The 57,671-nt window shown below is 53.2% G+C and carries 52 protein-coding genes and 1 tRNA gene (1 of these 53 running past the window's edge); 12 read left to right on the top strand and 41 right to left on the bottom strand.

What is annotated here, in order from left to right; all coding sequences use genetic code 11:
- Positions 1-2,214, bottom strand: the 5' portion of a protein-coding gene (locus tag FH603_RS13705) for a family 78 glycoside hydrolase catalytic domain (protein ID WP_186738095.1). Its footprint begins 177 nt before the window's first position; 2,214 of the gene's 2,391 nt are visible here — the first part of the coding sequence; it begins with the start codon at positions 2,212-2,214; its stop codon lies beyond the left edge, outside the window.
- Between the two features lie 102 nt (positions 2,215-2,316).
- On the opposite strand from FH603_RS13705, the gene FH603_RS13700 reads away from it, so the two are divergent.
- From FH603_RS13700 to FH603_RS13685, 4 genes are all read left to right on the top strand, one after another.
- Positions 2,317-3,798: a xylulokinase gene (locus FH603_RS13700; protein ID WP_186738094.1), complete on the top strand. Its 1,482-nt coding sequence runs from the start codon at positions 2,317-2,319 to the stop codon at positions 3,796-3,798.
- 42 nt (positions 3,799-3,840) lie between these two features.
- Positions 3,841-4,596, top strand: coding sequence for a hypothetical protein (locus FH603_RS13695; RefSeq protein ID WP_186738093.1), 756 nt, complete (start codon positions 3,841-3,843; stop codon positions 4,594-4,596).
- Between the two features lie 90 nt (positions 4,597-4,686).
- Positions 4,687-6,033 carry a xylose isomerase gene (gene xylA, locus FH603_RS13690; protein WP_186738092.1) on the top strand — a complete coding sequence of 449 codons (1,347 nt, stop codon included), beginning with the start codon at positions 4,687-4,689 and terminating at the stop codon, positions 6,031-6,033.
- A gap of 71 nt (positions 6,034-6,104) precedes the next feature.
- A complete protein-coding gene (locus FH603_RS13685) occupies positions 6,105-6,551 on the top strand; it encodes a nuclear transport factor 2 family protein (protein WP_186738091.1) in 447 nt (148 codons plus the stop codon).
- A 9-nt stretch (positions 6,552-6,560) separates the two neighbouring features.
- Here FH603_RS13685 and FH603_RS13680 read toward each other — a convergent pair whose 3' ends face one another.
- Positions 6,561-7,388 (bottom strand): enoyl-CoA hydratase/isomerase family protein, encoded by an 828-nt coding sequence (locus tag FH603_RS13680; protein ID WP_186738090.1) that lies wholly within the window; start codon positions 7,386-7,388, stop codon positions 6,561-6,563.
- Positions 7,389-7,499: 111 nt separating this feature from the next.
- Between FH603_RS13680 and FH603_RS13675 the strand changes: the two genes are divergently transcribed.
- Positions 7,500-8,615 carry a T9SS type A sorting domain-containing protein gene (locus FH603_RS13675; RefSeq protein WP_186738089.1) on the top strand — a complete coding sequence of 372 codons (1,116 nt, stop codon included), beginning with the start codon at positions 7,500-7,502 and terminating at the stop codon, positions 8,613-8,615.
- 44 nt (positions 8,616-8,659) lie between these two features.
- Here FH603_RS13675 and FH603_RS13670 read toward each other — a convergent pair whose 3' ends face one another.
- From FH603_RS13670 to FH603_RS13565, 22 genes are all read right to left on the bottom strand, one after another.
- Positions 8,660-9,637 (bottom strand): radical SAM protein, encoded by a 978-nt coding sequence (locus FH603_RS13670; RefSeq protein ID WP_186738088.1) that lies wholly within the window; start codon positions 9,635-9,637, stop codon positions 8,660-8,662.
- Positions 9,637-10,479 carry an acetyl-CoA carboxylase, carboxyltransferase subunit beta gene (gene accD / locus FH603_RS13665; protein ID WP_186738087.1) on the bottom strand — a complete coding sequence of 281 codons (843 nt, stop codon included), beginning with the start codon at positions 10,477-10,479 and terminating at the stop codon, positions 9,637-9,639. The genes FH603_RS13670 and accD overlap by 1 nt, the downstream gene beginning before the upstream one ends.
- Positions 10,480-10,579: 100 nt before the next feature.
- Positions 10,580-11,278, bottom strand: coding sequence for a DNA alkylation repair protein (locus tag FH603_RS13660; RefSeq protein ID WP_186738086.1), 699 nt, complete (start codon positions 11,276-11,278; stop codon positions 10,580-10,582).
- A 100-nt stretch (positions 11,279-11,378) separates the two neighbouring features.
- Complete coding sequence (gene ftsZ, locus FH603_RS13655; protein ID WP_186738085.1) at positions 11,379-12,815, bottom strand: cell division protein FtsZ; 1,437 nt, start codon at positions 12,813-12,815, stop codon at positions 11,379-11,381.
- Between the two features lie 87 nt (positions 12,816-12,902).
- Positions 12,903-14,306: a cell division protein FtsA gene (gene ftsA, locus FH603_RS13650; RefSeq protein ID WP_186738084.1), complete on the bottom strand. Its 1,404-nt coding sequence runs from the start codon at positions 14,304-14,306 to the stop codon at positions 12,903-12,905.
- Positions 14,303-15,076: a cell division protein FtsQ/DivIB gene (locus FH603_RS13645; protein ID WP_186738083.1), complete on the bottom strand. Its 774-nt coding sequence runs from the start codon at positions 15,074-15,076 to the stop codon at positions 14,303-14,305. Before FH603_RS13645 ends, ftsA begins: the two co-directional genes overlap by 4 nt.
- A gap of 37 nt (positions 15,077-15,113) precedes the next feature.
- Positions 15,114-16,499, bottom strand: a complete 1,386-nt coding sequence (murC, locus tag FH603_RS13640; RefSeq protein WP_186738082.1) for a UDP-N-acetylmuramate--L-alanine ligase — start codon at positions 16,497-16,499, stop codon at positions 15,114-15,116.
- Positions 16,500-16,546: 47 nt separating this feature from the next.
- Positions 16,547-17,656 carry an undecaprenyldiphospho-muramoylpentapeptide beta-N-acetylglucosaminyltransferase gene (gene murG / locus FH603_RS13635; RefSeq protein ID WP_186738081.1) on the bottom strand — a complete coding sequence of 370 codons (1,110 nt, stop codon included), beginning with the start codon at positions 17,654-17,656 and terminating at the stop codon, positions 16,547-16,549.
- Between the two features lie 75 nt (positions 17,657-17,731).
- The gene (locus FH603_RS13630) at positions 17,732-18,853 is read right to left on the bottom strand and encodes an FtsW/RodA/SpoVE family cell cycle protein (RefSeq protein ID WP_186738080.1); all 1,122 of its coding nucleotides are present in this window, start codon (positions 18,851-18,853) and stop codon (positions 17,732-17,734) included.
- A 94-nt stretch (positions 18,854-18,947) separates the two neighbouring features.
- On the bottom strand, positions 18,948-20,303 hold the full coding sequence (gene murD / locus FH603_RS13625; protein ID WP_186738079.1) for a UDP-N-acetylmuramoyl-L-alanine--D-glutamate ligase: 1,356 nt from the start codon (positions 20,301-20,303) through the stop codon (positions 18,948-18,950).
- Between the two features lie 95 nt (positions 20,304-20,398).
- Positions 20,399-20,725, bottom strand: a complete 327-nt coding sequence (gene mscL, locus FH603_RS13620) for a large conductance mechanosensitive channel protein MscL (RefSeq protein WP_186738078.1) — start codon at positions 20,723-20,725, stop codon at positions 20,399-20,401.
- Between the two features lie 107 nt (positions 20,726-20,832).
- Positions 20,833-21,783 carry a DUF3078 domain-containing protein gene (locus FH603_RS13615; protein WP_186738077.1) on the bottom strand — a complete coding sequence of 317 codons (951 nt, stop codon included), beginning with the start codon at positions 21,781-21,783 and terminating at the stop codon, positions 20,833-20,835.
- Positions 21,784-21,841: 58 nt separating this feature from the next.
- Entirely contained in the window at positions 21,842-22,666 is an 825-nt protein-coding gene (locus FH603_RS13610) for a mechanosensitive ion channel family protein (RefSeq protein WP_186738076.1), read from the bottom strand.
- Positions 22,650-22,847 (bottom strand): hypothetical protein, encoded by a 198-nt coding sequence (locus tag FH603_RS13605; RefSeq protein ID WP_186738075.1) that lies wholly within the window; start codon positions 22,845-22,847, stop codon positions 22,650-22,652. The genes FH603_RS13610 and FH603_RS13605 overlap by 17 nt, the downstream gene beginning before the upstream one ends.
- A gap of 9 nt (positions 22,848-22,856) precedes the next feature.
- Complete coding sequence (locus FH603_RS13600) at positions 22,857-23,468, bottom strand: RNA polymerase sigma factor (RefSeq protein WP_186738074.1); 612 nt, start codon at positions 23,466-23,468, stop codon at positions 22,857-22,859.
- A gap of 185 nt (positions 23,469-23,653) precedes the next feature.
- On the bottom strand, positions 23,654-24,205 hold the full coding sequence (locus FH603_RS13595) for an RNA polymerase sigma factor (protein WP_186738073.1): 552 nt from the start codon (positions 24,203-24,205) through the stop codon (positions 23,654-23,656).
- A 138-nt stretch (positions 24,206-24,343) separates the two neighbouring features.
- Entirely contained in the window at positions 24,344-25,177 is an 834-nt protein-coding gene (gene tsf, locus FH603_RS13590; RefSeq protein WP_186738072.1) for a translation elongation factor Ts, read from the bottom strand.
- Positions 25,178-25,355: 178 nt separating this feature from the next.
- On the bottom strand, positions 25,356-26,195 hold the full coding sequence (rpsB, locus tag FH603_RS13585) for a 30S ribosomal protein S2 (protein WP_186738071.1): 840 nt from the start codon (positions 26,193-26,195) through the stop codon (positions 25,356-25,358).
- A gap of 159 nt (positions 26,196-26,354) precedes the next feature.
- Entirely contained in the window at positions 26,355-26,741 is a 387-nt protein-coding gene (gene rpsI, locus FH603_RS13580) for a 30S ribosomal protein S9 (protein ID WP_080236581.1), read from the bottom strand.
- A gap of 11 nt (positions 26,742-26,752) precedes the next feature.
- Positions 26,753-27,196, bottom strand: coding sequence for a 50S ribosomal protein L13 (rplM, locus tag FH603_RS13575; protein ID WP_080236583.1), 444 nt, complete (start codon positions 27,194-27,196; stop codon positions 26,753-26,755).
- 338 nt (positions 27,197-27,534) lie between these two features.
- Complete coding sequence (gene mraY, locus FH603_RS13570) at positions 27,535-28,743, bottom strand: phospho-N-acetylmuramoyl-pentapeptide-transferase (protein WP_186738070.1); 1,209 nt, start codon at positions 28,741-28,743, stop codon at positions 27,535-27,537.
- A 114-nt stretch (positions 28,744-28,857) separates the two neighbouring features.
- A complete protein-coding gene (locus FH603_RS13565) occupies positions 28,858-30,327 on the bottom strand; it encodes a UDP-N-acetylmuramoyl-L-alanyl-D-glutamate--2,6-diaminopimelate ligase (protein ID WP_186738069.1) in 1,470 nt (489 codons plus the stop codon).
- A gap of 191 nt (positions 30,328-30,518) precedes the next feature.
- On the opposite strand from FH603_RS13565, the gene pyk reads away from it, so the two are divergent.
- On the top strand, positions 30,519-31,955 hold the full coding sequence (pyk, locus tag FH603_RS13560; RefSeq protein ID WP_186738068.1) for a pyruvate kinase: 1,437 nt from the start codon (positions 30,519-30,521) through the stop codon (positions 31,953-31,955).
- 151 nt (positions 31,956-32,106) lie between these two features.
- Here the strand turns inward: pyk and FH603_RS13555 are convergent, their stop codons facing one another.
- Both FH603_RS13555 and yihA read right to left on the bottom strand, forming a co-directional pair.
- On the bottom strand, positions 32,107-32,604 hold the full coding sequence (locus FH603_RS13555) for a DUF5606 family protein (protein WP_186738067.1): 498 nt from the start codon (positions 32,602-32,604) through the stop codon (positions 32,107-32,109).
- Between the two features lie 104 nt (positions 32,605-32,708).
- Positions 32,709-33,347: a ribosome biogenesis GTP-binding protein YihA/YsxC gene (yihA, locus tag FH603_RS13550; protein WP_186738066.1), complete on the bottom strand. Its 639-nt coding sequence runs from the start codon at positions 33,345-33,347 to the stop codon at positions 32,709-32,711.
- 186 nt (positions 33,348-33,533) lie between these two features.
- Here yihA and FH603_RS13545 point away from each other — a divergent pair, with 186 nt between their 5' ends.
- Entirely contained in the window at positions 33,534-33,983 is a 450-nt protein-coding gene (locus tag FH603_RS13545) for a thioredoxin family protein (RefSeq protein ID WP_186738065.1), read from the top strand.
- A 60-nt stretch (positions 33,984-34,043) separates the two neighbouring features.
- On the opposite strand, the gene FH603_RS13540 is transcribed toward FH603_RS13545, so the two are convergent.
- The 15 genes from FH603_RS13540 to tgt form a co-directional block, all read right to left on the bottom strand.
- Entirely contained in the window at positions 34,044-35,006 is a 963-nt protein-coding gene (locus FH603_RS13540; protein ID WP_186738064.1) for an MraY family glycosyltransferase, read from the bottom strand.
- Positions 35,003-35,920 carry an NAD-dependent epimerase/dehydratase family protein gene (locus FH603_RS13535; protein WP_186738063.1) on the bottom strand — a complete coding sequence of 306 codons (918 nt, stop codon included), beginning with the start codon at positions 35,918-35,920 and terminating at the stop codon, positions 35,003-35,005. Before FH603_RS13535 ends, FH603_RS13540 begins: the two co-directional genes overlap by 4 nt.
- Positions 35,917-37,161, bottom strand: a complete 1,245-nt coding sequence (locus tag FH603_RS13530) for a glycosyltransferase family 4 protein (protein WP_186738062.1) — start codon at positions 37,159-37,161, stop codon at positions 35,917-35,919. Before FH603_RS13530 ends, FH603_RS13535 begins: the two co-directional genes overlap by 4 nt.
- Positions 37,158-38,762, bottom strand: coding sequence for a heparinase II/III family protein (locus FH603_RS13525; protein WP_186738061.1), 1,605 nt, complete (start codon positions 38,760-38,762; stop codon positions 37,158-37,160). Before FH603_RS13525 ends, FH603_RS13530 begins: the two co-directional genes overlap by 4 nt.
- Positions 38,747-40,924, bottom strand: a complete 2,178-nt coding sequence (locus FH603_RS13520) for a bi-domain-containing oxidoreductase (protein ID WP_186738060.1) — start codon at positions 40,922-40,924, stop codon at positions 38,747-38,749. The genes FH603_RS13525 and FH603_RS13520 overlap by 16 nt, the downstream gene beginning before the upstream one ends.
- Before the next feature lie 16 nt (positions 40,925-40,940).
- Positions 40,941-42,080: a non-hydrolyzing UDP-N-acetylglucosamine 2-epimerase gene (gene wecB / locus FH603_RS13515; protein ID WP_186738177.1), complete on the bottom strand. Its 1,140-nt coding sequence runs from the start codon at positions 42,078-42,080 to the stop codon at positions 40,941-40,943.
- Positions 42,081-42,118: 38 nt separating this feature from the next.
- Entirely contained in the window at positions 42,119-42,796 is a 678-nt protein-coding gene (locus tag FH603_RS13510) for a class I SAM-dependent methyltransferase (RefSeq protein WP_186738059.1), read from the bottom strand.
- Positions 42,793-43,950: a glycosyltransferase gene (locus FH603_RS13505; protein ID WP_186738058.1), complete on the bottom strand. Its 1,158-nt coding sequence runs from the start codon at positions 43,948-43,950 to the stop codon at positions 42,793-42,795. The genes FH603_RS13510 and FH603_RS13505 overlap by 4 nt, the downstream gene beginning before the upstream one ends.
- Positions 43,934-45,286 (bottom strand): hypothetical protein, encoded by a 1,353-nt coding sequence (locus tag FH603_RS13500; RefSeq protein ID WP_186738057.1) that lies wholly within the window; start codon positions 45,284-45,286, stop codon positions 43,934-43,936. The genes FH603_RS13505 and FH603_RS13500 overlap by 17 nt, the downstream gene beginning before the upstream one ends.
- Positions 45,283-46,404 (bottom strand): glycosyltransferase family 4 protein, encoded by a 1,122-nt coding sequence (locus tag FH603_RS13495; RefSeq protein ID WP_186738056.1) that lies wholly within the window; start codon positions 46,402-46,404, stop codon positions 45,283-45,285. Before FH603_RS13495 ends, FH603_RS13500 begins: the two co-directional genes overlap by 4 nt.
- On the bottom strand, positions 46,401-47,618 hold the full coding sequence (locus tag FH603_RS13490) for a glycosyltransferase family 4 protein (protein ID WP_186738055.1): 1,218 nt from the start codon (positions 47,616-47,618) through the stop codon (positions 46,401-46,403). Before FH603_RS13490 ends, FH603_RS13495 begins: the two co-directional genes overlap by 4 nt.
- A gap of 53 nt (positions 47,619-47,671) precedes the next feature.
- Positions 47,672-48,964, bottom strand: a complete 1,293-nt coding sequence (locus tag FH603_RS13485) for a nucleotide sugar dehydrogenase (protein WP_186738054.1) — start codon at positions 48,962-48,964, stop codon at positions 47,672-47,674.
- A 152-nt stretch (positions 48,965-49,116) separates the two neighbouring features.
- Complete coding sequence (locus FH603_RS13480) at positions 49,117-50,208, bottom strand: GNVR domain-containing protein (protein ID WP_186738053.1); 1,092 nt, start codon at positions 50,206-50,208, stop codon at positions 49,117-49,119.
- Positions 50,209-50,227: 19 nt separating this feature from the next.
- A complete protein-coding gene (locus tag FH603_RS13475; protein ID WP_186738052.1) occupies positions 50,228-52,564 on the bottom strand; it encodes an SLBB domain-containing protein in 2,337 nt (778 codons plus the stop codon).
- 124 nt (positions 52,565-52,688) lie between these two features.
- Entirely contained in the window at positions 52,689-53,819 is a 1,131-nt protein-coding gene (gene tgt / locus FH603_RS13470) for a tRNA guanosine(34) transglycosylase Tgt (RefSeq protein WP_186738051.1), read from the bottom strand.
- A 149-nt stretch (positions 53,820-53,968) separates the two neighbouring features.
- On the opposite strand from tgt, the gene FH603_RS13465 reads away from it, so the two are divergent.
- The 5 genes from FH603_RS13465 (at position 53,969) to FH603_RS13445 (ending at position 57,592) form a co-directional block, all read left to right on the top strand.
- The gene (locus FH603_RS13465; protein ID WP_317171240.1) at positions 53,969-55,135 is read left to right on the top strand and encodes a glycosyltransferase; all 1,167 of its coding nucleotides are present in this window, start codon (positions 53,969-53,971) and stop codon (positions 55,133-55,135) included.
- Positions 55,136-55,212: 77 nt separating this feature from the next.
- Positions 55,213-55,842, top strand: a complete 630-nt coding sequence (gene rsmG / locus FH603_RS13460; protein ID WP_186738049.1) for a 16S rRNA (guanine(527)-N(7))-methyltransferase RsmG — start codon at positions 55,213-55,215, stop codon at positions 55,840-55,842.
- A 133-nt stretch (positions 55,843-55,975) separates the two neighbouring features.
- The gene (locus FH603_RS13455) at positions 55,976-56,278 is read left to right on the top strand and encodes a PH domain-containing protein (protein WP_186738048.1); all 303 of its coding nucleotides are present in this window, start codon (positions 55,976-55,978) and stop codon (positions 56,276-56,278) included.
- Positions 56,279-56,436: 158 nt separating this feature from the next.
- Positions 56,437-56,510: transfer RNA gene (locus FH603_RS13450), tRNA-Asn, on the top strand.
- Positions 56,511-56,806: 296 nt separating this feature from the next.
- Positions 56,807-57,592 carry an HD domain-containing protein gene (locus FH603_RS13445; protein ID WP_186738047.1) on the top strand — a complete coding sequence of 262 codons (786 nt, stop codon included), beginning with the start codon at positions 56,807-56,809 and terminating at the stop codon, positions 57,590-57,592.
- The last annotated feature ends 79 nt before the right edge of the window (positions 57,593-57,671 follow it).

The following is a 57,671-nucleotide window of genomic DNA, read 5'->3' as shown; positions in this document are numbered from 1 at the left end:
GGTCAGGTTACCCAAAAACGGTTCGATGCGCACTGTCCGAAAACCCGGCTCAGCCGGACGTATGCCGCAGGTTATAGACAAAAATTCGTAGAGCGGAGAAGCACTCCAGGCATGGCAATCGGACCGGGTGGGCTCGGGTTGTTCGGCGAAGGTGGTTAGCCCCATGTCCAGCATGGTACGCCAAGGCTTAAGCTGGTCGATGAGCTGGTCGCCCAATCCTGTCTTTTTGAGGGCCTCAAACAGATAAAATTTAAAGTAAAATGTGGCCTGCGTAATGGCGGTGGGGCCGCTGGCAGGTTCAGTCATCGTTTTTTGCAGTAGAGCCGCCTGCTGCGCTACGGGCACCGCATCCGTCAGAACAGCCAGTATATTAGCGTGCTGGCTAAAGGTTTTCCTGGCAGGGGTATCAGCCAGCAGCCCGCGGCCCGTATCCCAGCATTCGCTATACACCGCCTTGTTAAGCCGCCTGCCCAGGTCCCGATAGTGCTCAGCCCGCTCGTTCTGCCCGAAATGGGCCAGGAGGTCGCCCGCCCGGAAATACGTGTAGGCTTGCTGTAAGGTCAGCGTGCTGGACCCGCCGTTTATGCCGGGCGGTACACCCCCAATGCGCGACTCTTCCGTCCAGGGCCAGGCCCAGTCCACAAAATTCCACCAGTTCATGGGCCCGTTCAGCCCGACTTTAGCCAGCCGCTGCTCGTGCCAGTCCAGCACACCCACAATACCCGGCAGCATGGATTTGACAAAGGCGTCGTCGGTTCGGTGCATCCAGTAGTCGTGAACCATACACACCCAAAACAGCGAGAACGTGGGGATCACCTGAAAATCGGCGGAGGGATAGCGGCTTTGAGTAAGCCCCTCATTGAAGCGGCTATGGTCATAATCCAGAATCGCTTTGCGCATGAGCCGATCATCGCCCGCGACATACAACGAAATCAGCGACTGAATACGCGTGTCGCCCACATACTGCAACTGCTCGTAGTAGGGGCAGTCGAAGTAGGTTTCGCCTGCACAAAGCCGCGCCGTTCGCCAGCCTGTATCCCAAATCGCTTTCAGCGTGGTGTCGCTAGTCGCAAACCGGGCCTTCTGCTCAAAGGGGTAGCCCGTAAACTGCCCCTGCAGATCCTCCAGAACAAGCGGATCATCTTTCGTTTCGACCGTTAGTTGCAGGTAGCGATACGTACGAAACCAGAGCGGGCGGAAGGTTCGCCTGGCGCTTCCGTCAGCCACAAACTGATCGTCGAACCCCCGAATCGTTCGTCCGTCGATCTCGTTTCGGTTTCCTTTCTGGTTTTTGGCGTCGACCAGAGCTTCCGCGTACGTTAGTGTCACCACGGCACCTTTGCCACCGCTAACGGTTAATTCAGGATAGGCATTAGTAATTGCGCCCTGATCGAGCAGGAACGTCGCTTTGGTATTGGCTCTGACTTTGGCGGGTGCTTTTCCCTGAAGAAAACCGGCATCCATTTTTCCGTTTTCGGTCCGTCGAACCGCGGCCAGCCGAACAGGACTTTCCTCCATCATCGGGATCTGACGCGGAACCAGGCCCCAATTCCCATCCGTACCGAGGCCACGCGGCTTTGTCGGGAAGCTGAGCAGTCTGGCGCTTACCCACGTCCGATCGTCGAAACCCGGTTGCTCCCAGCCCCACGGATACTGGGCCGCATCGACGCGGTCGCCATCGCCCATGACGATGTACGTTTGCAGCTTGGCAATGTCATTTTTTATCGGCGAGTAAGCAGGGTTTTTGTACACTTTCCAGCTTGCATCGGAGTTCACCCCTTTTTCGGCTTCGCTGTCGCCCTGCAGCACGAAGCCGGTCTGGTAGGTCATCTGGGCCACGGGAGTACCCTCGCCCATATTCCAGACCTGCGCAGCCAGTACATTACGGCCCGCCTGCATGAAGGGTGCCAGATCCAGTGTTTCGTAATTCCAGTTCTGGGTATCGCTGCGGGCCGGCCCGATGGCTACCGCCTTCCCGTTCACAAACAGCCGGTACCGGTTGTCGGCCGACACATGTACCACGAAGCGGGCTGGCTTTTGTGGCAGGTCGATGGCTTTCCGAAAATGATAGATGCCATACTGCCGGGCCGGGGCCGTTGGGTGCAGAATCCAGTGGGCAGTCCAATACGTGTTGGTCCAGTCGGGGGCAGGTGTTTGGGGGAACCCCACCCGACAGGCAGTCAGTAAAAACAAAATTGACAAAACTCGTTTCATACTAGCAATGATAGGAACGGAAAAGGACATTTTTGACCAGTCTACTAATTTCCCCCTTCCCGTTGTACTTTCGTATTTAATTCCTAACTCTTACAAAACCACATGTATCTTCTTGGATTTGATCTTGGCAGTTCATCCGTCAAAGCGTGTTTGATTGAAGCTGAAACCGGTAAAGCCGTAGCCTCTGCCTTTTACCCCGAAATAGAAATGGCGATTGAATCGCCCCAAACGGGTTTCGCCGAACAGCAACCCGAAAAATGGTGGACAAATGCCTGTCTGGCCAGCAAAGCGGTTATGGCGCAGGCCAATGTGCAGCCTGCCGAGGTGAAAGCAATCGGAATTTCTTACCAGATGCATGGTCTGGTAGTCGTTGATAAAGACTTTACTGTATTACGGCCGTCGATCATCTGGTGCGACAGCCGGGCTGTGCCTTATGGAAATGACGCCTTCGATGCGCTTGGCCATGATCGCACACTTCGCCATCTGCTCAACTCGCCGGGTAATTTCACGGCCGCTAAACTGGCCTGGGTGAAAGCCAATGAACCGGATATATACGCTCAGGTCGACAAGTTCATGCTCCCCGGCGATTATCTGGCGGCCCGCATGACGGGCGAGATCGTAACGACCGCTTCGGGTTTATCGGAGGGTGCGTTCTGGGACTTTCAGGCCAACCAGCCTGCTCAATTCCTGCTCGACTATTTCGGCTTCGACGCTTCCCTGATCCCGACCATCAAACCGACCTTTGCCGAACAGGGACAGGTAACGAGTGCAGCCGCAGCGGAGCTTGGTCTGGCGCCCGGCACGCCGGTCACCTACCGGGCAGGTGACCAGCCGAACAATGCCTTGTCGCTGAATGTGCTGGAGCCGGGCCAGATCGCGGCTACGGCCGGTACGTCAGGTGTCGTGTACGGCGTCAGTGATCAGGCCGATTATGACCCCAAGTCACGCGTCAATACGTTCCTGCACGTGAGTCATACCATCGAAGCACCCCGGTATGGTGTGCTGCTGTGCGTGAACGGTACGGGTATTCTGAATAGCTGGCTGCGTAACCAGGTATTGCAAAAATCGATCAGCTATAGCGATATGAACGTGCTGGCTCACGAAGCGCCGGTGGGTGCCGATGGGCTGGTGTGTCTGCCCTTTGGCAACGGCGCGGAACGGATGCTGGAGAACCGGGAACTGGGCGCGTCTTTCCACGGCCTTCAGCTAACCCGCCACGGGTTGCCTCACCTGGTTCGGGCCGCGCAGGAAGGCATTGTTTTCGCCCTGTACTATGGCATTAAGGTGATGGAAGGCGTTGGTGTTGGGTTACAGACGGTACGGGCGGGCGAAGCCAATATGTTCCTGAGCCCACTCTTCCGCGATACCCTGGCCAACCTGACCGGCACGACTATCGAACTCTACAACACCGACGGTGCACAGGGAGCAGCCCGCGGGGCTGGCATCGGACTGGGCTACTATAAAACGCCCCAGGAAGCGTTCACAGGCTTGCACGTCACCAAGACAATAGAACCCGACATGCGGGCACAGGAGGGGTACCGGGAAGCTTACGAGCGCTGGCTGTCGGCCCTGGAAGCATCTTGATACAAGTATTCGTTCATTCGTTTACATTTACGAAAAAACGATATGAAACCGGTAGCTCTCCTGACCCTGTGTGTGGCAGCCTTGTCGGCCTGCTCTCCTAATGCACAATTGGTGACCTTACGTGGCAACAATGTCAGGCCCGACCCCGCAGGCCTGGTGCTCGATAATGACAGCCTGACCCTGCGCTATAATTTCTCGAGCCAACGGGGGCAAATGTCACTATCACTGCTCAACAAGCTGGACCGACCCCTCTATATCGACTGGAAACGCTCGGCATTCATTGTCGGACAGAATAAGCTAGGCTACTGGCAAGACGTAGCGGCTGTCGACTTAACGAATTCGGCCGCGGGGGGGCGTTTTGCCCTCTACTCGATTGGCTCCATTAACGGCACTATTACCAAAGACGAGCAAATTGGCTTTATCCCGCCCAGGACCCGTCTGGAGAAAAAGCAGTTTGTCGTCGTGCCATCCGGCAACTTACGCATGACGGGAAAACCGGATGTCGTTCAGGAGGAATCGAAAAGGAACCCGAACCAAAAAAAGCCGACGTTAATCAATGTCTACACCTATGCAGCCGACCAGTCGCCACTCAGGTTTCGAAATTACCTGACGCTGTCGACCGACAAGGATTTCAAAACGGAGTTTACCATCGACACCGATTTTTGGGCATCGGATATACGGGTGGTACCCCTGGAGCAGTTGACAGGCACGGCGATCCAGCAGCCGGATGGTACGTATTCTTACCAGCAGTCGTTCAACAAGCCGGATAGTTTTTATATTCCTATTCAAACCCCGTAGGGAGAAAACCAGCCGATCGGTCTTTCGAGAGGTAACAAGTTTTCAGGAGCACCGGGCTTCTGAAAACTTACTTACTTAAAAAAATAGATTATGTCTCAAACGAATCTGACACTCGGCGACAAAGAATATTTCCCCTTCGTTTCAGCTCCCATCCAGTACGAAGGTCGTGAGTCTGACAATCCACTGGCGTTCAAATTCTATGATCCCAGCCGGACCATCCTGGGCAAACCCATGAAGGACCTGTTCCGGTTTGCGGTTGCCTACTGGCATACGTTCTGCGGTACGGGAGCCGATCCCTTCGGACCAGGTGTTAAACACTTTCCGTGGGATGCCAACGCCCAGACCGACCCCCTCGGGGCGGCTCATCAGAAAATGGATGCCGCCTTCGAGTTTATCACCAAGATCGGTATGGAGTACTACTGTTTCCACGATGTGGACGTAGCCCCGGAAGGCAACTCCAATGCTGATTTCGAGAAAAATTTTCGGGCTATTGTCGACTACGCGAAGCAGAAACAGGCGGCCAGTGGTGTACAGCTTCTGTGGGGAACAGCCAACCTGTTCAGCCACGAGCGCTACATGAACGGAGCCAGCACCAATCCTGACTTTCACGTACTGGCCCATGGCGGCTGGCAGGTAAAAAACGCGATCGACGCTACCATCGAACTTGGCGGACGGGGCTATACCTTCTGGGGTGGTCGTGAGGGATATATGTCGCTGTTGAACACCAACATGAAGCGCGAAACCGAACACCTGGGTAAGTTTCTGCAAATAAGCCGGGATTACGCGCGTAAACAGGGGTTCAAAGGATCGTTCTACATCGAGCCCAAGCCAATGGAACCGACCAAGCACCAGTATGATTTCGATGCGGCTACGGTGGTTGGTTTCCTCAATCGTTACGGCTTACAGGATGACTTCGAACTAAACATCGAGACCAATCACGCTACCCTGGCCGGCCACACCTTCGCCCATGAGCTACAGGTAGCCGCCGACAATAACATGCTGGGTACCATAGACGCTAACCGGGGCGACTACCAGAACGGCTGGGATACCGACCAGTTTCCGGTAGACGTGTACGAGCTGACAGAAGCGATGCTGGTCATTCTGGAAGCGGGTGGTTTCAAATCGGGTGGGGTTAATTTCGATGCCAAAACGCGCCGGAGTTCTACCGACCTGGATGATATTTTCATTGCCCATATTGGTGGAATGGATACGTTTGCGCGGGCAGCCATCGCAGCTGAAGCCATTCTGAGCAAGTCGTCTTACAAAAAACTACGCACCGATCGGTATGCCAGCTACGATGCGGGAGAGGGAGCGCGGTTCGAGAAAGGCGAGTTGACTCTCGAGGACCTGCGCCAGTATGCTATGACCAACGGCGAACCCAAACAAATCAGCGGCAAACAGGAGTTGTACGAGATGATTGTTAACCAGTATATTTAGCCCGTCATTTAGCGCCCATACGAATGCCATATCCTGACGGTATGGCATTCGTATTTTCAACTCCTTCCACCATGAAACACATTTTCCTGTTCATCGGAACCCTGTTCCTCTCGTCTTCGTCATTTGCCCAGTCACAGGACGAGGCTGCCGTGAAGACTACGATCAACCGCATGTTCGAAGGCATGAGCAAAGCCGACTCCACGCTGATGAAGCCGTTGTTTGCACCCGGTGCCCGCCTGCAAACGGTACAGAACAAACAGGGTGCCGTTTCGGTAAAAGAAGATCCTATTGCCGGTTTCATCGCATCGGTTGGTAAAGCGAAAGCCGGTGCGCTGGACGAACGGCTATCGGGTATGGACATCAAAATAGACGGCGACCTCGCCACCGCCTGGACACCGTACGCTTTCTACTTTAACGGCCAGCAAAGCCACTGTGGCGCCAACGCCTTCACCCTCGTGCGTATCGCCGGCGACTGGAAGATTCAGAACATTATCGACACCCGGCGGAAATGTGAGTAATGACTCCCGTTACCCTTCCCACTCCGGTTTTCGTTTTTCCAGAAAAGCGGCCATCCCTTCTTTCGCATCCTTCGTTTGCTGAAGTTGCTGAAACTGTTCATATAAGAAAGCCTGCTGCTCTTCCGACGGCAGGCTTTTTAGTTGTTGAGCCGCACGAAGGCCGAATTGCATCGCCGTGGGCGAATACTGTTTCAGTTCGCTGGCCAGACGAAAAACGGCATCTGCCAGATCGTCGGCCTCAACAACATCCGTTACCAGTCCAATCGCCTGCGCATCAACCGCAGAGAGCGTTCGGGCACGCAGGCACAGATCGAGCGCAGTACGGGCGGGCATGATGTCGCGCAGCACAGCCAGCACCTGAAACGGGAACAGCCCGCGCCTGACCTCCGGCAGGCTAAACGTAGCCGAAGCGGCAGCTACAACATAGGTACTCCCCCCTACCAGCAAAAAGCCACCGGCATATACCGGTCCCTGCACCTGAGCGATACACGGTTTATGCAACGCTGCCATTAACTCTCCCAACCGCACAGGGCCAGGTGGCACGGGCACCCGCTCCACTCCACTGACCAGACCGTCGTTGGGCTGCGACAATGCTTTCAGGTCCATGCCAGCGCAGAAGGTATCGCCCGCTGCCGCCAACACGATGAGCCAGACAGCAGGATTATACTGCGCGTAAGCCAGCGCAAACGCCAGTTCATTGAGCATGGCCGGATGGAGCGCATTCTTCTTGGCGGGCCGGTTGAGGGTAATCGTCAGCCGGTGATCATCAAGCGTGACGATCAGAAAGTGAAACCCTTCTTCGGGTAATCGAGCAACTTGATCAGGGGTATAGAGCATGGCCGAAAAGTACAAAAATACCGCTTACGAAATGTTCATGTCTCCGCATACAGGAATCTATCCATAGCTAGTTATCTGGATAAGTTCATCTGTTCCTTCCCTCGATCCGTTATGAAAGCATGTACCCTGTTTTGCCTGATACTGTTCAGTATTCAAACGGCCTACGCCACTCATTTACGAGGTGGCTATATTCAGGCTCGCTCCACCTCAACAACGGCTTTAACGTATGAGGTGACCGTCCGGCTGTTCCTGGACGAAGTTCAGGGCAGTGTGGCAACCGCTGGGCTGGATCAGCTTTCTCTTTGTTTTGGCGATGGCAGTACACAATCCGTAGTCAGGACGTCGCGCGTATGGATGAACGATAAAACGATCAGCATCAACACCTACCGGATTACGCACACCTTTGCCGGGCCGGGCACCTATACGTTGTCAACAGCCCTCCAGACCCGGTCAATGTCCCGGAACATACCCGGTCTCACAGATCAGTACCCACTCGTGCTGTATACGACGCTGTCGACGGGAGGCAGTAACCAGACACCAACGCTTACTGTACCTGAGACCGGCTTTCAGGCAGCTACCAATCAGCGGCTGGTATTTCCGCTAGAAACCATAGACACTGAAGGTGACAGTCTGGTCTATAGTCTCACGCGGCCACGAACGACCGTGGGAACGGACGTATGCTCCCGCCAGCTGGTAGAATCGTATCAGTACCCAAACGACGTAGCGCGTCAGGGTACGTTCACGCTGGCGAATCGTACCGGCATTATAACCTGGGATACACCCGTTGAGCAAGGTAATTACAGCCTGGCCATCACCGTTAGCGAGTACCGTAACGGTATCCAGATTAGCCAGAGTCTGATTGAAGTATCGCTGGTTGTCGTTGACAGGCCGGGCCTACCCGGCACTATACCGCCTTATGAGCCAGCGCTGGAAGGAAATGGGCCTGTAACAGGACTAACCGACTACCGGGACGATGCGGTCCAGCTAACGGTATTTCCTAACCCGGTCGATGATCGGTTGCAAGTCGTCGTTCAGAGCAGTAACCCAACACGGGCAACGATTCGGTTGATGGACGTAAGCGGCCGACTTCTGCACGAGCTTCCGTTCAAACGCCTGGCCCGGCGGCATGAACAAATGATTAGCTTAGATAGCCTGACGCCTGGGACCTATCTGGTGCAGGTCGACGTAAACGGGAAGAAACTATCAGAGAAAGTGGTTAAGAAGTAAAGAGACTGGTCATCAGTTGACAGGTATTCATGGTAATCCAGCCATTAAATCAGCTGTTTCCAGGTCCCTTTTACCCAATTATACTTGATTGTACTGGGCAGTGCCCGCCAGAAGTACTTGTTGACCTCAACGGCAAACGATGGCTGCATGTAACAGTTGATCGCACATCCTTCGCAGGCAGGCAGGCGACCCTCCAGCGCCACCAGCTTCTGTACCTCATCGGAGCGGTAGAGCGCATACAGGTTGTTGTCGATCGAAAAGTCTTTCAGCCCCAAATGATAACAGGGAAGTACGATTTTATTCTCGGGAGAGATAACAATGGTGGTGCTCCCCGCCCGGCAAATAGGGGCGTCGATGTGGTTACCGCCATCACGCCGGAGTTGAATGAAGGCGTCGTTGAGGTACACGTTTTTCTGCTTTCCCCACCAACTCATCTGTTGCAGCGTATCGTCGGAGAGTCTATCCCCAGTTTCGACGGTATTGTATTCGAAGACCGGATTCAGGATCAGCATCAGATCGTTGGGCAGGCATATTTCCTCATGCATTTGCCGAATCTGATGAACATTGCGTTCGAATACGGTAAAGAGGATATCGGGCCGTTCGCCCAGTTGCCGGGCCAGCACGATGGACTCCATTACTTTATCGAAACACCGTACACCCCGCGAGGCATCATGCTCACTGGCCACCGGCGAATCGAGTGAAAAATGAAGCATATCGACCAGACCCCGCAGGCGTTGAGCCTGTTTGGGGTACAACAGCGCGTTGGTTGTAACGGTGGTAATAAGCCCCAGTTCCTTAGCCTCCCGAAGCAGATCGGGCAGCTGACGGTGTAGCAGCGGCTCCCCCCCCGTAAAATCCACCACCCGAACGCCTAACCGTTTCAGATCACGCAGGTTTTGCCGGGCATTATCGAGCGTGACATACGGCGAAGGCCGTTCCCAGATATCACAGAAGCTACAGGTTGCATTGCACCGGTAGGTGACGTAATAATTACAGAGAACGGGATGGCGGACCAGACGCATTACACCAACATAGCGAACAAGCTGGACAGTTTATCTTTCAAATCTTTACGGTCGACGATGAAGTCGAGGAAACCATGATCGAGTACAAATTCAGCGCTCTGGAATCCTTTAGGCAGGTCTTTACCAATTGTTTCCCGGATAACCCGCGGGCCGGCAAATCCAATAAGCGCTTCCGGCTCGGCAATATTAAAGTCGCCCAGCATGGCATAGGATGCCGTTACGCCCCCCGTTGTCGGATCGGTCAGCAAAGAAACATAGGGCAGTTTAGCCTGGGAGAGCAGCGCTAGTTTAGCCGATGTTTTTGCCATTTGCATAAGCGAAAAACCAGCCTCCATCATCCGTGCCCCACCCGACCGGGAGATCATCAGGAATGGCGTCCGGTTTTTAATAGCGTAGTCTATGGCCCGGGCGATTTTCTCCCCTACAACCGACCCCATAGATCCCCCAATGAAGTTGAAGTCCATGACAGCCATCGTCACGATAGATCCGTTTACGGGGCCGTAGGCAGTTCGGACTGCGTCTTTCAAGCCCGTTTTAGCCATAGTGGTCTTGACGCGGCTTGGATAGGGCTTTGTGTCGGTGAAATTCAGCGGATCGCCCGAAGTCATATTCTCATCAAGCTCGGTGAACTGGTGGTCATCGAACAGGATCGAGAAGTAGGCGTCGGACCCTATTTTTTCGTGGTAGTTGCAGTGAACACAGGTATATGCATTGAGCTTGTGCTCCCGCGTGTGCATCGCTTTTTTGCAGTTCGGACATTGATACCACAAACCGTCGGGGGCCTCCCGTTTCATTTCGGTCGGGGTCTGAATGCCCTTATCTTTTCGGACGAACCAAGACATTATCGAAGAGTTTTCGGTTAAACGTTAACGGAGCGGGCTTGTTACCTTATTCTGTAAACGGGCTGTAAAGATACGAAGACCGTTCACCAATCCATCCATCTCAGCGGTCCAGATAATAACGTCGTCTGGACGGATCGAACCGTTCGATGGCGTAGCGAAGGGCCGTTCGGGGCAACTGCCGGATATGGTCATGCAGGAATTCCTCCAGCGCGTCGGGGTTACGCTTGCCCACCTCGCGCAGCATCCAGCCCATGGCTTTATGAATTAAATCGTGCGGATGAGCCAGTAGCACCTCGGCAATGGCAAACGTATCGGAAAACTGATTCCGGCGAATAAACGTCAGCGTCGACACAAGGGCCATTCGCTGACTCCACAAATGATTTTCATGGGCCAGATCATACAGTAACGACCGGTCGCCTTCCAGCAATGGGCGACCCACAAGCTGGGGGCAGCTTACATCAACAAGATCCCAGTTGTTCACATATTGCCGATTGGCCAGGTACCGCTCCATCACGAGGTTACCCTGGGTAGCGCCTGCCTTCTTCATCTGATAACACCAGATTTGCAGGGCGGTCATACGGCATTCGTGATACGGATCATGCAGCAGCTGTTCCACCTCACTCGACGGAAGATCCAGAAACTGTTTGGCAATGCTATGTTGTTGGGGCATAGACAGGCCCAGAAATTGGTCTCCTGCACCATACTGCCCCGGTTTTGTCTTAAAAAAGCGGGCCGCAAACGAGGCCCGTTCGGGCTGTTCGAGGCTGACAAGGGCTTCTTTTACGTCGGTATGTGTCATTAGTAGACGCTGTAATAAGGGAGTTGCACAGTACCATAGATGGCAAAAAAAAGGGCTTTCGCGATGAAAGCCCTTTTCAATATAGGAAACCGACGGGTATTTAATCGTTCAATTTCGACCGTACAAACTCATGCTCAGGTAGCATCGGCAAGGCATAGAGCAGCGTTTTGTTGCGTTCGAAAGTAGGCCGGTCCAGTTCAGCAGGAATGTATGGTCCTTTCACAAAAGCGTCCACCGTGCGCCGAATCAGGTCCATATCGCTGGGGCGATCTTCGTCGTCCATAACCAGCGTATCGTTATCGTCCGAGTCGGGCCGCAAGCCCATGCCCGGCATTGAGTCTGGCCGGACAATGGTAATACCACCAGGGCCCGTCATGGTTGTTTCTTTCTCCTGAACCTTGTCCGTCACGCCTACCGGAATACCCATATCGTCACCATCGGCATCAACGGGCACCAGTTCCTCGGTAGACTCCTCCAGCCCAAGTCCATTCCCGGGTAACTCCGTTCCAACAACTATATCCAGATTGACGTCAGGCTCGATGGTTCCTTTAAGCTGGTCCATTAACGTAGTGGTACCATCGAAACCCGCAGCAATAATCGTTACCCGCAGATTGTCTTTCAGCGTTTCGTCGGTTATGGCACCAAATTTAAACATCCGTGCTTCAGCCTGGATTTTTTTGGCAACGTGTTCCGAAATGGCCATCTGCTCTTTCAGGCGCATGGCGTGTTCACGGCTCGACGAGATCGTCAGCAGGATACGCTTGGCTCCCCGAATATCGTGATCGTTCAGCAACGGCGAGTTCAGCGCGGCTTCGATAGCCCGTAACGCCCGGTCTTCACCAGCCGCTTCCGCCGACCCCATCACTGACTGTCCAGCCTGTTCAAGCACTTTTTTAACGTCGGCAAAGTCAGCGTTGATATCGCCCTGGGTTGTAATGATCTCGGCAATGCTTTTTACGGCATTGGCCAGTACATCGTCGGCATGGGCGTATGCTTCCGTCCACGTCAGTTCGCTATACAGCTCGGCCAGTTTGTCGTTCAACACGACGAGTACGGTATCACAACTTTTCTTTAACTTCTCAATACCCTCGCGGGCCTGTTCTTTCTTGTCGGTTCCTTCATACCAGTAGGGCGCCGTTACGACCGCTACTGTTAGTAACCCCATCTCGCGGGCCACTTCGGCTACAACCGGAGCGGCACCAGTACCGGTCCCTCCACCCATACCAGCCGTAATGAAGACCATTTTGGTAGGTGGAGCCAGCAGGCTTCGGATTTCTTCAATGCTGGCGCGAGCCGCATCTTCACCCGCCTTGGCCTCGGTTCCAGCGCCTAATCCATCGCCCAACTGTAATTTCGTTGGAACAGGATTACTCATCAGCGCCTGACGGTCGGTATTGCAAACGGCGAAGTTTACATCCTTCATGTTGATGTTGTGCATGTGCTTGACGGCATTGCCGCCCATGCCCCCCACGCCGACAACCTTGATTATGGTTGGATTGTCGTCCGGTATTTCGAATCTATAGCCCTGACTAAGCATCGTATGGGTCTGTGGTGTCTGTTCGTTATCTAAAAACTCCTGAATGCAATCAAACCGGCGCGAGGCCGGTCTCCCCCTGAAGGGTCGTTAATAGGGATCGGTTTCATTACCGCGAATCGGCTTTGTAACCCGACGTATCCAGGCCATTATGCCACTTTCTTCCGGCTCTTTTTCAGGAACTTTCTCCCGCTCACGAACGGGTGCCGGCGGGGCAGAGTAAGATGGGCGAACAACGGGCGGGGCCTGCTGTTCTTCGTTGTAAGCAGCCCGTGTTGGGTCACTGATAAACGAGATCCGGTTATCGATAGTTTTATAACCAGCCCAAACAAGCCCTACTGCCGTGGCATAAGCAGGATCGCCAACTAAGTCGGCACGACCGTTAGGCTCCAGGTGTTCAGGGAAACCTACCCGCACTTCTTCAACGCCTGTTACCCGACCGAAGATGTGTTCTACACCAGGAACGAGGGCTGTACCACCTGTTAGCACCAGGCCACCCAGCAATTTACCTTCATAGCCCGACCGGATGATCTCGGCCTGTACCAGAGCCGCTATCTCGCGAAGACGGTCTTCCATAATGACTGCCACGTTTTTCAGCAACACATCTTTCGGTTTGCGATTGCTCAAACCGGGTACAGCCACCACTTCGTTAAGATTGTACTCACCGGGATTAGCGCTGCCAAAGCGTTTTTTCAGTTGCTCAGCCTGATTGGGCAAAATCTTGCACCCAGCCTGTATATCCGCCGTGAGGCTGTTTCCAGCCCATGGGAATACGGCCACGTGGCGCAGAATATTGCGGTAGTAAATAGCCATCTCGGTCGTACCACCACCGATATCGACAATAGCTACACCAGCGTATTTTTCTTCATCTGTCAATACCGCCAGGCCCGAAGCCAGGGCGGACAGCATCATTGTTTCCTGCTGTAAATTGTTACGGGTAATGCACTTCCGAACATTGCGGGTGGCATTCGACTGGGCCGTAATCAACTGAAAGTCGGCACCTAGTTTGACTCCGTTACGACCAACAGGCTGCTGAACGTTGGTTTCATTGTCGACCATGAAATCCATTGGCAGCGCATGTACGATCTCTTTATCGGCCGGAATCGATGTGCGGTTCCGGTACATATCGCTCACCAGATGATCGATATCTTCGATTTGCACTTCATCGCCCGACGAGGACCGCGTAATGTTACCACTAGCCTTGACCGATAGAACATGTGCCCCGCTAAAACTAACATTGACCAATTGAATATTGATATTCGATTGATTTGAGGCTTCAGCAACGGCGCGTTTAATGGCGCTCACCGTGTTGTTGACGTTCACGACCGACCCTTTGGCCACGCCATCCGTCAGTTGTGTTTCGCCCACGCCCAACACTTCGAGCGTTTCCTGATCTTTATTATTTCGAACAACCCGGCCTGCCACCGCACACACTTTCGTGCTACCGATGTCTAAGCCAACCACAATTTTATCGTCCACACCTACAGTCGTCATTCGCACACGATTTGATTTCGATATTGGACGCTTACCCGGCTGTAACGGTCCCAACCCTTCGCCGGTAAAACGTCCGTATAAAACAGTTTCAACTTTTTAAACTTGGCTGCCAGATCAACTGGCGGGCCAAACTCGATTTGATGGTTACCCATCTGAGGCCACATCGTCACATCGCCCTGCTCGTCGACCGATAACTCGGCGATTTGCGCTCGCCAAAACGGATCATCCTGAATCTGTTTCAGCAAGGTCAGCAACGGTAAGTTGCGCTCACTTGCCAGTGACCTGTTCACTGCAAAATAACGGCCCGTCAATATGGGTACCCGTGCCGAGTAGTTCATTGAAATCGGAAAGAACCGACCCTTTTCACTAACATATTGGCCCGAAACAGATCGTATCTCATCACCAGCGGTTAGTAATCGCGCCAGTGGGCGCGGCTGCTCAATGGTGACGAGTAAATTGCCCGACAAGTCACGCGACACTTCACAATCTTGCACTAATCCATGTTGCCGTAACCGCGCTTCCAGCCGATGCAAGTCCATGTCGGTATACGCCCTGCCGATAACCGGATCAGCTCCTTCGTTCGTCAGGTAACCCGATACGTCACGCCGGGTAAGAAACCGATGCCCGTCCACCTGGTCGAGCCGAACGACTACCCCCTGAACGTGCTTTTGTCCTTGCCGTATTTCAGTGAATGCAATCAGACTAAACAAGCCTAAAAGTCCTCCGACAGCGAATAGCCATTTTCTGGCTGATTTAAAGGTAGAAAACATCTGTAAATAAGCTAAGTGAACATACAGATATTCTTATCTATTGGTCTTCTAACACGGTTTTTAATGTCGGAAGCAATTTATCGATGTCGCCAGCGCCGATAGTTACCAGTAAAGAAGGCTTCATTCTTCGCACAACGTCTGTTAATTCGGCTTTGGTACATTGTTTTTTTGTTTTCGACCGAACGTCCTGAAAAATCAAATCAGACGTAACCCCTTCCATGGGTAGTTCGCGAGCCGGATAAATATCCAGCAGGAGCACATGGTCGGCTATTGATAGACTCTCGGCAAAGCCTTCAGCAAAATCGCGCGTCCGGCTAAACAGGTGCGGCTGAAATATGGCGGTTAACTCCCGGTCTGGGTAGAGGGCTTTCACCGAAGAAAGGAAAGCCATCACTTCGGTTGGATGATGTGCATAGTCATCGATCAATACGGCCTGATCGGTCTTAAGCACATACTCGAATCGACGACGAACACCACGGTAGCTGTTTAAGGCCAATCGAATTGCCTCTGGCGACACGCCCAACTCAAGCGCAACCGCGCCAGCAACTACGGCATTCTCCACGTTATGAAATCCGGGAACAGTTAACTTGATATCGCAAATAACACCACTTTCATATACTAAATCAAACACAAATGTAGCGTCTTCTATCTTTAATTGACGGCTATGGAAGTCGCCTTCGTTCAATGAATACGTCTGAACGGTTGCTTTTGTTTTTTCGGCCAGCGATAAACCTTGCTTCATCAGTAAAACGCCTTCCGAATCGATCTGGCTTACAAACAAGCCGAACGACTCCAGTACAGCCTCATGCGCTCCATAAATATCCAAATGGTCAGCATCTGTGGATGTAACAACGGCAATCTGTGGAAACAGGGTCAGAAACGACCGATCAAATTCGTCGGCCTCCACCACGCAAACAACCGACTTTAAATCATCGGCGGGTTCGTTAAGCAGGAAGTTGGTACCATAATTATTGGTAATACCACCTAAGAAAGCAGCACAATTCATTCCTGCATGCCGCAGGATATGCGCCACCATCGAAGATGTCGTCGTCTTGCCGTGTGTACCGGCTACGGCCACTGTTTTCATCTGCCCGGCCAGCAGGCCCAGCACCTGTGACCGCTTTTGCAGAACGAATCCTTTTTCGGTCAGGTAAATATATTCTGCGTGGGTTTTAGGAACGGCAGGTGTATAGATTACAAGCGTCTCGGCCGGATTGTCGCGAAACATAGCTGGTATCTGGTCAACATCTTCCGTGAAATGAATAGCCATGCCCTCGGCCTCCAACGCATCGGTAAGCACTGAGGGTGTCTTGTCATAGCCAGCAACGCTGTATCCATTCACGCCAAACCAGCGAGCCAGCGCACTCATACCGATGCCACCAATGCCGAGAAAATATATGTATTTGAATTGATCTAATGTCATACGAAAAGGTACAGACCTTGGGTAGGCCTGTTGGAGAAGTTTAAAAATTAAGCCAGACCCGGCCCCGTTAGGTTTAGCACTTCCTGTGCAATGTCGCGGGCAGCATTGGGTTTGGCAAAGGTTTTGATTTCCCGGCTCAGCTGTTGCCGTTGCGGAGCGTTATTGAGCAGGTCGAGTGCAGCCGTAACGAGTTCGGTGCGGGCGTTTTGGTCGGTGATAAGCAGCGCAGCCTGGCGATCGACCAGGGCCATCGCATTCTTCGTCTGGTGATCTTCAGCAGCCGCCGGAAATGGCACCAGAATAGCGGGTCTGCCAACCAGACAAAGCTCCGACACCGACAGCGCACCTGCCCGCGATACTACAGCATCGGCAACGGCGTAAGCTTTGTCCATATCATAGATAAAGTCATAGGCCCTTATCAGTGGCGAATCAACGGCGGCTACGGCGGCTCGTGCCCGCTCAATAAAAGCAGGGCCCGTTTGCCAGATCACCTGAACACCGGCATCGACAAATTGCTTAAGGCCTGCCTCCAGGCTCTCATTCAGGGTTCGGGCACCCTGACTACCACCAATCACCAGTAAGGTAGGGCGGCTGGATTCCAATCCAAAAAAGAGTTGTCCTGCTTCAACCTGTTGATCGGCAAACTGAATGTCGCTGCGAACGGGATTACCAGTCAGTCTGATTTTTTCGGCTGCGAAAAAGGCATCCATACCCGGGTAGGCCACACAGATACGCTTCGCCCAGCGGGCAAGCACTTTGTTGGTCAGGCCAGCATACGAGTTTTGTTCCTGGATAAGCGTTGGGATACCCCGAAGAGAGGCAGATAAAAGCAACGGCCCACTGGCGTAGCCACCTACTCCAATAGCCGCATCGGGCCGAAAGTTGCGGATAACCTCCTGCGCTTTCAGCAGACTTCGGCCTAATTTGAGCGGAAAAGCCAGGTTTGATAACGTCAGTTCGCGTTTGATGCCCACTATAGGCAGTCCTACAATACGGTAGCCTGCCCGTGGCACTTTTTCCATTTCCATCTTTCCTTCGGCACCCACAAACAGGATCTCGGTGGCGGTGTCCCGTGCTTTCAGTTCGTTGGCAATCGCAATGGCGGGATAAATATGACCGCCCGTTCCTCCTCCGCTTATAATAAATCGTTTTGGCATTCAGGATTATGTTGCGTGCTCAGTATGGGTATGTACTGACGCGATAGCCACCATACGTATAGCTGATCACTAGGGTTAAATTTTACTTTCATCAACTTCATCACGACTTACACTTAGCACAATGCCAATAGCTATACCCGTGAAAATGAGCGATGTACCGCCCATGCTGAGCAACGGGAGCGGTTGCCCCGTAACTGGAGCCAGGCCTATAGCCACACAAATACTGGCAAATGCCTGAAAAACGATGCTGAATGTCAGCCCTGCCGATAGCAGTCCGCCAAACGGTCGGGTCGCTTTCTGAAGCGTTTTCATACCTCGCCAAAGAAACAGGATGTAAGCCAGCACAACCGGAATACCGCCAAAAATCAACCCATATTCCTCAACGATAATGGAATAGATAAAGTCGGAGAACGGGTTGGGGAGGGTATTTCGCTGGTGGCTGTTTCCAGGACCCTGGCCCTGCAGGCCACCGTTAGCCAGGGCAATATAAGACTGCTCGACCTGGTACAGGATCGTGTCAGAATCCATAAAGCTTTTCACACGGTTAGTGGCCGTTCCAAAACGCTGCCCTACCATCAGGGCCATTCCCCCGAACAGCACGCACACGCCAATCATATAGGCCAGGTACCGGACGGGTACCCGACCAATGTACATGAGCAAGAAGCAGGTCGCAGCCAGCAGCAGGGCCGTTGACGTGTTCGAGAGAATAATGAGCGAACAAATAATACCGATCCAGAGAATCAGATTGAATAGCACACTGGGATCGCTCATAAACCGCTGCCGCTTGGCCAGCATAGCCGCCAGGTTTGAGATTAACGCCAGTTTTGCCAAATCTGATGGCTGGAAAGTTTGGTTGATGATAGGAATGGTAACCCAGCGTGAAGCGTCGTTCAGGTTTGTTCCTTTGAAAAAGGCCCATAACAACAGCGGAATCGATAGCCACAGCCCAAATTTCGATAAGCGGGCATAGTAAACGTAGTTGACCCGGTGCGCAAAATACGTACAGGCTAACCCCAGTAGTAGTAGGGAGCCGTGTTTGAGCAGGAACGCTTCGGTATTACCGTCGAGCTCGCGAAATGCTTTCGTACCGACCGCGCTGTAAACAACCAGTACGCTCATGATCGATAAATACAGCACGATCCACCAGATTTGGCGGTCGCCTTTCAGATGCGTTTGAATCCAGTCGCGAAGGAACATGTTTGTTAATGATGAACGATGAGTGATGAACGATGAGTGATGAATGATGAATGATGAATGATAAACGCGCTCATCATTCATCGTTCATCATTCATTATTCATCACTCATCAGTAGGTTTTTCACAGCAGCTTTGAATTGATTGCCCCGATCTTCATAATTTTTGAACAGATCGAAACTCGCACAGGCGGGCGACAGTAATACCACATCGCCCGGCCGACCTAAGGTCAATCCTTTGGCAACTGCATCCTGAACCGTCTGTGTCTCATAGATGGACGGCACTTTTGTACCAAAGTAATCTAGCAATTTATGATTATCGATGCCCAGACAAATCAGCGTCTTTACTTTACGGCCTACCAACTCATCAAGCTGAGAGTAATCATTGCCTTTATCCTGTCCACCCGCAATCCAGATAACAGGAGCATCCATACTCGACAGGGCGTAGTAAACTGAGTCGACATTAGTCGCTTTCGAATCATTGATGAACTGAATGCCAGCAACCGTTCCGGCGGGTTCGAGCCGGTGGGCCGCGTTCTCAAATGTGCGCAAACCCTCCATCAGGGCTTCGTTCGATACGCCTACCGACTGAGCCGCCAGCACAGCCGCCAGCATGTTGATGGCATTATGGGGACCACGCAGTGGGGTTTCGTCCTGCCTTATCTCGAATGCTTTTCCCCGACGCTTGGTTTGTAGCAGCCCACCAGCCAGGTAGCCTCCTTCTGAAACAGGTGTTTCAAGCGAAATTGGCAAGTGATGTACGGCAGGGTTATGCCTTGTTAATTCGCGTTCGATCGGGCGGCTTTCAGCAAAATAGATAAAGTCATCGCTGGGCTCGGCATTTTGTAGAATCCGGAATTTGGAATTCACGTAATTCTGAAAGTTGTACCCGTATCGGTCAAGATGGTCGGGTGTTATATTGAGCAGCACCATCACATTGAGATGCGTTTCGTACATATCGTCCAGTTGAAAACTACTTAGCTCCAGCGCAAAATAATCAAACGTGTCATCGATGACCTGTGCGGCAAAACTATCACCCACGTTACCAGCCAGGCCGACGTTAAGACCAGCCTGTTTGAGCAGATGATAGATCAATAGCGTGGTGGTAGTTTTCCCGTTACTACCCGTAATGCCAATGAGCTTTGCCTTCGTATAACGGGCGGCAAACTCAATTTCGGAGATTACCGGCGTGCCCTGTGCCCTGAGTTTTTGAACCAGTGGCACAGTTCCGGGAATTCCGGGACTTTTGACCACTTCTGCGGCCATCAGAATACGTTCTTCGGTATGCTGACCTTCTTCGAAGGCAATACCAGCCAACTGTAGCCTGGTGCGATAGGCATCGGTCAGCGCGCTTTTGTCAGAGAGAAATACATCGTAGCCTTTAGCTTTTGCCAGCAAGGCCGCTCCTACGCCACTCTCCCCTCCACCAAGAATTACTAGTTTTGCTGCTGCCATAATTAACTATATCAGGAGCAAAATAACGCATAAATGAAGAAGCCCCGACCAAAGGACGGGGCTTTTCTATCAACTTTCCGAAATACAGATTAAGATCAGGCTTCCGCTGACTTCGACAAACGGCTACGGTTAGCAGCCTTTACTATCATAAATATGACCCCGGCAACGATCAAAAACTGGAGGATGGCGTTCAAAAAATTACCATACCGGATAGCTACTTCGGGTATCGTTCCAACAGCCTCTTTAATTACAATTTTAAATTGAGTCAGGTCGACTCCACCGAGCGCCAGCCCAAGAATTGGATTCAGAATATCCTCCACCAATGAATTTATAATTTTAGTGAACGCAGCGCCAATAATAATACCAACGGCCAGATCGAGCACATTACCCTGGGCAATAAAGGCTTTAAATTCGCTTAACATAGTGTGTAAGAGTTAAAATAGTGAAGTTAGGATAGGGTACGATCAGGCTACGCGCGCGTTGAGATCACGGAGAACCGTGAGACCATTGATAGAATAGCCTACTCTCTTTATTTTTTTCGGAAAGAGCTTACGTTATACACCAGACCGATGGCCAGCGTTTGTTGAAGTTGCCAGACGTCGATAAAATCCTTATCGAACAGCGCGATTACACCGAAGGTTGTACTTAGGTACCGATTTACCTTTGCGGTCAGGATCAAATCGATACGGTGGTCGATGGCATCCAATGTTTTATAATTGGCATACATCAGGTATCTGGCATTTATATTCACATTTTCACTCAAGTTGCGGATTAAAGACGCCTGTAATTGAAAGGCCAGCCATTCGGTCCGGATACTTTTTCCAGGTGCCACCCCATAAGCAATTGCATTAGGATTACGTACGGGAATACCAGCAGCATTCTCGCTAAAACGAACACCCTGATCGCTTAGGAACGTGAACCGGGGTGCAAACGGACTAAGCCGTAGTGCAAACCAATCGCTTGGCTTATAGGCGACGCCCCAGGCCAGCGTCAATTGGCCAGGGGCCAGAAAGTTGGATACCTTGAACGACGATTGACCTGTAGCCAACCCGCTGTAGCGGTAACCTGTAGCAAAAAATGAACTGAATGTTGCTGACCCGAACCAATCGATTTTTGGGCTGATTTTGTAACCGGCTACGGAATTCAGCATAATTTGATCAGCTGCCTTCCGGGTCAGGCCATTCTGCGTAACGAAACCCAGTTGGAGATCTGCCGTGTTATCCCACGACCAGTTGGCCTTCGTGTACAAGGCCCGTGCTGCCACGACTGCTCCCAGCGCTACCGAATTGACCCCGCCCCCTGTCCAGTTGCTAAATGACGCCTGGTTGAAGTTGACACCACCGCTAAAGGACCGCTGCCAGTACGACGTATCAGGCTTCACAGAAACCGTATCCTTGAAGTTGGTAACGACGGTTGAATCCTGCGCCAGCAGAGGGCTAAGGCTTCCCCAAAAGATCAGCACACATAAAAACGTTTTCATTATAGATAAATTAAACACAGTTACAGATAAATTAACTTACTGAATTAAAGGTGATTAGTCAAAATATTTCCACTTTTTTCGTCTGCAAGGCCTGTAATGGAAACACGGTTGTTGTACTCCCTGTCTGTAAGGTCAAGGTTGTACTGTCGATCGTTAAAATCGCGCCTTTCACGTCATCGATCTGGATAATCTGACCTACTTTGTATTGGCTCTTGGAGTAGAACGACGACAGAATGTTGGCCATAACGTCCCGCGAGGCAATCCCATAGCCAATGGCGAAGGCGAATATGACACCGCCAATAACGAGATTGAAACTTGATTCGAGCAGCTCGGTGTTGATGCCTGCCTGTCCTAGTGCGCTAATGATAGTGATGACCAGGAAAAAGATAAAAACAATTGTCCCTAAAAGCCGGCCCGAAGCAATCTTGAACGAGTCGCATAAGCTTACTACCCCAGCCCGAAGTGCGTCGGCTAGTAAAACACCGACCTGCAGCATAATAGCAGCTGCAATCAATTTGGGAATAAACGTTACCAAAGAGGAAACCATCTGCGTAATTGCAGCTACGCCAAGCGTTTCGGTGGCGGCTGTGATAAATACGAGCAGAATGAAATAGTATAGAACCTTTGCCACTATTTCGCTTAGCTTAATCTCAGTTTTCAGCTGTTTGATAACACTTATTTCGTTTAGCCGCTCACCAATTTTATCGAAGCCAACTCGTTCGAGAATACGCCGAACTACAAATGCAGCAATTTTAGCTACTACAATTCCGATAATCAGGATGACCAGCCCCCCCATCAAGCGGGGGACGAACTCAATAAACTGATCAATAAGGGTTTGAAATGTATTTTGTAAAATTTCGGCCAGATTAGGAAGCTTGTTCATTAGGCTTGGGGGTGAGTGGGGTCAACGAAGCCAGAAACACGCCGAACAACTGGTCGACATAGACTTCGACAACGGTCAGTGAATTTCGGATCAGGTCAATTTCGGACACAATCTCTTCTTTGAGGTTAGGCGGACAAAATCCATCCGGCTCCAACTGTTTAAACGGGTTAGAAGTATCCATGCCTATAATTCAGCGAAATGGCCAGCGGAAAGTAAAAGCGGCTTTAACAGCCAGTAGTAACCAGAATATGGCACTTTCAAGGTAAAATTTGCGCAGTTTCTCGCGCGATCGTTTCAAACGCATCTTTACCGCGCTCTCGGTCAACCCGTTCAAATTAGCTATCTCACGAATACTTATGTCGTCCTGATATTTCATTAATAGTATTGTCTGCTCGAAGGCAGGAAGCTTCTTCAAAGCCCGCTGTAACTGCTGAGCTTCCAGTTCAGCGAGTTCGACTAGTTCATTCTCGTCATCAGCTTTGATATCCATCCGCTCCCATCCTTCATCAACGTACACATGTCGATGCAGATGAGAAGACCGTAATTGATCTGTACAGTAATTGTAAGTGATTGAATACAGCCAGGTAGAAAATTTGGCCTGTCCCCGGAAACCGCTCAGTTTCATGACGATCTTCAAAAAGATATCGTGTGTCAGGTCTTCAGCCTGAACTGGATCTTTGGTGAATGAAAGGCACTTGCGGTATACCTTGTCACAGTATCGTTCATACAACTGCTCGAAATACGCATTTTGCTGCGTATCAATGTATAAATAGACTAACTCCTCATCTGACAGTTGCTTCATTTCTAACAGCTACAGCGCTTGAGACAGTAAACAGCCTATGAAGTAACGGTACAAATTGCAAGCCTTCGCAAAAACAGTATAGCGACTATAGTTTACATTTACTTATGAAAAAGGCCTGACTTATAGCCAGGCCTTTTTCATAAGTAAATTCATTATACCTATTAGTATATAATATTTAACCTGAATTAATGGGAAACTACTTCCTGGTATAGATCTCTCAATCGATCTCTCGACCGTTTTAGCCGCATCTTCACAGCACTTTCTGTAAGCGAATAATAGACTGCCAGATCTTTAATGCTTAGATCTTCTTCATACTTATGACGTAATATACCGCGTTCCTCTTCCGACAACCTACTCATTGCCAAGCTTATCAGCTGTGCTTCTGCTTCATCCTGCTCTGCCGATTCGTCGGTTGGGATTTGCATGCCCTCCCAATTTGCATCGGTAGCTACTTCATGACGTCGGCGGGGGGCCTTTATCTGATCAGCGCAATAGTTGTGTGTGATAGAATATAACCAGGTTGAAAACTTAGCCTGTTTCTTATATCCATCTAGTTTACCAATCAGCCGTATAAATATATCCTGAGTCAGATCTTCAGCCTGGATAGTATCCTTAGTGAAAGACAGACATGTTTGGTGAACCTTGTTACAATAACGCTCGTATAGCTGCTCAAAATAGTCATTACGACCCGTTTCGAGGTAGTAGCCAACTAATTCTTCATCCGTGAAGTGATTCATTGCGAAATGTGTACTACTAAACATATGTTGGCACTTCCTTACATATACGACGATTCACTTGTTGCCAGATTTAAATAAAAGAAAAATACCCGGCTTTGGGGCCGGGTATTTACTAAACGGTAGGTAACTTAGAGTAAATTAACCAATCGCAACACGCTTGAATGTAGATATCGTCAAGCCCTTGCTGGTTTTCTCCAGCAACTGAGCAATCGTCAACGAATTGTCTTTCACAAATTCCTGATTCAACAATGTATTCTCCTTATAGAATTTGTTAAGCTTACCCAGCGCAATCTTCTCAAGCATCGCTTCAGGCTTGCCTTCCTGACGAGCCTGCTCTTTACCGATCTCGATTTCGCGCTCAACAACAGTAGCGTCTACACCATCCTTATCGAGAGCAACGGGTTTCATAGCAGCGATCTGCATTGCTACGTCTTTACCAACTTCCGTTACGTCTGTACCATTCGTATTCGTCAGGCCAACAAGAACACCCAGTTTGCCATTCGAGTGAATGTACGACACAACTTTGTCGCCAGTTACGGTTTCGAACGAAGCTACTTCGACTTTCTCGCCAATTTTACCCATCAGGTCGGTGATGTGATCCTGCAGGGAACGACCATCAGCCTGCGGGGTTGCCAGCAACGTAGCTTTGTCAGTAGCGTGGGTAGCAACAGCTGTACTGATGATGGTCATCGCCAGGTTCTGGAAATCAGCTACTTTCGATACAGGCTCGGTTTCACAAGCCAGTGAAATCACTTTACCACTCGTACCGTCTTCACTTACGTGAGCTAGTACGATGCCTTCAGCCGTTGTATTGTCAGCCCGCTTGTCAGCTATCTTTTGACCCTGCTTGCGCAGTACTTCTTTCGCTTTTTCGAAATCGCCATCGGCTTCGGTCAGGGCTTTTTTACAGTCCATCATACCGGCTCCGGTCTCTTGACGAAGTTTGTTTACATCAGCAGCAGTGATTGCCATGTTTATAACAGGTTTCAGTTATTAAGTATTGGTTTACATCGCCATCTATATCGAGACAGCCATTTAATCTATCAAAATAGCCCATAGCGGCTGCTACGGGCTATCGTTTCAGAATTATATAATTGCAAAAGGAGTAAAGTTCCTGTACAAGCCACTAACCCTATCCTCTACAATGTACTTACGCTTCCTGCTCGTCTTCAGAAACTTCAGCTACAGGAGTTGCTGCTTCTGCCGGAGCAGCCGTTTCGCCTTCCGCACGAGCCTGAGCGAGGTCTTCGCTGCGCTTGGCATCTTCTTCTTCCTGAACGCGCTGATCATCTTTATCCTGCTTCCGCTCCATCAGACCTTCTTCAATGGCCTTACCAATGGCAAGCGTAATCAGCGAAATCGACTTGTAAGCATCGTCATTGGCTGGGATGGCGAAATCAACTTCTTCAGGGTTCGAGTTTGTGTCACACATGGCAAACACAGGGATACCCAGACGGTGTGCTTCGGCAACGGCGATGTGCTCACGCTTCACGTCAACAACGAACAGAGCCGCTGGTAACCGTGTCAGGTCGGCAATACCGCCCAGTACACGCTCCAGCTTTTCCTTATCGCGGCTGCGGGTCAAACGCTCGCGCTTGGCAATGCTTTTGACGGTCTCCTCGTCTTTCAGCATCTTGTCCAGCGTCTGCATTTTCTTCAGCGACTTGCGAATCGTGGCGAAGTTCGTCAGCATACCACCCTGCCAGCGGTCGGTAACGTAAGGCATTTTCAGACGACGTGCTTCTTCCGAAACAATCTCCTGTGCCTGCTTCTTCGTAGCCACGAACATCACCTTGCGGCCCGAACGAACAATACCTTTCAGGGCATTGGCCGCTTCGTCCAGCGAGGCCAGCGTTTTATTAAGATCAATAATATGGATGCCGTTCTTCTCCATGAAGATATACGGAGCCATCCGTGGGTCCCACTTGCGCGTTAAGTGGCCAAAGTGCACACCAGCGTCAAGAAGGTCTTTGTATTCGATTTGTGCCATTTTCGGATTGAAAAATGATTGTTGTAAAAATTACGCAGCACCACCCGTCGGCATCATCTAAGGGCAGTCTGGACTAATGGGCCGGTCAGCTGGTGAGTTAGTGAGTCGATCAGATTAAAAACTAAAAGACTGTATAACTGAAAAGCTGGCTGACTGATATTAGCGTTTCGAGAACTGGAACCGCCGACGTGCTTTCGCGCGGCCGTACTTTTTCCGTTCTACCATACGTGAATCCCGGGTCAGGAAGCCTTCTTTTTTGAGGGCCGGACGGAACTCCGAGTTCATTTCAACAAGCGCGCGGGCAATAGCCATTCGCGTTGCTTCGGCCTGTCCGGCCACGCCACCACCACGAACGTTGACTTTTACGTCGTAGCCACCTACACCATTAATGGTAGAGAAAGGCTGGTTCAGGATGATTTGCAGCACTTCCGTCGGGAAATACTGTTTGTAGTCTTTTCCGTTTACCGTGATGGCTCCGCTGCCCACCGACATGTAGATGCGGGAGATGGCTGTTTTACGGCGGCCAATGGTATTAATACGATCCATTCGTCTGTGACTTAAAATTTAACGACTGTGGGTTGTTGAGCCGCGTGGGGATGATTGTCTCCCGTATAAACGTGCAGGTTGGTAAACAACCGCCGACCGAGCCGGTTCTTAGGCAACATACCTTTTACCGCATGTTCGATAATACGCTCGGGGTGCTTTTCAAGCAACAGCCGGGGCGTAGCAAAGCGCTGACCGCCGGGATATCCCGTGTGGCGGACGTAGATTTTGTCGGTCATTTTCTTGCCCGTGAAGCGAATCTTCTCGGCATTAATGACGATCACATTGTCTCCGCAATCAACGTGTGGGGTGAAGTTGGTTTTGTGTTTGCCGCGAATCAGGGCTGCGATCTGGCTGGCCAGCCGACCAAGCACTTCACCCTGAGCGTCAACCACAACCCATTCCTTCTGCACCGTTTCTTTGTTGGCGGAGATGGTTTTGTAACTGAGCGTGTTCACTATATTAAGGAGACTAATTAGTTGATTTTCACTTTTTTACTTACGCCTAGACGCACCCGTCCTCAAACGGGAGTGCAAATATAGCGGGTATATGGCTGAAAAGCAACGATGTGACAGGAATTTGCCGGTTGATACCGGCTCCCCAACCCGATAATTTCCGCACGATCACGCTTATCCAGCCCGCCAGCGCCATTTTTGCGCGTTCAAGGGGCTGTAGTGCGCTTAGAAGCCAGCAACGATGTAGCCTGGACGGCCACGTCCGGGAGTAAATCAGCATTTGGCCTGCCCAGACGTGGCCGTCCAGGCTACAAGCGCCCGACGACATCAAAAGGGCAGCATTAGCGTAATTTCAGCGTAGCCAGCGTCAATACCGCCAGAATAATGCCTACAATCCAGAAACGTGTGACGAGTTTAGCCTCGTGGTACCCTTTTTTCTGAAAATGGTGGTGCAGGGGTGACATCAGGAAAATACGCCTGCCTTCGCCGTATTTTCGCTTGGTATATTTGAAATAGCTGACCTGTAAAATTACCGATACGAGTTCAATCAGGAAAATACCACACATGAGCGGAATCAACAGTTCTTTCCGGATGGCCAGCGACAGCACGGCAATAACGCCCCCCAACATCAGGCTACCCGTATCGCCCATGAACACCTGCGCCGGGTAGGAATTGTACCAGAGAAAACCCACACAGGCCCCAACGAAAGCCGCACAGAAAATCACCAGCTCCCCCGCGTTGGGGATGTACATAATATTCAGGTACTGCGAGAACACCTTGTTGCCCGACAGATACGCCAGTACACCAATTGTCAGACCGATGATAACGGATGTGCCCGCTGCCAGGCCGTCGATACCATCCGTTATATTGGCTCCATTCGAAACGGCTGTAATGATAAAAATGCAGACCAGTACATATACGATCCAGGTATAGCTGTCGGGCAGGAAGCCGAAGAGCAGGGAGCTGTAATCAAACTCATTGTTCTTGACGAACGGTACTGTTGTCAGCGTAGACTTAATGTCGGTATACACATCCGGCACGTTAGATGTGCTCATTAAACGGGGGGCATATTTCCGGATCTTGACGGCATCGTTGAAATAGAGCGTCAGCCCAACAATGAGGCCCAGTCCCACCTGTCCAACAACCTTGAACTTGCCTTCCAGCCCTTCTTTATTTTTCTTGAATACTTTGATGTAGTCGTCCAGGAAACCAATCAATCCAGTCCATACAGTTGAAACGAGCGCTAATATGACATATACATTGGATAGTTTGGCGAACAGCAGCGCCGGAATCAGCAGGGAGGCCAGAATGATGAAACCGCCCATCGTTGGGGTACCCCGCTTTTGCATCTGCCCTTCCAGACCCAGATCCCTGATCGACTCGCCAATTTGAAGGTTACGCAGTGTATCGATAATCCGCCGACCAAAAATAGCCGCCACCATAAGCGACGTGACAACGGCTCCAAGCGCCCGAAACGAAATGTATTGAAAAACGCCTGCACCAGGGAAGTTGTAGCGTTCGTCTAAAAATTGGAAAAGGTAATAGAGCATAAAAGTGAATGACTGAATGATAGAATGATAGAATGAATGAATACAGCAAGGCAGTTATTCACTCATTCTATCATTCTATCATTCGAAATTTTATATGGTTCAAAGTTACTGATTTCAACGTTCTAAGAAAGCGTCCCGGAGTACGGCCCGATCGTCGAAGTCGGATTTGACACCCTGAACGTCCTGGTAAGTTTCGTGGCCTTTGCCCGCTACAAGAATGATATCGTTGGGCTCAGCCATCGCAACAGCCTGCCGGATAGCGTCGCGCCGGTCCTGGATTACCTGGGCCTTTTTAACGTCAACCGGCGAAACACCCGCCTGCATCTGCTCCAGAATAGCCATTGGGTCTTCGAAACGCGGATTGTCCGACGTCAGTATCACCCGATCACTGAACCGGCACGCAATATCAGCCATGATCGGGCGCTTGGTCGCGTCGCGGTTTCCGCCACACCCAACTACCGTAATGATCCGGGGCATACGGTCCTGCTCGTCGGTATGACGCAGGCCGTTGATGGTTTCGAGCACGTTTTGCAGGGCGTCGGGGGTGTGGGCATAGTCGACGATGCCAACGATATTCGTTGCCGAAACAACTTGCTCGAAGCGGCCCGGCGGGGGCTTAATGCCAGACAGCAGCGTTAACACCTCGGCCGGATCTTCGCCCAGCAGAACAGCCGCGCCGTATACGCTGAGTAGGTTGTAGCCGTTGAAGCGACCTATCAGTTTGAACCACACTTCCTGATTGTCGACCAGCATGTTCAGCCCAAACAAGCTGTCGGCAATGATCTTACCTTTGAAGGTAGCCAGCGTCAGCAGCGAATAGGTTTCTTTGCGGGCAGCCGTATTCTGCAACATGACCAGGCCGCGTTTGTCGTCTACGTTGGTCAGGGCAAAAGCCGACGCCGGCAGCTGGTCGAAAAATCCTTTCTTAGCGCGAATGTAGTTATCGAACGTACCGTGGAAGTCGAGGTGGTCGTGGGTGATGTTGGTGAAGATTCCCCCGGCAAAGATCAGCCCTGTAACCCGCTCCTGAACAACCGCGTGCGAACTGACCTCCATGAACACATGCGTACAGCCATGATCCAGCATCTGGGTCAGCAGTTGATTGGTGGTTATAGCGTCGGGGGTAGTATGGGTAGCGGCAATAACCTGATCGTCGATCTGGTTCTGCACCGTCGAGAGCAGACCGCAGCGGTATCCCAATGCCCGAAACAGACGGAACAGGAGCGTAGCGACGGAGGTTTTACCGTTTGTACCCGTAACGCCAATAAGTTTCAGTTTGTGCGATGGCTGCTGATAGAAGGCAGCTGCCAGGAAACCCATAGCCCGGGCCGAATTCTGAACCTGTACATAGGCAACTGAGTCGACCGTACTGGTCGGCAGTTCTTCACAGAGCACAGCCGCAGCCCCTTGCTTCACAGCCGTTTCAATGTAGCTATGCCCATCGGTAACGGTACCACGCACGGCGATGAACAAGCTGCCAGGACCTGCCTTGCGCGAGTCCATGGTCAGGTTTGTAATATCGGTATTCATGCTGCCGGACGTAGCCAGAAGCGGTATTTTATAAAAGAGATCTTTGAGTTGCATACCAGGCGAACAGGCTACCGGCCCGTTTTGTCGGTGCAAAAAAACGGCATGCGGGTGGGTTTAACTAATTTTACAAAGCCCTTGTCGCTATTGGTAGTCCTGTAAAATTTTAATGAACACCACTGTTTATTAGCACTGCCGGTTATTTTTGCATCGGCTATGGCCGTTTTTGCCCAATTTTCCCGTCCCTCATGTCCAAGAAAACCAAGATCGTGGCCACCATTGGCCCCGCTTCCGAAACGAAAGAACAATTACTGGCATTAGCCAAAGCGGGTGTCAATGTCTTCCGTCTTAATTTTTCCCACGGTACTCACGAAGATCACCTCATGCGGCTTACCCGCATCCGCGAGATCAATAAAGAGTTCAACCTTAACCTGTGCGTCCTTCAGGATTTACAGGGCCCCAAGATCCGGATCGGCAACGTAGCCGAAAAAGACGGCGTCATGCTGGAGGCAGGTAGCCGACTCGTGTTCACCAATGACGATATCATAGGAACCGCTGAACGGGTCAGTACTCCCTACAAAGATATGTACCGCGACGTGCATCCGGGCGAACGCATCCTGATGGACGATGGTAAGCTCGAAGTTCGGGTGACAGGTAAAGAAGGTACCGACGTCGTGACCGAAGTTGTGTATGGTGGCCTGATGAAATCCAAAAAAGGAGTTAACCTGCCCAACACGAAAGTGTCGATGCCCGCGGTAACGGAGAAAGACTGGGCCGATCTTGAGTTTGGTCTCGAAAACGACGCGGAATGGATTGCGCTGTCGTTCGTTCGAGAAGCGTCCGAAATTCTCGAAATCAAAGAATACATCCGGTCGAAAGGCAAAAAATGCCGGGTAATCGCCAAGATTGAGAAGCCCGAAGCTATTGTTAACATCGATGAGATCATTGCCGCTACCGACGGGCTGATGGTAGCCCGGGGCGACCTTGGCGTGGAGCTCCCTGCCGAAGAAGTACCGATGATTCAGAAGATGCTGGTTGAAAAGTGTAACCGGGCCGCCAAGCCAGTTATTGTGGCTACGCAGATGCTCGAAAGCATGATCGATGCGCCCCGCCCCACCCGCGCCGAAATCAACGATATTGCCAATTCTGTGATGGACGGTGCCGATGCGGTGATGCTGAGCGCCGAAACGGCATCCGGCAAATACCCGATCTTAGCCGTTGAGAGCATGGCCAACACCATCCTTCAGGTTGAATCGCATACCGACAGTATCTACTACCGTTACCACGCCCAGGTCAACGAAAGTCCGTCTGAGAACGCCATCAATGACAACGTCGTGATGAGCGCCTGCCGCCTGGCCCGGGATACGAAAGCAAAGGCTATCATTGGTATTACTAACTCAGGTTATACGGCTGAGCGGCTATCGCACCACCGGCCCAAAGCCGATTTGTTTGCCTTCTCCAATGACCCACAACTGCGGAATACGCTGGGCCTTTACTGGGGTGTTCAGGTTCTTCCCTACGAGCCAAACCCCGAGCTAACCGTTGATCAAACCGTTGACGCTATCAAACTGACACTGATTGGCGAAGGCAAACTGGCCTCGGGCGATATTTTCATCAACACCCTCAGCATGCCGATGACCCAATCCCGCCGGACAAACACGGTGAAACTGAGTACGGTAGATTAAACAGTTGATCAGTCGGTGAGTTGATCAGTCGGTCAGTTAGTGAGTTCGCTGACCGATTCACCGACTGATCAACTCACCGACTGACCAACTAAAAAGCCGCGAAACCAATGGTCATCGCGGCTTTTCTTTTCTCACTGAAAATGGAGTTTGCTTAAGCAGGCGTTTCGTCTTTCGACTCGGCAGGCGTTTCAGCAGATGGTTCTGATTCGGCCGACACTGTCTCTTCCGTTTGCGTTACATCGTCAGCTGTCTTTTCAAACGCTTCCGGCGCGTGCTGGCGAAGGATGCCGTACCACACAATTAATTTTTTGATATCGGCCTGACGAACCCGGTCGCGGTCGTAATCCGGCACGACCGACGCCATAAAATCGGCCAGTTCCTCGGCCGACCCTTTCGGATCGACGGTCAGAGTTTCACCATATTTTTCGTTTACCGCCAGCAGTACATCACCCAGGGGTACAGACTGCTCTTCGGTATCGACATAAATAGAAATATCATTCAACACCGACACACGGGCCGTGGGGCCCATCATGGTCTTGGCTTTTTTATCGTCTAACGATTCGACGATAACGCCATTCCGGCTGGGTTTCAGAATCCGATACAGGCCACTGTAGCCCGCGATGTTGGCAATTTGTTTTAATGCTTCCATAGGTACTTAGTAAATAGGTAACGCCCGTTTTGGCCGACGTATTGCCTCTTTGATAAAGTGAATAGCGGAAGAATGAATCCGCAGCGAGCCAAACTGGCCGATGCTTATTCCTTTTTCAACTTCCGGATCGGCACTCGTTCATTGGTTTTAAATTCATCATTCAAGGGTCTGATAAAGTCCAGGATCTCTTCCCGACCCGTAGCTGTAACCGCCGATGTAATGAACCACTGCGGTACTTCTTCCCAGGTTTCGAGCAGCCGGGCCCGATAGGTTTCGAGCATGGCCTGTAACTTGGTAACCCCCAGTTTTTCAGTCTTGGTAAATACGATGACAAACGGAAGTCCCCGGTCACCGAGGTTGATCATAAAGTCCAGGTCAAGCTTTTGGGGGGGAATGCGCGAGTCGACCAGTACGAAGATGCAAAGTAGATTCGGCCGGCTGGTAAGGTATCCGTTAATTAAACCGGCAAATTTTTCGCGCTCCGATTTGCTTACCTGAGCATATCCATAACCGGGCAAATCGACCAGATACCATTCGTTGTCGATAATAAAATGATTGATGAGCTGCGTTTTTCCGGGCTTCCCCGATATTTTGGCCAGCGAGTGCCGCCCTGTAAGCATGTTGATAAGCGACGACTTCCCCACGTTGGAACGGCCAATAAAGGCATATTCCGGCCGGTCGGGGGCAGGGCAAAGGGCCGGGTCGGAGTTACTGACTATAAATTCGGCTTGTTTAACGGGCATGGCATTACTGGCTAAAGCGGGTGCAAAGGTCGGAAAGATTCAGGAGAATGGCACACGGTTTGCTCATTGCGAATTGTGATACAGTTGACTAACTTGCTCGGCGAAGCCAGCCAGAGAAACGAAAGCGGCTTTTTTATTCGTTATACCCTAAGAAAACACGTAGACCGCCGGTTCGCCGGTTCAAGCATGAAAAAAGTAATTTGGCTCTTAACCATTCTCTTTGTTGGCTTTGGCTCAACAACCCAAGCCATTCCGGTTGGTGATACTAAACCAGCCCCCGAAGCCACTGGCATTCAGTTTACGGATGCTGCGTGGAAAGACATTCTGAAAAAGGCCAAAGCCGAAAAGAAAATCATTTTTCTGGATGCCTATGCCAGCTGGTGCGGTCCCTGTAAGACACTCCAGAAAAAAGTGTTTACGCAGAAAGCCGTTGGTGATTTCTATAATTCCCGGTTCATCAACGTAAAAATGGACATGGAAAAAGGAGAAGGCCCTGCCCTCTCGCAGGTTTATCCGCTCGAAGCCTACCCAACCATGCTGTACATCGACGGCAATGGCCATGTACTGAAAAAGATTATCGGACTTCAAACACCTGAAGACCTGATTGCCATTGGCAAGAGCGTAAAAAAACCTTAATAGCCGAAAAATCAGAAGTAAACGGGCAGGGAGCTGGTCAACGACTGGCTTCCTGCCCGTTTACTCGTTTAGAGCCCAGCGTCTTAGGCCAACATACAGGCCAGCCAACAAAGCCAGTACACTACCCGCTAGGATACCCTGAGCCTGTAATCCCCAAGTTACAGCGATCACAACTAACCCATTGATGACCAGCTGACACAAGGCATATACGCCCGACACCCGCAAATGAGGCCAGTTTCGCTTGTGAACCAGCAGCTGAAACAGATGCAGCCGGTGTGCCTGAAACACGTTCTGCCGTTTGCAGAGTCGGTATAGAAGGGTCATACCCGTATCTACCCCATAAACGGCTACCAGAAGCATGGGCAGGTAGGTTTGCGTAAGGCTAATCACCTGAACCAGCGAGAACAGAACAGCGAAAGCAAGGGATATACTTCCTACATCGCCCGCAAAACAAATGGCCTGCCGACGGGCATTGACGGTACTGAAAATCAGTAAGGCGATAAAGACGAATGGCAATCCACTACCCGCCATGGGTGACCCCAACTGCTCCTGCCAACTCCAGAGCGTACCCACCGTGACCATACCGTACCAGGCAGTCATACCATTGATACCGTCCATAAAATTCCAGGCGTTCAGCACGCCGACCCCGACGAGGACCAACCCAATAAGTACCCATACGCCATTGGATGTCAGCCCGGTTTCGTACAGCAGTAACGCAATACCCACGGCCTGAGCCGCCAGTCGATAGCGCCGGGAAAGCGGTCGCAGATCGTCCAGAAAGCTCACGGTTGCTACCAGCGTCAGCCCGGCAAAAAAATAGGGATAGGCGAAGCCCGTATAGAAGAACCCACCGGCCCCGGCCAGAAAAAATAAGATGCCGGCCCCGCGAATGGTTGTCAGGTCGTTATGCGCACTACGGGCATTGGGCCTGTCGATTATGCCAAACCACCGCGCCAGCCGCAGGTAACCGGCCTGAGCCACAACGAGGGCCAGTATCGTTATCAGGTAACCCGCCAGACTCATCGGAACAGGTCAAGTACGGGCCGGGGGTTCCAGCCCAGCTGCTGCCGGGCCAACCCGTCGGAAAATGTCAAAGACTGGGTCAGCTTCTGAAGCGCCGGGGTATCGAGCGGGAATCGGCGACCTGCAACCGTGTTTATACCGTCGCCAGCCAGCGCAATCAGGCGCGCTAACGCCAGCGGAACTGCCCGAATCGGTTGCTTGTGGCCAACATACCGGGCTATGGCATTTTCCAGTTCGCTCACACAGGCATGGTACCCGTCCGTTACGTTGAACGTACCCCCAACGCCCGCAGCCCGGTCAATGATAGCGGCAACGTCGTCGGCGCGGACCATGCTCCGGCGAGCGAGCCCATTGCCGATGCGTACGTAATAACCTTGCCGGATGGCATTCATCAGGGCTGCTACATTACCCGTTGGCTGCGCAGACACCACCATCGGCAACCGTAAAATCGTAGCGCGGATACCCGTTCGTTGTGCCCACTCCCGAATGATAAGTTCGGCCTGAATTTTACTTTCCCCGTACGCATCCGTAGCAGCCAGCGGGGTCGTCTCATCCAGCAACTGTCCGTTCAGGCAACCATAAACCAATACTGTACTGAGATGGACAAACGCCCGTGGCCGAACCGGCATCTGCTCCAGCGTGGCCAGCAGTCGAGCAACACCCTGCCTGTTCACGCTGGCATAGTCAGCCCGTTCGGCAGCCGTGCGCGGTATGGCATGCGCTTTCCCGGCAGCATTGACAACATAATCGAATGATAAATGGGCTAACGACGGTAGCGACCCGGTGAGATCGCCTGTCAGGTGGTGTGCACCAACAGGCGTCCGCCCCAGGGTGGTTACGGTATAGTTGCGCGTCAGTTCATTATAAATCTGGCTCCCCACAAATCCAGATGCACCCGTCAGTAAAATATTCATCCTCTTTTGGATTCGAATGTAGCAAATTCGGATGGGATAGGCGGGTTTGTAGCGAGCAGAATGGTCTGCCGGATCTGGCTGGCCAATGCCGACACTAAAACCTGACGCTGAAATTGGGCCCGGAAACGGGAACGTACCTGTGTCCGGTACGTTGTTGTTCGTAGTTGCGCCACCAGATCTACTACATCGCCGGGGGCAAACACGAGACTATTGGGTAGATGTATCCGTACAAAGTCGGCGGCATAGCCCGCTACACCGGCAATAATGGGTTTGTCGGTAGCCCCGTAGTCGAACAGTTTGGAGGGTAACACCCGCGTCAGAGCAGCCAGATCGTTCAAATGCACAAACAGGTAGTCAGCCTCTTGATATGCACCGGCCAGCGCTCTTCGGCTGATGGGAGCCCGTAACTCCACCGTATCGACGCCCTCCTCTTCAATGGCACTTTTCAGTTTATGTATCGCTCCGCCGTCGCCAATAACCACAAATCGGTAACCCTTCCCCAGTTGCCGGGCCGCCTGCGGAATAATGGTATGCAACCCCTGCCCTTCGCCAATGTTTCCGGCATAGAGTATCGTTTTCACCGATGCCGGACCTATCAGGTTTTTTGATGGTGGAATTGCCCTGAATTCCTCATCGATCCCATTGGTATAGTAACTGTAGGTTGCCTGCGGAAAGCGTTTGAAGTAAGAACGGAACCCTTCGGATACCAGGTTGATGTGGGCAGCATATCCAAATGTATACTGCTCCACGAACCAGAGAAAAGGGTTTAACCCAAGAACCGCGAGTAGCTTCGTAAACCATCGATTTCGAAGTATCTCCAGAATCGTTTCGCGAAACAGATCCCGAATGTCCAGAAACAGCGCAACACGCCGTTTACGGGCCAGGCGTGCGCCGAGAAACGCCGTGAATAGCCGCGACGACGATGCCACGACCAGATCATACGACTGGTTTTTCGTTAGTCGCTGAACAGCCCGGTAGTAGGTAAGAAACGATCGGATCTGGTCGATCATCCCACTGGCATGAGCAGGCACCGCGACCCGATCGATCAGCACGTTCCCCTGCTTCTGATGGGCGGCTGCCGCCTGGCTGAACGATTGATAGCGATTTGGCTGCGTTGTCACGACCTGAACAACCCCGCCGGTTTCGAGCTGACGGGCCAGTTCCGTGACGATGGCGGTGTTCCGAAACGAGCCCGCACACAGGTCCGGCTCGAAATAGTACGTCAGGTAAAGAATTTTCATTGGGGAAGTATAAAGACCGTGTTCAGGTAATCGGTAAAGGTAATTTCGATGCAGATCGCTGGCCGACGATGATTAAACCCGTCGGCCAGCTCGTAAGTGGTCAGGTATACTTCCGGGACAGAGGCCGACAAAAACATGATGTCTACCGTTCCACTCACCCGGTTCGGGGCAACCAGGTGGACCAGGGCATCGGGGTGCAGATGAATCCGGGCAACCCCCGTCAGGGGTCGACGGGTCGTCTTTGCCCCGACAAGACGATCGGTCAGGCAAATACGGGCTGGCTCCATCGACCAGCTTCGCTTATGATGGATACCCATATGCCGGTACCCGTCATGACGAGCCGACAACAGGGCCGGCGTATCGATCAGCAGTTGCACCCGCGCCCGGCGCCCGACCCGGAAAGCCGCCCATAGTTCAGACGAATGGGCGGCTCCTACACTCACCGTATTATGCGCAGCCGTACCCCGTTCCCACATCCGGCGTGGTCCGGTTTCGTAAGTAGACGTACCACTATCCACAACTACCGGGCAGTTATCCACATAGAGCACATACGAAAACGTATCGGCATGGGCATGACCGGGCTGGTGGTCGGGTCCCATAGCGCCTACGTCGACAAAGAGTTCGTACCGGGGGGATGTAAATTTTCGAAAGCCGTTGAGTTTGGCCGTTTGTATGGACCGTTCCGGCTTCAGCACCAGGGCCGCTTTCCTCTGGAGTTGAGCCGTTGTTGGTGCCAGATACCAGGCCGCATCGTTCATCATGGGTATATCGCCATTCCGGAATGTAACGGCCTCCAGCCAGGCAATCATCCGGCGAGCGCAGATCTCCAGAAAAGCGACATGCGCCTTATCGCTGTGCCACGAATCATGGCTCAATGCCAGCAGTACGTCGAGCAGTCGGTTGAGCAGAAGCTGGTGGTACACAGGACTTGCTTCCTGATGGCCGCCATCGGCCAGGATCTGGTCGGCCAGTTCGTCCTGGAGGAGTGAGCGAGCGCGTCGGAACCAGCCAGCGTGTCGGAAGTAAAGCGCGGCCAGCAGTAAGGCGAAACCGTTTTCAAGCAGATGATTGCCCGCGAGATGATATTCCAGCCGACGACGCAGTAAGGCCGTCTGAGCGTATAAGTGCTGGTTGATTGGACCATCCTGAATCTGGTGTCTCGACAAAAACCAGATCCAGTTCATAATCCGTAACGATGTTGGATACGACTCCAGACCATCGATCAACCCGGGAGCCTGCATGAATTGTCGAATCAGCCGCAACCCCTCATCCGGCTTTAGCGCCGGCCTATTTACATCAGCCTGATTCAGAAAATCGAAGTAATTCAGGTTATAGGTCCAGAGTTTGCCGTGGCGGGCATAATTCCAGTCGACGACGGGCATATACACCGAGCGGTTCAGGAAGGTGAACGTATCCATCACCCACGAAACGGGTTTATCGGGTTTTGGTGTAACCAGAAAATGGGCGTCAGGAACCGTGGGGGGCAGGCGCAATCGTCCACGGCCGCGAAGTCGGTTCAGCACCTGATAAATCAGTTGCCGCGCGGTCAGGTGCCGCACAGTTCGCCATACCAGACCGATGTGAGTTATACCGGTTCGCATCCAGGTGGTGATAAAGAAGTCACAGCTATACCACCGACCCTGACCCACCGGCTTTCGCGCAGGCTATGCAGGGCGGCCAGCGTGGTCTGCGTCGTATTGATGATCTCGGCAAAGGGAATCAGTGGGGCTACCGACTGCTCATTCCGCAGCTGACCGATCAACTGGCTCATCAGTTCGGCATGGCCTTTATTCTGCCGACCCGACAGGCTCGAAAAACCGTTGAAACCGTAGCCTGTCAGTTTCCTGAAGTTGTCAAGCACCAGCGTCCTGCCCTGCGAATACACCTCTACCCGCTCTTTGGCATACGCCCGATGGCCATTGGCGAAGTAGTTGATAACGCCCGTTGACCCATTGTCATACCGTAGCAGCAGCGAGGCTGAATCGGTCGTCTCTGTCGGATTTTCTCCCATTGCATTCAGGCACACGCTACCCACGCAACGACCGGTGAGGCAGGTGATAAGGTCCACGAAATGGCATACTTCGCCCAGAATACGGCCACCACCGGTCAGGCGGTCGTTTACCCAGGAACCAGCCGGAACAGAACCGGCATTCACCGTTATGACGACGTTCATAGGAATCTCGCCGGATAAGGACCCACCCAGCAATGCCTTCATCTTCTGAACATGGGGTGAAAATCGCCGGTTGAAGCCAACCATCACCATCCGGCCTGATACCTGTTGGGCGTCGATGATAGCGGCCAGTTCACCGTCATGAATGGCCAGTGGTTTTTCCACAAACACATGCTTACCCGCCCGAAGGGCTTCTACCGTCAAACGGGCATGGCTATCGTGGCGTGTGGCAATAACGCACAGGTCTATATCCGGATCGTTGAGTAGCTGAGCATAGTCGGTCGTGCTGCGGGCAACACCAAATTTGCGGGCCAGCAGCGTTGCCTTCAAACCGGTCGCACTGGCAATAATTTTCAGATTTGCACCAGCCGCTTTCAGCGCAGGCAGTAAGGTAGCCCCCATAAAATTACCCGCCCCAATCAGCCCAACCGTGCCTGTGCCGTTTCTATAACGAGCTTCGCCAAACGCAATGACCGGCTGTAAACTGACCGTTTCGGCATAATGCAACATCGACGCAACCGCAGTCGACTGGCTGATGTTGCTGTAGATCGCGTTGAACATCATGAACGGCACAACCTCCGTAATCAGCGAGGCTACGGCAAGCTGGCCAGTCGATAAAAGGCCCAGCACCGTCTGGAAGTTGCGATTTTCTGTCCACCGGACAAAGGGCAGCGGGTAGTCGTGGCCCTGCTGTTCATACGCATCATCGTAACGCCCCGGCCCGTAGGAACAGGAAACCTGAAAGGACAACTCTTTCTCATAAAATTCAGCCCGGTTGAGATTCAGGTCGACCACACCAACCAGTACGATACGGCCCCGCTTCCGGCTCATCCGGGCAGCCTGTGACACTAATTGATCCTGTTTCGCCGATGCCGAAATGATAACCCCATCGGCTCCAACACCATTTGTCAATGAAAAAACCGCTGCTACATCATCCATGACGGTCGGGTTCAGGGTTAGCACACCCCGCTGCCGGGCCAGTTCGAGTCTGGTTTCGTCTATATCCAGACCGATAACGTGGCAGCCGTTTATCCGAAGTAACTCAGCCGTCAGCAGCCCCAGCAACCCCAGGCCAGCAACCACTACGGTTTCGCCGAGCGTTGGGTTCAGGAGCCGGAGACCCTGTAAAGCGATGGCTCCAACGACCGTGAAGGCCGCTTCATCGTCGCTGACGCCCTCAGGAATCAGGGCAACCAGGTTGCGGGGTACACAGACCACCTCGGCATGTGCCCCGTTGGACGTCACACGGTCGCCGATCCGCAGATCGATGACGCCTTCGCCTACCGCCAGCACCGTTCCCACATTACAGTAGCCCAGCGGTATAGGCTGACCCAGCTTACGGAATACCGCTTCTACTGTTGGGATCACCCCATCGGCTCGTATCTTCTCCAGCACCTGCCTCACCTTGTCGGGCTGCTGGCGGGCCTTGGCGATCAGGCTGGCCCGACCAAACTCAACCAGCATCCGTTCTGTCCCAGGCGACACCAGCGACCGGGTTGTACGAATCAGCACCTGCCCCCGACCTACCTGCGGAACAGGAACATCGTCGAGCAGGGTCTCACCGGTTTTCAGGTTTTGTACGAGTTGCTTCATAATTTAAACGAGGAGTTTAAGCTGGCCGGAAACCCTGCCGGGAACAGACGGGCGTCCGTTCATTCAGGAGGATATCAGCAATGCGCCCGGCAGCCCTGCCATCCCAGAGCGGTGGTATGGCGGCTGCTTTGATGCGCCCGGCCAGGATCTCCCCGATGTGGTACCGAACGGTTGCCGGGTTGAGGTCAGCCAGTAATTGGTTGGTACCCAGGTCGACCGTTACGGGTCGCTCCGTGCTGGCCCGCACGGTAAGACAGGGAACTTGCAGAAAGGTAGTTTCCTCCTGAACACCGCCCGAATCGGTGATGACCACGGCCGCATGTTCCATCAGGTTCAGAAATTCCAGATAGCCCTGCGGCTCCAGCACCCGGACTGTCGGTATGGCCATCAGCCGACTCATTAGCCCAAACCGGACCAGATTAGCCTGAGTGCGTGGATGCACCGGAAACACCACCATCTTGTGGGCAGATGCGGCTTCAACAATCTGTACCATATTGACCAACCCTGCTTCATGATCCACGTTGGCAGGGCGATGGGTCGTTACCAGTATGTACTCCCCCGGTATCAGACTCAACCGCCCGACGGTGTCGAGTTCGTTTGCCTGAGGGCGGTACCGTACCAGGGAGTCAATCATGACGTTGCCGACGAACCAGACCTTCTCATCGGGGATACCCTCCCGCCGGAGATTATCCAGCCCCGCCGATTCGGTCACGAATAAGAGGTCCGACAACGTGTCGGTCAGGATCCGGTTCATCTCTTCGGGCATCCGGCGGTCGCCCGACCGAAGGCCTGCTTCCACGTGTGCCACCCGAATACCCCCCTGGGCGGCTGCCAGTCCACAGGCCAGGGTACTCGTCACATCGCCCACCACCACTACCCAGTCGGGCTGTTCGGCCATCAGCACCGCTTCGAATTCAACCAGGATGCGCGCCGTTTGCTGGGTTTGCGTACACGGGCTGGCCGGTCCAGGGCCAAGGCTATAATCAGGCTGAGGCAACGCCAGCTGTTTGAAAAACACATCACTCATGCGGGAATCGGCATGCTGACCCGTATGCACAATTTTCGACTGTATCGCGGGATACGTCAGAAAGGCGCGGTGCAGGGGGGCTACTTTTATGAAGTTGGGCCGGGCTCCAACGATGTTCAGGATTTTCACGACGGGTACAAACGAACTCAGGTGAACGAAAGAATGTGTCATCGTTTCCGATAGACACTAACAAATAAATTATTGACATACGGCGGAGGAAGGATCCACTTCAGCCAACGCGACAACGGATCGTAACTCGAAAAGAAAACGGTTTCGATAACCTCAAACCCAAGGGTAGCCAGTTGCCGATTAAAATCGGCTTCCGTTGAGACGTGACGCAGATGGGCGAAGTATCGAGGATAGCCCGTAATGGCGAAGAACATCCGCTCAACCCGTCGGTACAAACTGATCCGGTTGGGCATGGATACAATCAGCAATCCATTGGTATTCAGCATAGCTTGTGTTTGCTGCAAAACCAGCGCCAGATCGTCTACATATTCGAGCAGACTCGACGCAATGATCACATCCTGCCCGGCGTAAGCAACTGAATCCGGAAGGGGCAAGGATTGTACCACAAAGCAAACCTCATCGGCTGTTTTTTTCTGGTCACACAGCCTGATCATCGCCACCGACCCGTCGATGCCCGTCACCCGACAGCCTTTAGCGGCCAGATACCGGCAGAATACGCCCGATCCGCAGCCAAGGTCCATAACCCGATCGGCCGGCCGGATATACCGATCGAACAACGTCGTCCAGACGCGAACCCGCTCGCCAAATGCCACCGACGATTCATACCGGCGGTCGAACTGAATGGCCATCGCGTCATGGAACTCTATGGCGTTCATTGCGGGCTAGGTCTACTCACGGACGCGTGGGCCAGCGCCCGGATGCTGGCAAGCCCCATATGGGCAATGGCCGTCCAGTCGGGTAAGGTCGCCGACCGTAGCTGCGCCTGCGCTATCGTTTGTTGCAGACGCTCCGGCTGATCAAAACCAAGACAGATCGCATCGACAATGGACGTAGCCGAGAGTGGGTCGAAATAGTACGCACAGGGGCCGCAAACCGTTTCGGCAAAATCCCGGCGCGAGGTGAAGATGGGAACGCCCAGGTGCATCGCATCGGCATAGGTGGCCGAGAACGACTCCAGCAGCGTGGGCAGTACCAGCCCATCGATCTGCTGATGCAGCGACAGGAGACCCGTTGCCGGTACGGTACCAATATTGATGAGCAGATCGGTCAGCTTCTCCTGCCGGATACGATCGAGTAGCCGCCGGGCCTTCCGATGATGCGAGGGGTCGATGGTGAGCAGGATGCGATACGGAAGAGTACGATCCCGGATCAGCTGGGCTACCGCTACCAGTATTTCCATGTTTTTGTGCGCATAATAGCGCGAAAGGCATACCAGATACCGCAAACCGGCCTGCTTCCCGACCGGCAGATCGTAGGGAAGCTGACCCGCCAGCTTTGTATACGCATTGGGTAGTAGCTGAACTTGTGGCCCGGTTGAATACAGGGCCCGGACACGTTCACGCATGGCTTCGGTTTGTACGAGCAATACGGATGCGTAGCGTAGTCGCCGATCAAAAGCGTAATTACGAAGCCGTACCGTGATCACGTCGAGCCAGTCGAGACGGCTCCAGATCTCCCGATCGTTGGGGTAGGCCGGGTGCGGGTAGTGGAGTAATACAAGCTGCGGCAGGGAGGTGGGCGTAGCCAGGTTGCCCATGGTGAAGACGACATGCGGGCTGAGCCTTCTAAGGAGGGACGGCAGCCAGACATAATCGGTGAAAAGCCGGGCCAGCCAGGAGGTGGCCCCGTCCGGCAACCAGATCAGGTGCATGGCCGGTGTTGCCAGCTCTTCGTACCCACAATGGCGTGGAGCCGCTACGTAGATTGTCAGGTCGGCGGGCTGGCACTCGTTCAGCCCCTTCAGAAAATTGAGCGCCACGCTGAGCCCGCCCGCCGACGACAGGTTGATGGCATTAATGAACAGCTTCATGCAAAGGGTGAATCGTTGATTGAGGTTCAGCGGCCTTCCGGATACGGCTGCCGATTAGCCAGAGTGGAATGAACAGATACACAAAGTGGTCGACAAACTGGGGGAAGTAGCCGCGCGTGATGAACTGGAACAGGGCCAGTGAGAACCCAACCTGCCCCAAAAACCCAAGGGGTACCCTGCCGGGATTTCGGCGAATAGCCGTACTGATCCACCAGCCCATCAGGCCGGGAAGTACCACAAAACCCATCCAGCCGAAGCCCGCGTAAAATGCGCCGTAATGCAGGCTGGCCTCGCCAATACGTGCCCACGTAACGGGCAGCTCCAGCGATTTATCGAGCACATCGATAAACGGCGATGGATAAGGTTTCTCACCGCCCGGAAACAGGTGGCGAGGTACGATCTGAACGACCACATAGCCAAACATGGACAGTCCGTAATCATGAGCCGTTTCAGGATTTTCGGCATAATAGCGCAGCAGGTTGAAGTCGGCCAGAGAACCCCGCGTCTGTTCCAGCAATACAGCGTAGTCATACGCCACAGGATTGAGTCGAATTCGGTCGTAAAGCCCCGTGATCACGAACCAGCGGTTATAGGTGATCATCAGCAGAAAATAAATCAGCGTTACACTGACCCAGGCCCATCGCCAGCCGTTGATGCGCCTGCCCGGCCGAAAGAGGTAGACCAGCAGCAGCCCCAATACCGTCAGGATTAACCGGTACCGAAAGCCAAGCAGTGCGAACAGGACAAAAGCAGGCACCACCAGGGCGATCAGACGGCTTCGCCTGCCGCCGAGATAGGCGTATAAAACAAGGGTCGTGATGATCGAGTCCGCGAACGCCCTGAAATAGTAGGTGTTCGAGACCGACGGAGCCGAAAACAGGGCCTGCTCCGACGTTCCCAGGAACACATCGACCAGGCTAACCCCACTCAGGCGTATGTCGACGAGCACAATCGCCATGAACAACCCGTACAGGAGCACGACGAACCGACGCAACGCAGGCAGACAGGAGGCCGGCAAAACCTGCGAAACGGTCTCCTCCGGTTTGTGATGGGCCACAAACCCACCCACAAAACACAGGTTGGCGACCATGTAGGCAAACAGGCCGGTTTCGTAATAAGCGGCTATATTTTTGCCCACATACCGAAAGTAGCCAGCGTCGCCGGTAACCGTTTCCCGACCCATCAGGTAAAAGCAAACGGGTGTGAGCAGGCAATAAACCGACAGCAGTGCCAGGCACATAGCAAAGGGAATGACCGTCCGGAGACCCACCCGCCAGGCATAACGCGCCCCCCACAGCAGGGCCAGACCATTGACAAGAGCGTAGAGCCAGATCATGCCGCCAGATCGTTTAAGATGGTTTGGTAAACCCGGGCAGCGTAGTAGCTGGCACTGGTCAACGACCGAAACGAGCGGTTGTAACAGGCCTGCCGCCGACGCAGGTCTGCATCGTCGACCAGACGGCGCATGGAGCTGGCAAACGCGTCAGTATCGTCGGGCGAACACAGAAGGCCGTTGACGCTTTCCTGTATCCAGGAGCGGGCTGCGCCTACCGTGTTGCTGCTGATGATGGGCAACCCGGCGGCAATGGCTTCGTTGATAACCACGCCCCAGCCATCGTAGCGAGAGGCCAATACAAAGATATCGGCACAGGCGAAGTGCCGGGGTAAGGTATCGGCGGTACAGAAACCGAGAAATTCGATCCGCGGATCGCCGGCCGCCAGCCGATGCAACGTCGGCCCTTCCGGTCCTTCGCCCGCGATCCGGAGTCGCAGGTGCGCATAATAGCTGCGATCCAGTTGCCGGAACGCCCGAATCAGCGTATCCATGCCTTTCCGGGGAATCAGGGCACCCGCCGAAAACAACACCAGCGGGCGATCTGGACCGCTGCGCTCAACGGAAGCAGGCCGTTCCCGAAACGTATCGGGTTGCAGGGCGTAGGCAACTACCGTCCTGGGAAGGCTTACGCCAAAGGCGGCATAGGTATCGGCGGCTTCCTGCCCGACCGCAAACACCCGAACACAGGTATAGTCAACCAGTTGGAGCAGCAGTCGTTTAACGGTTGTTTTCATACCCGATGAGGGCCTGAGCCGTTCACCGAAAAAGGCTTGTTTAGCGCCCCGCCATCGGGTCATGAGCAGAACAGCCAGGGTATTGGGCACCCAGTATCCGCCACTGACAATGACATAACAGGCCTGATCGCGCCGGAGAGTACCAAATATCGACCAGCTAAAATGCCAGTCGACCAGCCACCGCTGGACGAAGCGGGCCATCCGGCTATCCCGCAGGTAAACGGCCTGATAACCGGCCGGCCGACCCTCAGCGACCCACTGCCGCCCCCGTTCAGTAGGGGCATAATAAACAACGGTCAGGTCGACATGAGCGGCCAGAGCCTCGAAAAAATCGGTCTGATAGGGCGTGGGTATATTCGTGTAAAATGTAAGTTTCTGTTTCATTGCCCGGCCCGTAGATAATGGATAAGCCGGGCCGCATAAGCTTCTATACGAGCTTCGCGGGCTGTTTTCAGCGCCTGTCCCGCCATAGCCAGCCGCACCGGCTCGTCGCTGGCCAGCTGGTCGATGGCCGATACGATAGCCGACACCTTGCCCGCCGGCACGATGAATCCTTCGCGCCCGTGCTCGATCAGCGAACCCGTACTGGCCGTGACAATCTGCGGCAAGCCCTGTTGCAGCGCTTCATAGGTTACCGTTGCCGACCCTTCACAAACGGAGGGCAGCAGGCAGACATCGGCCCGGCAATAGTAGTCGGCGACCTGATAGCGGGGTACGACACCAACCAGTTCGACATGCTGGCGCAGCTGGTCCACGACCAGTTGGGGAGCCCTGCTATAATCGCCAACGAGGCAGAATTTGGCCCGTCCCCGCAGCTGACGGGCGGCTTCCAGCGTGTACATACACCCTTTGCGAAGGTCTACACTTCCCACGACCAGCACCCGCAACGAACCGTGTGGACTTCGGCGGGGGCGTGGCCTATCCAGTACGGGTCCACCTTCGACACCGTAGGGAACAAGGTGCGTCTGGTTGGGACGCAGGGTATGCTGCTGGACAAACGTGGAGCCACAGATCAGTTCATCGGCCAGTTGCTGCTCAGCTTCTTCGCGCTCGGCATAGGCGTCGGAATACGGCCCGAACAGACCACCCTCCTGCCAGACAGGAAACCGCTTCTGCTCCTGACGGATCAGTTCGCGCTCGACACGATGATTGACGATGGTCTGCTCATGAATGGTTCGCATACCGTTTTCTTTCGCAAAACGGATCAGTTCCAGCCCCGCAGAGTTAAACGTATACAGGGTATCGGGTAAGGGCCGTTTCTGCAAATGGCGTATGATCTGGTGATTGAAATAGCGACCGCCATCAATGAAATGCATCAACCGTTCTTCCTGCGTCCGGCTGCGATGTTGGCGGTAGGGATACGTCAGTCCAAAAGAAGGAAAGTGGACTACCTTCCGGGAGGGCAGTAACGGATGATGGCGCGTTGTGAGTCTATGCAGGGGTAACCGATCCAGCCCCGGCACATACCCAAGCCAGTTGAACGGCACGTTACCGCTATAAAAATCAGTGTAGCAGGTGTGCAGGAGATCGTACTGCGCAGCAATGCGGGGTACGGCGTAATTCATTCGGGCACCCAGCTGAGCAACAGCGACGGTCATAGCATTCGGCGGTGGAATGCTCTATAGACGGTAAGCGGCAGGCGGGTAACGGGTCACAGGCGCCAGTAATCTACGCCATCTTCGGCGTTTACGGTATACAGCCCTTTGAGATCCAGCAGAATCGGGCTGCCGTTCATCAGCGTCTTGAAATACGGCAGGTCGAGCGCCCGGTATTCGTCATGCCCCACGGCCACGATAACAGCATCGTAGTCGCTGGCAGGTTCATCCATCAAGGTTAGCCGGTATGCCTGGGCCACCTCGTTCGGCGACGCGTGCGGATCGACCAGGTGTACGTTGATGGAGTAGTTCATCAGCTCACGCACCAGATCGGCCACTTTCGAATTGCGGATATCGGCTATATTCTCTTTGAAGGTCAGGCCCATGACCAGCACTTTCGTCTGGCTCGGATTTTTGGCCGTTTGCAGTAGCTTTTGCAGCAGTTTGGTGGCGATGAAGGCGGGCATTCCGTCGTTGATACGCCGACCGGAGTGGATCACCTGTGGGTCGTAGCCCAGTTGCCGTGATTTATAAAGCAGGTAATACGGGTCGATCCCGATGCAATGGCCACCGACCAGACCGGGAGTGAACGGCAAAAAATTCCACTTCGTCGCGGCTGCTTTCAACACCTCCTGCGTATCGACGCCCATCTTGTCGAACATAATGGCCAGTTCGTTCATGAGCGAGATATTCAGGTCGCGCTGCGTGTTTTCAATGACCTTGGCCGCTTCGGCCACTTTAATGGTTGGGGCCGTATAGATACCGGCGGTAATGATGCTGCCATACACATCGGCGATTGTCCGGGCAGCTTCGGGATCGCTGCCCGACACAATTTTGAGGATGGTTGTCAGCGTCCGGACCTTGTCGCCGGGGTTGATGCGTTCCGGCGAGTAACCGATCTTGAAATCGGTACCCAGCGTTAGCCCGGCATAATGTTCCAGCAGGGGCAAACAATCCCCCTCGGTACAGCCCGGATAAACGGTCGACTCATAAACGACGTAATCGCCCTGTTTAAGCGCCCGTCCAACTGCTTCGGAGGCCTGTTGCAGGGGTTTCAGATCGGGCACTTTGTAATCGTCGACGGGCGTCGGTACGGCTATTACAAAAAAATGCGCCTGCCGCAAATCGGCGGGGTCGGCGGTGAACGTGATGTCGGCGTTGGCGAAGGCGTCGGGCGTCATCTGACGCGACGGGTCTTCAGCCCGCTGCATCATAGCTACCCGGTCGGCCTGTATGTCGTAGCCAATGACCCGAAACTGTCGGGCAAATTCGAGCGCCAGTGGCAACCCGACATAGCCCAGCCCCAGGACGGCAATTACTTTTTCTTTAGTGCGTAGTGCATTGAGCATTCGATGACTCTCTCTATGGTGTCCCTTTTTATAAACAACACCTGTTTTTTCCTGGTGTTGTTTCAGGGGGAGTGGCGTGGTGGCGGGTTTGACCGGGCTGGCGCTCCAGAACCCGACACCACATTCTCCACTCCCCTACACTTCTCATCTCATCAGGCCACCATGGCCTGCAATCGGCCAACGGCATCGATCTGGCGTGCCAGCAGGTAAATGACCCCCACGAAGCAGCCAGCCAGCATCCACAGGAACACAAGCAGCGTTCGCCGGGGCGAGACCCGTTCCAGCGGTATCTGTACCGGCTCCAGTACCTTGAAAACGGGCGTCCGTTCCTGTACCTTGATGGTAGCCTGTTCAAACTGCCTCGCCAACTCTGTATACACCGTCTGGGCAATGGTCAGTTCAGCTTCCAGGCGTTGTTTTTCCATGGTAGCCGTCTGCACTACCTGATATTTGTGGCGGTCGTTGTACTGGAAAACGTTAAACTGCGCCGTTTCATACCGACGGCGGGCTTCGGTTAACCGCTGCGTATAAAAACGCAGGTCGAGTCGGGCTTTTTCCGTGCGGTAGTTAGTCACATACCGGGTAAGGTAATCCAGCGCCCGCTGAGCCACCACAGCCGCCACCCGAGCATCGGGCATGGTAGCCGAAATACCAATTACGCCCGATCGGGTATCGAGCCGGGCAGTCACCCGCTCGCCAATCTCCCTGACCAGTTCCTGCTGCCAGCCAGACAGGTGTAACGGCTGGCCAGCCTGCGGTTTACGTTGGACATTGCGGCTTTCTTTATCGGTTCCGAACCAGGCCGCCAATGACCAGCCGCTGTCCGGTTCGGGTGCCAGAAACTGGCCCAGTGTCATTCGCTGGCCCTTGCCGGTTGTTACTGACTGGTCGACCAGGTACAGCATGAACGGGGTACTTTGCAACACACTGGGATACAGATCCGGCCGGATAGCGTCGGCTGCTTCGTTGTCGTCTATGTCGATACCGCCCAATCCCGCTACCGACGCCAGCCGCTTGAAGAGGTCGCCCTGTCCACCCGCCAGTTCGGGCATGATGCGGCCCTCAGCCCTGAATTCGGGCTGAATGACTAGCGCTATGCCAACACCTGCGCCCGCAAACAAAGCGATCGTGTACAGCAGCAGGGCCCGCCCCTGCCAGACGAGCCGAACCAGTTTTTCTGCCGTGAAGTCAGACCAGTGGAGGGGCTTTACCCGTGTAGCCGCAGGCGCTGTTGTCGTGTTCATTTTTGTTCGTAATGGCTGGTTATAAAGCTGTTACCGCCCGCAGTGCCGTTACCAGCAAAGCCGACGCCGACACGATCACGGTCAACACCGTAATCCGTTCCGATGCTGACAGGCGGGGCTGGTCTTTGGATCGTTTCGCCGGCACAACGATGTCCATGCCCCGCTCAGGTCTGGGAAACGCAGGCACCCAGCACCATGACCGGGTACGCCGGATTTTTCCGCTGGCAGCCACGGCATAAATCTTCCGCTTCATGGCCTTACTCGTAAACCCGCCCGCTTCATCGATATAATCACGCAGCGATTTCGATGGCTCGAAGGCCACCGTGGCAGGGTTCAGCACCTCGCCCTGAATCCGGATCAGTTCCGGCCGCCGTGGAATGGTCAGTACGTCGCCGTCCTGCAACAGCAGATTTCCGGCCAACGCCGGATCGTCAAGAATTGTATTCAGATCGACCGAGACGCGTTCGCCCTGGCGCATGAAGCGGGCCGCCGACGGGTAGGCTTCGGACGAGAGACCACCGGCGCGGGCGATGAGGTCACTGATCCTGTCGCTTTTGGCACGAATGGCGTAGGGGCCCGGATAAAGGACCTCACCCGCCAGCATGGCCCCCTGCTGGGTTTCGTAGCGGGGCGAAGCCCGGACATAAACCTGATCGAAGGGCTGAAGCGTTAGCCGGGCATCGATTGGACGGAGCCGCAAATCCCGGTCAATGGCGAACGACAGCAGCCGGATTGTCTGATCGGCGGTCAGTCCCGCCGTGTCGTTCCGGATACGGCGGGCAATTTCCATCCGCGATGCGATAGCCGCATCCGTAAACCCACCCGCCAGCAGCACCAGGCTGGCCACCGTCATACTATCAGTAAACGCGAACGTTCCGCCCCGGTTGACAGCCCCCAGCACAGACACCGTGCGTTGTTCGCGCAGGTCGTTGAGCGCACTGATCTGCACCCGGTCGTTGGGCCGCAGGGGCACGTCGGGCTGTTCCTGACGCATGACCTTGCCGAGGTCTACCGATATAAGTTCGGGGTCAATGTTTTCGCGCAGCCGGTGAATAGTAGCCCGGTTCAGGAAGGCATCCTCCCGCAGGCCTTCGGCCGTGCGCACCAGCTGACGCAGGGTCAGGTTCTTCAGGTGTTCATACGTGCCCGGCCGAAACACAGCCCCTTCGATACTGACCTTGTTGTCGATACGATCCAGAATAGCCCCAACCAGGTATCGGTCGCCCGCCTGCGGTATAAACTCAGGCAACACGGCTGTCGGGATGGTGATGAGTTGCTGCTCCGTCGGGGTGTTCCGGCGCAGGCTGATCGACGCGGTATACGCCCGGTCGGAGAAGCCCCCGCTAAAGGCCAGTACAGTCTGGATCGTCTCGCCCGGCCGCACTTCATACAAGCCCGGCTGTTTCACCTCGCCCGCCAGCTCGATTCGGGTACGGTAATGATCGACGAAAATAACGTCCTGATCGTTTAGCCGGATGTTGTCTTTCTGATCGGCCCGAAGCAGGAAATCGTACATATCGAGTCGGCGCACCAGCCGGTTGTTGCGGTAGACCCGCACATCGCGGAACGACCCCCGCTCCGGCATCGGCCCGCCCGATGCGTACAGCGCGTTGAAAACCGTTGCCAGCGAAGACAGCGTATAGGTCCCCGGCCTGACAACCTGACCCAGCATCGTCACCTTGATACTGCGTACGCTGCCGAGCGTCACCTGCGCCATAACACCCCCGCCAGCGGCATTCAATCCCTGGTATAAGGTTTTCAGCCGACCAACGATGCGCTGCTCAGCCTGTTCAATGGTGAGGCCACTCACCTGAATCGGGCTCAGGTTTTCGACGCGGATGCTTCCCTCGGGGCTAACCCTGGGGCGGTAGGTCTGTTGTGCGTTTCCGTATACATCGATGATGAGTTCGTCGTCCGGCCCGACAATATAATGACGGGGGGTAGCTATGCGCAGATCCGGCTCGAACGTCAGGCTGGCGTTACTGAAGAGGGAGGCCCCGAATACGGCAGAAGGAGGCTGTGGAGCGGGCGGAGCCGGGGTGGGTGGTTGCTCCCTGACCACGCTGGTCCGGGCCGCTGCCGCAGCAGCCGGTTTAGCCGCTCCGCCAACAAGGGTACCAACCCGCTGCCGAACCTTCTCGATATCGACCGCCGGGAAGCCGCGCGTCCTGGCCAGCGCTTCGATCTGTACATCGGTCATACCACCAGCCTGCGCCTGCCGGACAAATTCCTTTAATTGAGCATCGGTAAGTGTTTCGACGGACTGAGCATGAGTCAGTTGTGTCCATAGGAAGCAGGCGAGCAGTAGCCGTATAGCCAGCGCTGAAGGCTGGAAAGCGTATCGTTCAATTGACATCACAGCACGTAAAGGCAGTTACGGTATTTGCCTTGAGACGCACGCTGGCGGTGAATGTCTTGTTGCCTTACCAAAAATACTGGTCCGTTAGGGGCCTCTGAACGCCACCCCTAACGGACTACGCTTACATACGCTGCATGAGCCGCACGACCATTTCATCTTTCCACGAGACGAAATCCCCCGCCGTGATATGAGCGCGGGCCTGACGCACCAGCCATAGGTAGAAGGTCAGATTGTGGAGGCTGGCGATCTGCCCGCCCAGCAATTCTTCCGCCTTGAAGAGGTGGCGCAGGTAGGCTTTGGAATAGAACGTGCTGGCATATCCGCCCAGCTCCGCATCGATGGGACTGAAATCGCGGCTCCATTTTTCGTTCTTGATGTTCATGATCCCCTGGGTCGTAAACAGCAAACCGTGGCGGGCGTTACGGGTAGGCATCACGCAGTCGAACATGTCGACACCCCGCGCAATGGCCTCCAGAATGTTGGCAGGTGTTCCCACGCCCATCAGGTAGCGGGGTTTGTCGGCTGGCAGAATATCGTTCACCAGTTCGATCATGGCATACATCTCCTCCGCTGGTTCGCCTACCGCCAACCCGCCGATGGCATTACCGGGTCGCTCTTTCGACGCGATCACCTCGGCCGACTGGCGACGCAGATCCGGGTAGGTGCTACCCTGCACGATAGGAAACAGCGTCTGCTCATAACCATATAACCCCTCGGTGCTGTCGAAACGGCCGATACAGCGGTCGAGCCAGCGGTGGGTCATTTCCATCGATTTCCGGGCGTATTCATAATCGCAGGGATAGGGCGTACATTCATCGAAGGCCATCATGATATCGGCACCGATGATCCGCTGAATATCCATGACACCCTCCGGCGAGAAGTGGTGGCCCGACCCGTCGATATGCGACTTGAAGGTGACGCCTTCTTCTTTGATCTTACGGGTATTGGACAGCGAATAGACCTGATACCCGCCCGAGTCGGTAAGGATGGGGCGTTTCCAGCCATTGAAGCCATGTAGCCCACCAGCCGCCTTCATCACATCGAGGCCCGGCCGCAGGTAGAGGTGATAGGTATTTCCCAGAATAATTTCAGCATCGATATCGGTTTCCAGCTCGCGCTGGTGAACAGCCTTTACGGTCCCGGCCGTGCCAACGGGCATGAATATAGGCGTTTGAATAGGCCCGTGATCGGTTGTCAGCGTACCCGTCCGGGCATTGGACTGCAGATCGTGGGCAGTAATTGAGAATGTCATGCTGCAAAGATAAGGGGGAAGGTGAGAACGGAGAAGGGAGGAGGTACAGGAAAGGGGTGCTGACGCCCGCTCCTCCCCTCCTGCCTTTCCTGCCTTTTGTTTACCTTTGCGCTTACCATCCACCTAACGAGCACATCTCTCCTCTCTTTGTGATTACAGTACTTCTGATAAGCTGGCTGATCGTGGTCGGCATTCAGCTTTTATACGTCCTCTTTATATTTTCCAGAACCGCTTTTTCCCCGCAGCCCGCAGTGCCTGCCCCCGATTCGAAACGCCCCGTTACCATCATCGTCTGCGCCCATAACGAACGGGAAAACCTGACCGAATTACTGCCACTGCTCCAGGCCCAGCAGTACCCCGTTTTTGAGATACTGGTCATGGACGACCGCTCCACCGACGGTACCCAGGCGTATCTGGAAAACGGCCTGACCGATCTCTCCCGTGTCCGGTTTATCCGGATCGACAAGGAACATGGGCACGTTACACCCAAAAAGTACGCGCTGACAATTGCGCTCAAAAAAGCGACCTACCCGACCGTTCTGCTCACCGACGCCGACTGCCGCCCGGCCTCGGCCAACTGGCTGGCGGGCATGGCAGATCCCCTGGCCGACACCGACAGGGAGATCGTCCTGGGCTTCTCCCCCTACGAATACCGGCCCGGCCTGCTCAACCTGCTTATCCGCTCCGAAACGTTGTTCACCGCCGTGCAGTACCTGTCGCTGGCGCTGGCCGGTCGACCCTACATGGGCGTGGGCCGCAACCTCGCTTACCGAACCAGCACGTTCTTTGCCAACAAAGGATTTTATACCCATAAGAATGTGCTGGGTGGTGACGACGACCTGTTCATCAACGAAGTGGCAACCGGCCGCAATACCGCCGTTTGCCTCGATCCGGAAACGTTTACCTGGTCGAAACCCAAAGAAACCTGGGCCGACTGGCGCATTCAGAAACGGCGACACCTCAACGTGGGCAAATACTACACCACTGGTAATAAATTCCGGCTCGGTCTGCTAACCGGCTCCCACGTCCTGACCTGGGTGCTGGGCCTGGCCGTTGGCCTGCTGGTTTTGGTGATGGAACTGACCGCCCATTCGTTTACCCAAACCGAATGGTTACTTTTGCTGAGCGCAACGGGGGTCTTCGGGTGTCGGCTGCTGGCGTTCTGGGGCATCGTCGGGCGAATCAGCCATCGGCTGGCCCATACCGTTCACTGGCTGCTGATGCCGGTTATGGACGGGATGCTGGCCCTGTATTACGGGCTGGCTGGCATCAAAACGCTCTTCCGCCAACGCAACAAACGCTACTACTGGCGGTAACGCCCGTAACTCATGGCACGCAGCCAGCCCGAACGGTTCCATTAATGCCCCGTGCATCAACCAGTCCAGCTTAGTGAATGAATATCGATCTGCTTCTTAAATATTTCCCCAACCTGACCGCCGAACAGCAGGAACGCTTTGCCGCGCTCGACGGGCTCTACCGCGACTGGAACGCGAAGATCAACGTCATCTCCCGGCAGGACATCGACGCCCTCTACGAGAAGCACATCCTGCACTCGCTGGGGATTGCCAAAGTGGTGCAGTTCAAAGCCGGCACCGAAGTGCTGGACGTAGGCACCGGGGGCGGCTTTCCGGGTATCCCGCTGGCCATCCTGTTCCCCATGGCCGATTTTCACCTGGTCGACAGCATCGGCAAGAAGATCAAGGTCGTGCAGGAAGTATCCGACGCGCTGGGGCTGACCAACGTCAAAGCCGAACAGGCCCGCGTGGAGCAGTTGACGACGACCTATGATTTTGTGGTAAGCCGGGCCGTTACCCGATTGAAACCGTTTCTGGGCTGGATGCGCTACAAGATTCACAAAAGCGGCAACAACGACCGCCCCAACGGTGTTCTGTACCTCAAAGGGGGCGATCTGGCCGAAGAACTGGCCGAAGTCCCGGACCGCTACCGCGTCTATGACCTCTCGGACTATTTTGATGAACCCTTTTTCGACACTAAAAAAGTAATTTACATACCCAAGAAGTAGTTGGTCAGTCAATCAGTTAGTGAGTCGGTCAGTCGGTGAGTTAGTCAGTCGATCAGCAGTAACCAACTAACTAACTCACCGACTCACTAACTAATCAACTAATCAACTGACCAACTCCCTAACTAAACACCCCATGGCAGAAAAATTCCATTCCAGCAGCTTCAAAGACCCTATCAACCGCGACGAGGTTGAGTTCACCGACAAGGGTGTTACGTTCCGTGTGCGCAAACTGATTGGCGGTACTGATAACTTCGTTTTCTACTCCGACATCTCGGGTGTTGAGATCGACAACGGCCTGTTTTTCTCCACGGTACGCATCATTCCCCGCGCCCGGCCCGAGATTGTGATCAACAATTTCACGAAAGGCGACGCCCGCCGGATTAAAGAACTGATTTTACAAAACGTGCCCAACAACCGGCCCGACATGCTGCGTTAAGCTGATTAGCAATCGGTTACCGTGCCGGGATGCGGCCGACATTGCTGGAAAGCGGCCATTGTAGCGCCCCATCCGGGTTTCGGCATTAATTTTTTCCGGGCCAGTACTTGCACCGTAATCGCTGAGGTGCTACTTTTGCACCACAATAATCGACACACTCCCGAATAGCTCAGTCGGTTAGAGCATCTGACTGTTAATCAGAGGGTCGCTGGTTCGAGCCCAGCTTCGGGAGCATTTATAATCAAGCACTTAGCAGAAATGTTAGGTGCTTTTTTTGTGCGTTGTGCAATGAATTTAATATCAGTAGCCCATGATACTCTCTATGTGGCAAAAATAGCCTACATAGTGAGTATTATGGGCTACTGATATTCTTATACATACTCTGGCATGGTTGTTCTAGTTGAAGGTTTAAATTATGCCCAATATTTTTCGTTAGATAAATTATAGCTGGAAAATATTATTAAAGTTTCATTTGTTTGTACCTTGACAAGGTTGTTACACCGTAAGACTTATTAAAACAATCCTCTTTTGAAAACTGTATACTATCCACATTCGTTAAGAGATTCTGTTCATGGTAACATTCGGCTTACTGACGAAGAGTTTGCTATCATCAACCATTCTCTGTTTTTTAGACTTCATCACATTCGCCAGAATAGCCTTTTATATTTTATATTTCCATGTGCTTCACACACAAGGTTTGAGCACAGCCTTGGTGTTGTTCACATAGTAGACATGATATACGAAAGTCTGCTAAGGAACTCTCAAAGGGCTGTCGAAAAAGATGCAATTAGCACAAAAGAAAACTCCCTGAAAAATGTTGGCAAAGCTGTACCTTTCCATGAATTGGACCAAAAAATAATTGATGATTTACTAAGAATAGCTCGAATTGCTGCTTTGGTTCATGATGTAGGCCATGGACCTTTTTCCCATACTTTTGATAAATTCGCCCCACTTTGTAAGCAGATTGCGAAAATCATCCGAGAAGATCCAAAGCTTAATCAAATAATTCAGTTAGCAGATTTATTGGATGGGTCTTCTAAGCTCAAAGTCGAACATGAACAAATGTCTTGCGTTCTATTCGCTATTATTTGGGATGAAATATTGGGTTCGGTTACTAAAAAAGATGGCAACTATTTTGAGCATGACAAATTACCGTTAATTGTAGCCGCAGTGATATTAGGCCAGCCAAGCCTTTGTCCGAATGCTGATCTTATACTAAATCAGATTGATGATGACGTATTTTTGATGTACGGAAAACAACTTAACGCGATGACTTTGCCTGAATCAGCAAATAAGTCTTCTACAATCGCTTGAATTCGAGCTTGTGCCTCTGTCAAACTCGAAAATACCCGATGTTTTAATTGCTGACGAACGGATTTAAACACACGCTCGA

Source organism: Spirosoma utsteinense, from assembly GCF_014282275.1.
In the GTDB taxonomy this organism is placed as follows: domain Bacteria; phylum Bacteroidota; class Bacteroidia; order Cytophagales; family Spirosomataceae; genus Spirosoma; species Spirosoma utsteinense.
This window is presented reverse-complemented; position numbering and strand designations above follow the sequence as displayed.

Bases quoted from the DNA above. Each gene is read 5' to 3' on its own strand.
- FH603_RS13700 (WP_186738094.1), top strand. From the start codon at position 2,317: ATGTATCTTCTTGGATTTGATCTTGGCAGTTCATCCGTCAAAGCGTGT.
- FH603_RS13695 (WP_186738093.1), top strand. From the start codon at position 3,841: ATGAAACCGGTAGCTCTCCTGACCCTGTGTGTGGCAGCCTTGTCGGCC.
- xylA (WP_186738092.1), top strand. From the start codon at position 4,687: ATGTCTCAAACGAATCTGACACTCGGCGACAAAGAATATTTCCCCTTC.
- FH603_RS13685 (WP_186738091.1), top strand. From the start codon at position 6,105: ATGAAACACATTTTCCTGTTCATCGGAACCCTGTTCCTCTCGTCTTCG.
- FH603_RS13680 (WP_186738090.1), bottom strand. From the start codon at position 7,388: ATGCTCTATACCCCTGATCAAGTTGCTCGATTACCCGAAGAAGGGTTT.
- FH603_RS13675 (WP_186738089.1), top strand. From the start codon at position 7,500: ATGAAAGCATGTACCCTGTTTTGCCTGATACTGTTCAGTATTCAAACG.
- FH603_RS13670 (WP_186738088.1), bottom strand. From the start codon at position 9,637: ATGCGTCTGGTCCGCCATCCCGTTCTCTGTAATTATTACGTCACCTAC.
- accD (WP_186738087.1), bottom strand. From the start codon at position 10,479: ATGTCTTGGTTCGTCCGAAAAGATAAGGGCATTCAGACCCCGACCGAA.
- FH603_RS13660 (WP_186738086.1), bottom strand. From the start codon at position 11,278: ATGACACATACCGACGTAAAAGAAGCCCTTGTCAGCCTCGAACAGCCC.
- ftsZ (WP_186738085.1), bottom strand. From the start codon at position 12,815: ATGCTTAGTCAGGGCTATAGATTCGAAATACCGGACGACAATCCAACC.
- ftsA (WP_186738084.1), bottom strand. From the start codon at position 14,306: ATGACGACTGTAGGTGTGGACGATAAAATTGTGGTTGGCTTAGACATC.
- FH603_RS13645 (WP_186738083.1), bottom strand. From the start codon at position 15,076: ATGTTTTCTACCTTTAAATCAGCCAGAAAATGGCTATTCGCTGTCGGA.
- murC (WP_186738082.1), bottom strand. From the start codon at position 16,499: ATGACATTAGATCAATTCAAATACATATATTTTCTCGGCATTGGTGGC.
- murG (WP_186738081.1), bottom strand. From the start codon at position 17,656: ATGCCAAAACGATTTATTATAAGCGGAGGAGGAACGGGCGGTCATATT.
- FH603_RS13630 (WP_186738080.1), bottom strand. From the start codon at position 18,853: ATGTTCCTTCGCGACTGGATTCAAACGCATCTGAAAGGCGACCGCCAA.
- murD (WP_186738079.1), bottom strand. From the start codon at position 20,303: ATGGCAGCAGCAAAACTAGTAATTCTTGGTGGAGGGGAGAGTGGCGTA.
- mscL (WP_186738078.1), bottom strand. From the start codon at position 20,725: ATGTTAAGCGAATTTAAAGCCTTTATTGCCCAGGGTAATGTGCTCGAT.
- FH603_RS13615 (WP_186738077.1), bottom strand. From the start codon at position 21,783: ATGAAAACGTTTTTATGTGTGCTGATCTTTTGGGGAAGCCTTAGCCCT.
- FH603_RS13610 (WP_186738076.1), bottom strand. From the start codon at position 22,666: ATGAACAAGCTTCCTAATCTGGCCGAAATTTTACAAAATACATTTCAA.
- FH603_RS13605 (WP_186738075.1), bottom strand. From the start codon at position 22,847: ATGGATACTTCTAACCCGTTTAAACAGTTGGAGCCGGATGGATTTTGT.
- FH603_RS13600 (WP_186738074.1), bottom strand. From the start codon at position 23,468: ATGAAGCAACTGTCAGATGAGGAGTTAGTCTATTTATACATTGATACG.
- FH603_RS13595 (WP_186738073.1), bottom strand. From the start codon at position 24,205: ATGAATCACTTCACGGATGAAGAATTAGTTGGCTACTACCTCGAAACG.
- tsf (WP_186738072.1), bottom strand. From the start codon at position 25,177: ATGGCAATCACTGCTGCTGATGTAAACAAACTTCGTCAAGAGACCGGA.
- rpsB (WP_186738071.1), bottom strand. From the start codon at position 26,195: ATGGCACAAATCGAATACAAAGACCTTCTTGACGCTGGTGTGCACTTT.
- rpsI (WP_080236581.1), bottom strand. From the start codon at position 26,741: ATGGATCGTATTAATACCATTGGCCGCCGTAAAACAGCCATCTCCCGC.
- mraY (WP_186738070.1), bottom strand. From the start codon at position 28,743: ATGCTCTATTACCTTTTCCAATTTTTAGACGAACGCTACAACTTCCCT.
- FH603_RS13565 (WP_186738069.1), bottom strand. From the start codon at position 30,327: ATGCAACTCAAAGATCTCTTTTATAAAATACCGCTTCTGGCTACGTCC.
- pyk (WP_186738068.1), top strand. From the start codon at position 30,519: ATGTCCAAGAAAACCAAGATCGTGGCCACCATTGGCCCCGCTTCCGAA.
- FH603_RS13555 (WP_186738067.1), bottom strand. From the start codon at position 32,604: ATGGAAGCATTAAAACAAATTGCCAACATCGCGGGCTACAGTGGCCTG.
- yihA (WP_186738066.1), bottom strand. From the start codon at position 33,347: ATGCCCGTTAAACAAGCCGAATTTATAGTCAGTAACTCCGACCCGGCC.
- FH603_RS13545 (WP_186738065.1), top strand. From the start codon at position 33,534: ATGAAAAAAGTAATTTGGCTCTTAACCATTCTCTTTGTTGGCTTTGGC.
- FH603_RS13540 (WP_186738064.1), bottom strand. From the start codon at position 35,006: ATGAGTCTGGCGGGTTACCTGATAACGATACTGGCCCTCGTTGTGGCT.
- FH603_RS13535 (WP_186738063.1), bottom strand. From the start codon at position 35,920: ATGAATATTTTACTGACGGGTGCATCTGGATTTGTGGGGAGCCAGATT.
- FH603_RS13530 (WP_186738062.1), bottom strand. From the start codon at position 37,161: ATGAAAATTCTTTACCTGACGTACTATTTCGAGCCGGACCTGTGTGCG.
- FH603_RS13525 (WP_186738061.1), bottom strand. From the start codon at position 38,762: ATGCGAACCGGTATAACTCACATCGGTCTGGTATGGCGAACTGTGCGG.
- FH603_RS13520 (WP_186738060.1), bottom strand. From the start codon at position 40,924: ATGAAGCAACTCGTACAAAACCTGAAAACCGGTGAGACCCTGCTCGAC.
- FH603_RS13510 (WP_186738059.1), bottom strand. From the start codon at position 42,796: ATGAACGCCATAGAGTTCCATGACGCGATGGCCATTCAGTTCGACCGC.
- FH603_RS13505 (WP_186738058.1), bottom strand. From the start codon at position 43,950: ATGAAGCTGTTCATTAATGCCATCAACCTGTCGTCGGCGGGCGGGCTC.
- FH603_RS13500 (WP_186738057.1), bottom strand. From the start codon at position 45,286: ATGATCTGGCTCTACGCTCTTGTCAATGGTCTGGCCCTGCTGTGGGGG.
- FH603_RS13495 (WP_186738056.1), bottom strand. From the start codon at position 46,404: ATGAAACAGAAACTTACATTTTACACGAATATACCCACGCCCTATCAG.
- FH603_RS13490 (WP_186738055.1), bottom strand. From the start codon at position 47,618: ATGACCGTCGCTGTTGCTCAGCTGGGTGCCCGAATGAATTACGCCGTA.
- FH603_RS13485 (WP_186738054.1), bottom strand. From the start codon at position 48,964: ATGCTCAATGCACTACGCACTAAAGAAAAAGTAATTGCCGTCCTGGGG.
- FH603_RS13480 (WP_186738053.1), bottom strand. From the start codon at position 50,208: ATGAACACGACAACAGCGCCTGCGGCTACACGGGTAAAGCCCCTCCAC.
- FH603_RS13475 (WP_186738052.1), bottom strand. From the start codon at position 52,564: ATGTCAATTGAACGATACGCTTTCCAGCCTTCAGCGCTGGCTATACGG.
- tgt (WP_186738051.1), bottom strand. From the start codon at position 53,819: ATGACATTCTCAATTACTGCCCACGATCTGCAGTCCAATGCCCGGACG.
- rsmG (WP_186738049.1), top strand. From the start codon at position 55,213: ATGAATATCGATCTGCTTCTTAAATATTTCCCCAACCTGACCGCCGAA.
- FH603_RS13455 (WP_186738048.1), top strand. From the start codon at position 55,976: ATGGCAGAAAAATTCCATTCCAGCAGCTTCAAAGACCCTATCAACCGC.